This is a genomic window from Paenibacillus sp. DRB1-1, from assembly GCF_052119485.1.
GTDB classification, from domain to species: Bacteria; Bacillota; Bacilli; order Paenibacillales; family Paenibacillaceae; genus Paenibacillus; species Paenibacillus polymyxa_B.
Window position 1 is genome coordinate 3,317,501 of record NZ_JBODQH010000001.1, and the last position, 57,671, is coordinate 3,375,171.

At 54.0% G+C, this 57,671-nt stretch carries 13 protein-coding genes, 13 tRNA genes, 2 rRNA genes and 1 pseudogene (2 of these 29 running past the window's edge); all 29 read left to right on the forward strand.

What is annotated here, in order from left to right:
• Nucleotides 1-4, forward strand: a tRNA-Ile gene (locus ACQW03_RS14725); it begins 73 nt to the left of the window's first position.
• Between the two features lie 21 nt (nucleotides 5-25).
• Nucleotides 26-101: transfer RNA gene (locus tag ACQW03_RS14730), tRNA-Ala, on the forward strand.
• A gap of 180 nt (nucleotides 102-281) precedes the next feature.
• Nucleotides 282-3,209, forward strand: a 23S ribosomal RNA gene (locus ACQW03_RS14735).
• A 152-nt stretch (nucleotides 3,210-3,361) separates the two neighbouring features.
• A 5S ribosomal RNA gene (gene rrf / locus ACQW03_RS14740) occupies nucleotides 3,362-3,478 on the forward strand.
• A 19-nt stretch (nucleotides 3,479-3,497) separates the two neighbouring features.
• Nucleotides 3,498-3,573 (forward strand) — tRNA-Asn (locus ACQW03_RS14745).
• A gap of 3 nt (nucleotides 3,574-3,576) precedes the next feature.
• Nucleotides 3,577-3,649 (forward strand) — tRNA-Thr (locus ACQW03_RS14750).
• A gap of 11 nt (nucleotides 3,650-3,660) precedes the next feature.
• Nucleotides 3,661-3,732 (forward strand) — tRNA-Glu (locus tag ACQW03_RS14755).
• An 11-nt stretch (nucleotides 3,733-3,743) separates the two neighbouring features.
• Nucleotides 3,744-3,819 (forward strand) — tRNA-Val (locus ACQW03_RS14760).
• A 55-nt stretch (nucleotides 3,820-3,874) separates the two neighbouring features.
• A tRNA-Gln gene (locus ACQW03_RS14765) sits at nucleotides 3,875-3,949 on the forward strand.
• 4 nt (nucleotides 3,950-3,953) lie between these two features.
• A tRNA-Lys gene (locus ACQW03_RS14770) sits at nucleotides 3,954-4,029 on the forward strand.
• An 11-nt stretch (nucleotides 4,030-4,040) separates the two neighbouring features.
• Nucleotides 4,041-4,121: transfer RNA gene (locus tag ACQW03_RS14775), tRNA-Leu, on the forward strand.
• Nucleotides 4,122-4,131: 10 nt separating this feature from the next.
• Nucleotides 4,132-4,206 (forward strand) — tRNA-Gly (locus ACQW03_RS14780).
• A gap of 5 nt (nucleotides 4,207-4,211) precedes the next feature.
• Nucleotides 4,212-4,288, forward strand: a tRNA-Arg gene (locus ACQW03_RS14785).
• A gap of 18 nt (nucleotides 4,289-4,306) precedes the next feature.
• Nucleotides 4,307-4,380 (forward strand) — tRNA-Pro (locus tag ACQW03_RS14790).
• Between the two features lie 9 nt (nucleotides 4,381-4,389).
• Nucleotides 4,390-4,460, forward strand: a tRNA-Gly gene (locus ACQW03_RS14795).
• A 738-nt stretch (nucleotides 4,461-5,198) separates the two neighbouring features.
• Nucleotides 5,199-7,991 carry a phosphoenolpyruvate carboxylase gene (gene ppc / locus ACQW03_RS14800; protein ID WP_025720022.1) on the forward strand — a complete coding sequence of 931 codons (2,793 nt, stop codon included), beginning with the start codon at nucleotides 5,199-5,201 and terminating at the stop codon, nucleotides 7,989-7,991.
• Nucleotides 7,992-8,182: 191 nt separating this feature from the next.
• On the forward strand, nucleotides 8,183-8,749 hold the full coding sequence (gene sigW, locus ACQW03_RS14805) for an RNA polymerase sigma factor SigW (RefSeq protein ID WP_016818747.1): 567 nt from the start codon (nucleotides 8,183-8,185) through the stop codon (nucleotides 8,747-8,749).
• Between the two features lie 150 nt (nucleotides 8,750-8,899).
• On the forward strand, nucleotides 8,900-9,523 hold the full coding sequence (locus tag ACQW03_RS14810; RefSeq protein ID WP_013312128.1) for an anti-sigma factor: 624 nt from the start codon (nucleotides 8,900-8,902) through the stop codon (nucleotides 9,521-9,523).
• Between the two features lie 221 nt (nucleotides 9,524-9,744).
• Entirely contained in the window at nucleotides 9,745-10,578 is an 834-nt protein-coding gene (gene cdaA, locus ACQW03_RS14815; RefSeq protein ID WP_013312127.1) for a diadenylate cyclase CdaA, read from the forward strand.
• Nucleotides 10,575-12,044 (forward strand): CdaR family protein, encoded by a 1,470-nt coding sequence (locus tag ACQW03_RS14820; protein ID WP_071643167.1) that lies wholly within the window; start codon nucleotides 10,575-10,577, stop codon nucleotides 12,042-12,044. Before cdaA ends, ACQW03_RS14820 begins: the two co-directional genes overlap by 4 nt.
• A gap of 60 nt (nucleotides 12,045-12,104) precedes the next feature.
• Nucleotides 12,105-13,445 (forward strand): phosphoglucosamine mutase, encoded by a 1,341-nt coding sequence (gene glmM, locus ACQW03_RS14825; RefSeq protein WP_071643166.1) that lies wholly within the window; start codon nucleotides 12,105-12,107, stop codon nucleotides 13,443-13,445.
• Between the two features lie 632 nt (nucleotides 13,446-14,077).
• The gene (glmS, locus tag ACQW03_RS14830; RefSeq protein ID WP_071643165.1) at nucleotides 14,078-15,910 is read left to right on the forward strand and encodes a glutamine--fructose-6-phosphate transaminase (isomerizing); all 1,833 of its coding nucleotides are present in this window, start codon (nucleotides 14,078-14,080) and stop codon (nucleotides 15,908-15,910) included.
• A gap of 124 nt (nucleotides 15,911-16,034) precedes the next feature.
• Complete coding sequence (locus ACQW03_RS14835; protein WP_441950325.1) at nucleotides 16,035-16,178, forward strand: helix-turn-helix domain-containing protein; 144 nt, start codon at nucleotides 16,035-16,037, stop codon at nucleotides 16,176-16,178.
• A gap of 808 nt (nucleotides 16,179-16,986) precedes the next feature.
• Nucleotides 16,987-17,316: pseudogene (locus tag ACQW03_RS14840) on the forward strand (diaminobutyrate--2-oxoglutarate transaminase); the annotation flags it as partial.
• 514 nt (nucleotides 17,317-17,830) lie between these two features.
• Nucleotides 17,831-32,812, forward strand: a complete 14,982-nt coding sequence (locus tag ACQW03_RS14845) for an amino acid adenylation domain-containing protein (RefSeq protein ID WP_441952403.1) — start codon at nucleotides 17,831-17,833, stop codon at nucleotides 32,810-32,812.
• 154 nt (nucleotides 32,813-32,966) lie between these two features.
• Nucleotides 32,967-36,275 carry a non-ribosomal peptide synthetase gene (locus ACQW03_RS14850; RefSeq protein ID WP_441950327.1) on the forward strand — a complete coding sequence of 1,103 codons (3,309 nt, stop codon included), beginning with the start codon at nucleotides 32,967-32,969 and terminating at the stop codon, nucleotides 36,273-36,275.
• Nucleotides 36,265-38,091, forward strand: coding sequence for an ABC transporter ATP-binding protein (locus ACQW03_RS14855; RefSeq protein WP_441950329.1), 1,827 nt, complete (start codon nucleotides 36,265-36,267; stop codon nucleotides 38,089-38,091). Before ACQW03_RS14850 ends, ACQW03_RS14855 begins: the two co-directional genes overlap by 11 nt.
• Nucleotides 38,088-39,821, forward strand: coding sequence for an ABC transporter ATP-binding protein (locus tag ACQW03_RS14860; protein WP_441950331.1), 1,734 nt, complete (start codon nucleotides 38,088-38,090; stop codon nucleotides 39,819-39,821). The genes ACQW03_RS14855 and ACQW03_RS14860 overlap by 4 nt, the downstream gene beginning before the upstream one ends.
• Before the next feature lie 230 nt (nucleotides 39,822-40,051).
• Nucleotides 40,052-57,671 carry the 5' portion of a non-ribosomal peptide synthase/polyketide synthase gene (locus ACQW03_RS14865; RefSeq protein ID WP_441950333.1) on the forward strand. It continues 1,193 nt past the right edge of the window, so the window shows 17,620 of its 18,813 coding nt (coding positions 1-17,620); its start codon is at nucleotides 40,052-40,054; its stop codon lies beyond the right edge, outside the window.

Below are 57,671 nucleotides of genomic sequence, written 5' to 3' on the forward strand. Positions count from 1 at the left end.
ACCATTTAACTTTATATTTCCTTTTGGGGCCATAGCTCAGCTGGGAGAGCGCCTGCCTTGCAAGCAGGAGGTCAGCGGTTCGATCCCGCTTGGCTCCACCAAAAAGATTTATTATCATTGCACCTTGAAAACTGGATACCGAAACGAAATTGCGTTTTAGAATATTCCTTTAAGCTGATCTTGTGTAAACAAGTGAAATAAAGGTAGCTGCGTTGAATTTCATTCACACGTAAGTGTCGAACCGAAATTCAAAGCAAATCGTATTTACCATGTAAATACTAGGTTAAGCTACAAAGAGCACACGGAGGATGCCTAGGCGCCAGGAGCCGACGAAGGACGTGGCGAACAACGATAAGGCCTCGGGGAGCTGTAAGCAAGCTTTGATCCGGGGATGTCCGAATGGGGAAACCCGGCTGTCTTCATCGACAGTCACTTTCTGCTGAATACATAGGCAGAATAGAGGCAGACCAGGGGAACTGAAACATCTAAGTACCCTGAGGAAGAGAAAACAATAGTGATTCCGTCAGTAGCGGCGAGCGAACGCGGATTAGCCCAAACCAAGGAGCTTGCTCCTTGGGGTTGTGGGACGTCTCACATGGAGTTACAAAGGAACCGGTTAGATGAAGAGGTCTGGAAAGGCCCGCCAGAGAAGGTAAAAGCCCTGTAATTCAAAACTTGTTCTCTCCGAGACGGATCCCGAGTAGTGCGGGGCACGTGAAACCCCGTATGAATCCGGCAGGACCATCTGCCAAGGCTAAATACTCCCTGGCGACCGATAGTGAAGCAGTACCGTGAGGGAAAGGTGAAAAGCACCCCGGAAGGGGAGTGAAATAGATCCTGAAACCGTGTGCTTACAAGAAGTCAGAGCCCGATCTATGGGTGATGGCGTGCCTTTTGTAGAATGAACCGGCGAGTTACGTTCCCGTGCAAGGTTAAGGTGAAGAGCTGAAGCCGCAGCGAAAGCGAGTCTGAATAGGGCGACTTGAGTACGTGGACGTAGACCCGAAACCGGGTGATCTACCCCTGTCCAGGGTGAAGGTGCGGTAACACGCACTGGAGGCCCGAACCCACGCATGTTGAAAAATGCGGGGATGAGGTGGGGGTAGCGGAGAAATTCCAATCGAACCCGGAGATAGCTGGTTCTCCCCGAAATAGCTTTAGGGCTAGCCTCGGAAATAGAATCGTGGAGGTAGAGCACTGATTGGGTGCGGGGCCCGCAAGGGTTACCAAGCTCAGTCAAACTCCGAATGCCATAGATTTAGTTCCGGGAGTCAGACAGTGAGTGCTAAGATCCATTGTCGAAAGGGAAACAGCCCAGACCATCAGCTAAGGTCCCCAAGTGTGTGTTAAGTGGGAAAGGATGTGGAGTTGCACAGACAACCAGGATGTTGGCTTAGAAGCAGCCACCATTGAAAGAGTGCGTAATAGCTCACTGGTCGAGTGACTCTGCGCCGAAAATGTAACGGGGCTAAACACACCACCGAAGCTATGGCTTGATGCTTATGCATCAGGGGTAGGGGAGCGTTGAATGCGGGTTGAAGGTGTACCGTAAGGAGCGCTGGACTGCATTCAAGTGAGAATGCCGGTATGAGTAACGAAAAGATCTGTGAGAATCAGATCCGCCGAAAGCCTAAGGGTTCCTGAGGAAGGTTCGTCCGCTCAGGGTAAGTCGGGACCTAAGGCGAGGCCGATAGGCGTAGTCGAAGGACAACAGGTCGAAATTCCTGTACCACCGTAATCCGTTATGAGCGATGGGGTGACGCAGTAGGGTAGTGACGCGGACTGATGGATGTCCGTCTAAGCAGTGAGGCTGGTGTGTAGGCAAATCCGCACATCGTTAAGGCTGGGCTGTGATGGGGAGCGAAAATTGTAGTAGCGAAGGTCATGATCTCAGACTGCCAAGAAAAGCCTCTAGCCAGGAGAAGGTGCCCGTACCGCAAACCGACACAGGTAGGCGAGAAGAGAATTCTAAGGCGCGCGGAAGAACTCTCGTTAAGGAACTCGGCAAAATGACCCCGTAACTTCGGGAGAAGGGGTGCCTCGGTAGGGTGAATAGCCCGAGGGGGCCGCAGTGAAAAGGCCCAAGCGACTGTTTAGCAAAAACACAGGTCTGTGCGAAGCCGCAAGGCGAAGTATACGGGCTGACGCCTGCCCGGTGCTGGAAGGTTAAGGGGAGTGGTAAGCCTTCGGGCGAAGCTATGAACCGAAGCCCCAGTAAACGGCGGCCGTAACTATAACGGTCCTAAGGTAGCGAAATTCCTTGTCAGGTAAATTCTGACCCGCACGAATGGCGTAACGACTTGGGCGCTGTCTCAACGAGAGATCCGGTGAAATTTTAATACCTGTGAAGATGCAGGTTACCCGCGACAAGACGGAAAGACCCCATGGAGCTTTACTGCAGCTTGATATTGAATTTGGGTACGATCTGTACAGGATAGGTGGGAGCCGTTGAATCTTGAGCGCCAGCTTGAGAGGAGGCATCCTTGGGATACCACCCTGATCGTATCTAGGTTCTAACTTGGTACCGTAATCCGGTGCGAGGACAGTGTCAGGTGGGCAGTTTGACTGGGGCGGTCGCCTCCTAAAGAGTAACGGAGGCGCCCCAAGGTTCCCTCAGAATGGTTGGAAATCATTCGAAGAGTGCAAAGGCAGAAGGGAGCTTGACTGCGAGACCTACAAGTCGAGCAGGGACGAAAGTCGGGCTTAGTGATCCGGTGGTACCGCATGGAAGGGCCATCGCTCAACGGATAAAAGCTACCCTGGGGATAACAGGCTTATCTCCCCCAAGAGTCCACATCGACGGGGAGGTTTGGCACCTCGATGTCGGCTCATCGCATCCTGGGGCTGAAGTAGGTCCCAAGGGTTGGGCTGTTCGCCCATTAAAGCGGTACGCGAGCTGGGTTCAGAACGTCGTGAGACAGTTCGGTCCCTATCTGTCGTGGGCGTAGGAAATTTGAGAGGAGCTGTCCTTAGTACGAGAGGACCGGGATGGACGTACCGCTGGTGTACCAGTTGTTCCGCCAGGAGCACCGCTGGGTAGCTATGTACGGAAGGGATAAGCGCTGAAAGCATCTAAGCGTGAAGCCCCCCTCAAGATGAGATTTCCCAGTATGTAAGACCCCTTGAAGACGACGAGGTAGATAGGTTGGGGGTGGAAGTGCAGTAATGCATGGAGCTGACCAATACTAATCGGTCGAGGGCTTATCCTAAAAATAAAACGCAAATGAGTTTCGGATCCAGTTTTCAGGGTGTAACCTTGAAGGTATGTACAAGTGACATACGACAAGCGCATGGCTATTCATTCACACGATAAGTGATGAACCGAATAACTATACGGTAGAATTTACGATGTAAATTCATGTTTGGTGGCGATAGCGGAGGGGTTCCACACGTACCCATCCCGAACACGACCGTTAAGCCCTCCAGCGCCGATGGTACTTGGACCGCAGGGTCCTGGGAGAGTAGGACGTCGCCAAGCAAAGCTTTATGATTAATATTCCCTGATAGCTCAGTTGGTAGAGCACTCGACTGTTAATCGAGTTGTCACAGGTTCGAGTCCTGTTCGGGGAGCCATTTGCTCTCATAGCTCAGCAGGTAGAGTGCATCCATGGTAAGGATGAGGTCACCGGTTCGAACCCGGTTGAGAGCTTGTTATAGGATGGCCCGTTGGTCAAGGGGTTAAGACACCTCCCTTTCACGGAGGTAACAGGGGTTCGAATCCCCTACGGGTCATAGGATATTATGGAGGCTTAGCTCAGCTGGGAGAGCATCTGCCTTACAAGCAGAGGGTCGGGGGTTCGAGCCCCTCAGCCTCCACCATTTTTCATCCTCTTACCTGGATGAAATCTTGGGGAATTGTGAATCATATGCATATTGGGGATTAGCCAAGCGGTAAGGCAACGGACTTTGACTCCGTCATGCATAGGTTCAAATCCTATATCCCCAGCCATTAAGAGCCATTAGCTCAGTTGGTAGAGCACCTGACTTTTAATCAGGGTGTCGAAGGTTCGAGTCCTTCATGGCTCACCATTGTATTACATGCGCGTGTGGCGGAATTGGCAGACGCACTAGACTTAGGATCTAGCGTCTTTGACGTGGGGGTTCAAGTCCCTCCACGCGCATCTTGTTTTTGCGGACGTGGCTCAGCGGTAGAGCATCGCCTTGCCAAGGCGAGGGTCGCGGGTTCGATTCCCGTCGTCCGCTCCATATTTGCGCCCTTAGCTCAGCTGGATAGAGCGTTTGACTACGAATCAAAAGGCCGGGAGTTCGAATCTCTCAGGGCGCGCCATATTTTAAAAAATTATATCGGGATGTAGCTCAGCTTGGTAGAGCACCTGGTTTGGGACCAGGGGGTCGCATGTTCAAATCGTGTCATCCCGATACTATTTTGCGGGTGTAGTTCAATGGTAGAACTTCAGCCTTCCAAGCTGATAGCGTGGGTTCGATTCCCATCACCCGCTTACCGATTACTTAGAAGCCGAAAGGCTTCTTTTTATTTTGTCCACATTACATGTACTTCTATGTATATAAGCTAGTGCAATTATCTCTCCTGTCATGCACAGTTGGGGATGACTTGTGCATATTGTACATAGGCTCTTGTTACTTTTGACACCTAGATCCCGAATTTCCCCTCTAACGTACCCCTTTCTTCTGCAGTAAGGCTAATTTCGTGATCAAATCCTTTGAATATAGGAATCCTATAGCTATTATGGTACGAATTTATGGTGATAACTCGACAGTTGCTCTTGGGTTGTGCACATTTCCCTTTATTTATGTGGGTAAAAATCGAAGTGTTAAAGAGGAAACACCTTAGAAACACTGAGAAAATGGCTAATTTGTGTATATCTTTGTGGATAGAAGGCTAATGGAGTTGACTTTGTCAACAAATAATAAACATATACACACTATGTTGTATGAATTTGTACCTTTAAAAACACACTCTTTATAAGAGACTGTGCATAATGTTTCACGTATCACTAGTGTATACATTCATTTCTATTTATTAATTTCATATTTATTCGTAACAATCCAGTATTTTCTCGACAGAAGTAATTCAAAAAGATGATTTTTTACTGTAAATTTTGCAGCTTTTCATGCGTTTTTATTGTATGATGTTAAGAAAGTGTCAAATTTCGTGTGAATACGTACCTTTGCTACAACTGTATATGGTGTGGAACAGATCAGATGGGGGGAAAAGCATGACTGAGCTTACGTTAACCGCTAACAAAAACCAATCCAACAATCTGCTACGGCGGGACGTTCGTTTTCTAGGGAATATTCTTGGTGAGGTTTTGGTTCATCAGGGTGGCAACGAACTTTTGGATATCGTGGAGAAAATACGTGAGACAAGTAAATCGTTACGTGCCGGGTATCAGCCGGAGTTGTATGAGAATTTCAAACAAATGGTCAGCGGACTGGATACGGATATTCGTCACCAGGTTATTCGCGCGTTTGCGATTTATTTTCAGTTGGTGAATATCGCTGAGCAAAACCATCGTATTCGTCGTAAGCGGGATTATGAGCATTCCGCTGGTGAAGATGTTCAGCCCGGTTCCATTGAAAGTTCCGTTCAGGAGCTTAAACAAGGTGGCTTCTCCGCTGAGGACGTTAGCAACTTGCTGAAAGAGCTCTCTTTGGAGCTGGTCATGACCGCACATCCTACAGAAGCGACACGACGAGTAATTCTGGATATCCACAAGCGCATTTCCGAGGACGTCATGCTGCTGGATAATCCGATGCTTACCTTGCGTGAGCGTGAACAGGTACGGGAGAATCTGCTTAACGAAGTAATTACGCTGTGGCAGACAGATGAGCTGCGTGATCGCAAGCCAACTGTATTAGATGAAGTAAGAAACGGAATGTATTATTTTCACGAGACCTTGTTTCATGTACTGCCAGATGTATACCAAGAATTGGAACGATGCTTGGACAAATATTATCCCGAACAAAAATGGCATATACCCACTTATCTGAGATTTGGTTCCTGGATCGGTGGAGACCGAGACGGCAATCCGTCTGTGACAGCTCATGTGACTTGGGAAACGTTACGTATGCAGCGCAAGCTGGCTTTGAGAGAATATCAGCACACGTTAAAGGAACTCATGGGTTACTTGAGTTTCAGCACCAGCATTGTGCGAGTTTCCGATGATCTGCTTGCTTCTATTGAAGAAGACCGTACTCACATTACACTTAAAAAGATGGAAGTATGGCATAACGAAAAAGAGCCTTATCGCATTAAACTAGCATTTATGATTGCTAAAGTGAACAACATCCTGGATGAAAGCAAACAGGGCACCAATGAGCGTTATAATTCTGCGGAAGAGCTCATTGCAGACCTAAATGTTATTGACAACAGCCTGCGTCATCATTTTGCCGATTATGTAGCAAACACATATATTCAAAAGATGATTCGCCAGGTAGAGTTGTTTGGATTCCACACAGCTACGCTGGATGTGCGTCAGCATAGTCAAGAACATGAAAATGCGATGACTGAAATTCTTTCTAAAATGAATATTGTGTCGGATTACAGTAAGCTGTCAGAAGAAGAAAAAATAAATCTGCTGGAAAAGCTGCTGAATGAACCTCGTCCGATTACTTCACCGTATTTAAAATATAGCGATAGCACACAGGAATGTCTTGACGTATATCGTACGATTTATTTGGCTCAGGAGGAATTCGGCAAGCAGTCCATTACAAGCTACTTGATCAGTATGACTCAGGGAGCCAGTGACTTACTGGAGGTTATGGTCTTATCCAAAGAGGTGGGCCTGTTCCGCATCGAGAAGGATGGCACTGTTATCTGTACGCTGCAATCTGTTCCTTTGTTCGAAACGATAGATGATCTGCACGCTGCACCTGATATTATGAGAAGATTGATGAACCTGTCTGTATATCGACAATCTGTGGCTGCGATGGACCAGCTTCAGGAGATTATGCTGGGATACTCGGACAGTAATAAAGATGGCGGTGTGGTTACAGCGAACTGGGAACTTCGGGTTGCTATGAACAGCATTACGGAAGTAGTTAATGAGTTTGGCGTAAAAGTGAAGTTTTTCCACGGTCGTGGAGGTGCGCTGGGTCGTGGTGGGATGCCACTTAATCGCAGTATTTTGGCTCAGCCTCCTCATACGATTGGAGGCGGAATCAAGATTACGGAGCAAGGCGAAGTACTATCATCGCGATACTCGCTCAGAGGCATCGCATACCGGAGCTTGGAGCAGGCAACATCGGCGCTGATTACGGCTGTGGCATATCATCGTTCCGGGAAGAAGGAAGTGTTTGAGGAGAGCTGGGAGGAGATTATCGCCCGCATTTCCCAAGTATCACTGGATAAGTATCAGGATTTGATTTTCCGAGATCCAGATTTCTTCAACTTCTTCAAAGAATCTACACCGTTGCCTGAGGTGGGCGAGCTGAATATTGGATCTCGTCCGTCCAAGCGTAAGAACAGCGAACGTTTTGAGGACTTGCGTGCCATTCCATGGGTTTTTGCATGGACACAAAGCCGTTACTTATTACCTGCATGGTATGCGGCTGGAACAGGTTTGCAAAGCTTCTATCAAAACAATGAGGATAACCTTAAAGTGCTGCAAACGATGTTTAGGGACTCTGCTTTCTTCCGGTCACTTATTGATACACTGCAAATGGCAATCGCTAAAGCGGATTTACTGATTGCAGAAGAGTACGCTGGGATGTCGGATAACGAAGAGGCCCGGCAGCGCATTTTCGGGCAGATTTCAGCGGAGTTCAAGCTGACATCTGAGTTGATTTTGAAAATAACCGGACAATCCGAGATTTTGGACGACGTGCCGGTTATTCAGGAATCTATCCGGTTACGTAATCCTTATGTCGATCCGTTAAGTTACTTGCAGGTTCAATTGCTAAGTGAGCTACGGGAGCTGCGGGATCAGAACGGTGATGACACTGAAATGCTGCGTGAGGTATTGTTGACGATTAACGGAATTGCCGCAGGCTTAAGAAATACGGGCTGATATAGTGTGGTTGTACGAATACAGGCAATCGGGTACTCATGGGGTGCCCGATTGTGCTGTTTGTATATTAATGGCAGGTGTGCTTGCAGTTAGTAACAATACTACAGTTGATTTCCGGATAAAATTAAACTACGATGAATAATCATAAACATGTAGTAAGTAACCCATCAGCAAGTCTGGGGGAGTATAGAGTGGATAATATGGAAAGCCGCTTGGTGAGGCTGGTACAGAAAGGCGATCAGCGAGCTTTTGCGGAGTTAGTCGAGTTATATAAAGATCGGATTTTTCATCTTTCCTACCGGATGCTAGGTAATCGCCATGAGGCGGAGGATCTGGTGCAGGAAACTTTTTTGCGTGTGTATCGTAATTTGGAAAAATACGATCATGGACAGAAGTTCTCAACCTGGATTTATCGAATTGCTACAAATCTGTGCATTGATCGTCTGCGAAGGAGAAAACCTACATACTCACTTGATGCTGAAATGAATGATCAGGAAGGTGTCGATGGGTACGCCATGCTCGCCAGTGAAGAGCTTACCCCCGAGGGGAGTACGCTTCTGTCCGAAACGCAGGCTTTAATTCATGACGCCATTGACAGCCTTCCGGATAAATATAGGACGATTATGGTTTTACGGTACTTGCAGGAGCTTTCCTTACAGGAAATCAGCGATGTGCTCAATCTCCCAGTCACCACGATTAAGACAAGAGTACACAGGGGCCGGGATTTTCTGCGCAAAAAACTGGAGCACAAGCTATAGATCATGCGCATAGATTCTAGGAAAAGAGTCTGCGTAGATGTTTTTATGAAACATAATGCTCGTTGTAACGTATGTAAGATGAGCAAAGTTTCTAAGCCGGAGCATGTTATGTTAAGAAACACGGAAGAATATTAGAAAGGATTGGCTCATATGGATTGCAAACAAGCCGTCTCTTTTATGCATGACTATCTAGATGGCGACCTGTCTGAGCAGGACAAACATGAGTTGGAACAGCACTTGTTAGACTGCCCGGAATGCCGCATGCGTTTTAAAGAGCTGGAGCGGACGGATGCGATGCTTTACGGTACACGCTATCATCAAGTGCCGTGTGTATCAGATGAGCTGACATTTCGCATTATGAATGCTTTGCCACCGCATAAAAGACAGACTGCGGTGCCTATGCTGACGTGGGTGAAAAGGCATCCCGCTGTAACAGCCGCTGCCTTCTTCCTTATTGTTATATGCTCAAGCATGGCCAGCTTTTCTAGCACGGACCATCAATTGGTAGTCAAAGGAAGCCAACTGGATCAAGTCGTTATTCAGGGTGATACTGTGATTGTGCCTGAAGGGAAATCCATTGCCGGAGATCTAACAGTGCAAAATGGTGAAGCCCGTGTATACGGCGATGTGGAAGGAAATGTAACTGTAATTGATGGTTCTTATTATCAAGCGTCCACCGCTCATATTGCAGGACAGGTTAAAAGTATTGATCAAACCTTGGATTGGATATGGTACAAGGTTACTGATTTATTCGGGGGACCTTCTTCTCCATAAAAGAAGCTTGAAATGGCAAGGACGATATCGAGCGCCTCTTTCCGCTGGAAAAGGCGTTTTTTTGTATATGAAGCTGGCGAATTGTACTGTATTTTACTGATTTTAGCGGTTCTTTTGTCACACAGCTTGCAACGTGAGCCTGATCGTTATAACCTAGATAGAGAGAGCATACTGTGTACATATTACACCCACTCACTACAGAAAATTGCGGGGGCATGCGCATGTTGGATTATTTTGCGGACCTGACTTGGAAAGAGTCCATTAAAGATATTATCGACATTTTGATCGTAACCTATATTATGTATCAGCTTATTTTACTTGTTCGCGGAACGCGTGCAGTTCAATTGTTGAAAGGGATTCTGTTTCTGGTTGTCATTTGGGCGGTTAGTACCTGGTTTGATTTGTATACGCTCAAGTGGTTGATGAACCAAATGTTCACCTTTGGTGTGGTGGCTATCTTTATTATTTTTCAGCCTGAGTTGCGTCGTGCACTAGAACAGTTGGGGCGTGGCAAACTATTTGGGCGTTCGTCTGCGGATGATGAAGAGATTAACAAGTTAATCGGAGAAATGATTAAGGCGCTGAATTATTTATCACGTAGGAAAATAGGAGCTTTGGTCGTATTTGAGCGTGAGACAGGGCTAAACGAATATACAGAGTCTGGTATCAAGACACAGGCTGTAGTCAGTTCTGAACTGCTAATTAACATCTTCATTCCTAATACACCTCTGCATGATGGTGCAGTGATTATTCAAAATAAACAGATTGCTTCTGCGGCCTGTTATTTACCATTATCGGAAAATCCGTTCATCAGCAAGGAGCTGGGAACCCGTCACCGTGCTGCGATTGGGGTGAGTGAGGTAACGGATGCCGTAACTGTCGTAGTATCAGAGGAAACAGGGCAAATTTCTTTGGCCATTAATGGACAGGTCGTGCGCGACATTAAGGAAGAATCCCTAATCTCCAAGCTGTATGAGGAGTTGCGGCCAACACCGTCTTTGAAGGAAAAACGCGGCTCATTCTGGAATCGGAGGGGAGGCCGTGGAAATTCATGATGGACAAATGGATTAACAATAATACGATTTCCAAGATATTGGCGCTTGCGGTTGCTATCCTGCTGTGGGGAATGGTCCATCTAGATACAGGGACACCCTCATCTACGCTGACCGTTTCTTATAATAATAAAGTGATAGATAATGTGGGCATTCAGGCCAGTGGTCTGGATGATTCAAAATATGTATTGTCAACCATGGATACTGACCATGTTAAGATGGAGGTCAGAGGACAGCGCTCTGTGCTGACTTCCTTTTTCGCGGATAATTATCAGGCAAAGCTAAACTTAAACGGCTTAGGGGCAGGTACTAAAACATTGTCACTCGAACCGGACTTGCCGGATGGAGTGGAGTTGGTATCTATGACTCCTAACCGTGTTACAGTGACGATTGAGGAAAAACAAACGAAATCATTTAATGTATCTATAGTTCCTAAAGGAAATCCAGATGCGGGACTACAGCTTGGTAAGCCTGTGATTGCTCCTCAAACCGTGAAGGTTACCTTGCCCAAAAGCCAGTTGAGTACCGTCACTGCCGTTCAGGGGGCTGTTAATACAGATGGCATCTCAGAAAAGTTTGAACAGAAGCGTGTAAAACTGAAGGCATATAACAAAAAGGGACAGGAACTTACAGGAGCGGTCATTGAGCCATCCACTGTGTCCGTTGAAATACCGGTAACTCAGCAGGCGAAATCTGTGCCTGTTAAGATTGTCTATTCCGGAGAGTTGCCAGACGGATTGGCGCTTTCTAAAGTCAATGCAAACATGAAAGAAGCGGCGGTATATGCATCGCAGGATGTATTGAGCAGTCTTAGCTCTTACGTCACGGCTACATTGGATTTAAGTCAATTTACGGAAGCGGGGACCCGTGCAGTTCAAGCTAATTTGGCAGCCCCCTCAGGTTCTGATAAAATCGAGCCAGGGTCAATACAAATTCAGGTGACCGTCGTTCCTTCCAATGAAGTCACAGATACGGAACGGACGCTGTCAGGCATCCCAATCGTTTTACAAGGTGCAGGAGATGGAGCGACGGCGACTGTTACAGCGCCCGCAGGCAAGACGATGGATGTTACTGTGAAGGGCCCGCAGGATATGGTAAACAATTTAACCAATGATGATATTAGTTTGGTGGCAAATGTAAGTGGCCTCGCCGCTGGTCAACACGAGGTTACTCTGAAAGTAGGCTTGCCTAAATATATTACGCAAGCCGGGAATGCTGGCCAACTAAAGGCAACGGTCAACATTGAGAGCCCTTCTACGCCTGCTGTAACGAATCCGAATAGTGAGAATGAATCAAACCCCTCTGGTAGTGGCGATAAGGGGCAGGAGAGGCCACAGGAGGGGCAAGGCAATCAAGGTGGAAACTCTGACGCTAATACCGGGGACAACGCAACTGCGGAGGATAAAACAAATCCTCATAACGGCGCAGATTCTTCTGCGAATGGAACCTCGGAGAACAGTCAGCCATAACATGTTTTATCTGTAGTAAATAATCATGATTTATTAGACAAAAAAAGGGAGTCATTTTACATGGGGAAATATTTTGGTACAGATGGTGTACGAGGCGTTGCTAATCAGGAACTTACAGCCGAACTGGCATATAGCATTGGCCGCTGCGGCGGATATGTTTTAGCAGGTAATGTAGAGAAACCGACAGTTGTTATTGGTATGGATACACGGATATCTGGACTGATGCTTGAATCGGCTCTTGTAGCCGGTTTGCTGTCCATTGGGGCTAATGTGGTTCGTCTAGGTATTGTTTCGACACCTGGGGTGGCATATCTCACACGTCAATTGAAAGCTGACGCTGGTGTGATGATCTCAGCATCCCACAATCCAGTTGAAGACAACGGCATTAAGTTTTTTGGCGGCGACGGTTTTAAATTGACAGACGAAACGGAATTGAAAATTGAAGAGCTGATGGATGCAAAAGAAGACCAACTTCCTCGTCCGATTGGCGGCGGATTGGGAACGGTTGTTGTAGACGAGCATTCCCGCTACGATTATCTGGAGTTCTTGAAAACAACAATTAACCATTCTTTTGAAGGGTTAAAAATTGTACTGGATTGTGCAAACGGAGCAGCTTATGAGCTGGCGCCGAAGCTTTTTGCAGAACTGGGAGCTGAGGTACACACCATCGGTGCCGAGCCAAACGGTTTGAATATCAATGATCATTGCGGATCGACTCATCCTGAAAAGCTGAAAGAGGAAGTGCGCCGCTTGAAAGCGGATATTGGTCTGGCCTTTGACGGCGATGCCGACCGTCTGATCGCGATTGATGAGAACGGGGAAGAGGTAGACGGCGACTATATTCTCTGCATTTGCGGAGATGCAATGAACCGCGCGGGAAAACTTAAGGATAGCACCATTGTTTCGACAGTGATGAGTAATATCGGTTTTTATAAAGCTACTGAAAAGCTGGCACTCAAGACTGCAAAAACTGCGGTCGGGGACCGTTATGTGATGGAAGAAATGCGTCGGGGTGGATTTAATCTGGGCGGTGAGCAGTCTGGTCATGTTATTTTCCTGGATCACAATACGACAGGCGATGGCATGCTGACCGGGATTCAGCTGGTAGATACCTTGAAAGCTTCTGGCAAGAAAATGAGTGAGCTAAAATCGCTCATGAAACAGTATCCGCAAGTGCTCGTAAATGTGCGTGTGCAGGACAAACGCAATTACGAGGGGAATCCTGCTATTGCAGAAGCAATTGAGCAGGTGGAACAACAATTGGGCGATAATGGGCGTGTATTGGTCCGTGCTTCAGGCACAGAATCACTTATTCGTGTGATGGCCGAAGGCCCGGATAAGGACGAACTTGAGCAATTTGTCGGTCAGATCGTAGATGTCGTGAAGAAAGAATTAGTTTAAAATTTTGTAAACGTCGGTTGCCTGTGAAAAAGAAGCAGGCAACGGCGTTTGCGGTTATTTACTAACGATTTATGGCCTTCATAGTGTAATTATGAATAAAGTGTCATTGCCAAATGATACTTAGCTGAATATAATATAGGGATGCTGTGACTCAGATAGAGAAAGCGAGGGTTGTAAGGTAACGTAATACAAGCGCCAGAGCTTGATTTTGTGCGGGGGAACTTGGTGGAGAAGCAACGGATTCAGTTGAGATAAAGTTGCTCGCAAATCGGTTCACGACAAAACAAGCTGACGAGGTGAAGGTGTTCGAAACATTCGGCGGGGACCTTCCGGTGAAGCATCAAGCCGTAAACCGGCAGCGGAAAATGAACAGGCAACTGTTTACACAACGCACCGGTAGATGCCTTTATTATTTTATAACCTAAATTATAAGATTCATTTCATGAATGTGCGGCCATCATCATTGGCGTGCGCGGTTTGGGAATTTCGTTACATTCGTGAAGAGATGCCTGTAAATTCTATAGTTATCATTGACAACTTCATAGATGAATGAACTTTATTCCACAATCTACCGCACACGTTAGTCCTGTGATGAGTCGTCTTGTGAAATGATGATCGGGAGGATAACGAATATGTGTGGCATTGTAGGATATATTGGTAATCAGAATACACAAGAGGTATTGATTGACGGATTGAAGAAGCTGGAGTATCGCGGTTATGACTCTGCGGGTATTGCCGTATTTACAGATTCAGGATTGCAAGTAGCCAAGGCTAAAGGTCGTCTGGCAAATCTGGAAGCTAAACTGGATGGTACGCCATTGGTAGGCCATGCAGGTATCGGACATACACGTTGGGCAACGCACGGTAAGCCTTCTGATGAAAACTCCCATCCACATTTGGATGAGAGCCAAAAGTTCTCTGTAGTTCACAACGGAATTATTGAGAACTATCTGGAGTTGAAGGAGCAGCTGATCAGCGAAGGTCATACCTTTATTTCCGAAACGGACACGGAAGTTATTTCCCATCTGGTTGCGCGTGAATATAAAGGGGATATCGTTAAAGCAGTACAAAAAGCTATTACCTTTATGCGCGGTGCTTTTGCACTGGGTGTGCTGACAGAGCATGAGCCTAATAAGCTGGTTGCTGTTCGTCAAGCTAGCCCGCTGGTTATTGGTGTGGGAGAAGGCGAGAACTTTATCGGTTCCGACATTCCGGCTATTCTGAAATATACACGCAATGTATTTATTTTGAACGATGGCGAAATGGCTGTTTTGACCAGTGATGCTGTCGAATTAATGACAATCGAAGGCCAATTTATTTCTCGGGAAATGATTCATGTCGAATGGGATGCTGTAACAGCGGAAAAAGGCGGCTATGAGCATTTCATGCTGAAAGAAATTCACGAGCAGCCTAAGGCTTATCGTGACACAATGTTGGGCCGTATCGATAAAGATACTAAAAAAGTTGTTCTTCCTGAGCTGAAGCTGACAGAAGAACAAATTAAAAATATCCGCAACATTCAAATTGTCGCGTGTGGTACAGCTTACAATGCTGGTTTGATTGGTCGTACAGTTATTGAAAGTCTGGCTCGTATACCGGTAGAAAATGATGTGGCTTCCGAATATCGTTATCGTTCACCTATCGTAACACCAGAGACATTGGTGATCGTGGTGAGCCAATCCGGTGAAACTGCTGACACGTTGGCAGCACTGCGTGAAGCACAAGCAAACGGCGCTCATGTACTGGCGATTACCAACGTAGTCGGTAGCTCCATCGCCCGTGATGCAGATGATGTGTTGGTTACACTGGCAGGACCAGAAATTGCCGTAGCCTCCACTAAAGCATATTCTTCGCAGTTGATTGCTTTCTATCTGTTTGGTTTGTACCTCGCTCAGGTGCGTGGCACACAAACGGATGAGCAAGTAGCTCATGTGCTGGCTGCTATGGAATCCCTGCCAGAGCAAGTGGAAGAGATGCTGGGTAAAGCGGATGCGATCAAAGCCTATGCTGAGCAAATTGCAAGCCACAAGCACCTGTTCTTTATTGGTCGCGGTCAGGACTATGCTGTAGTACAGGAAGGCTCCCTGAAGCTCAAGGAAATCTCCTACATTCATTCCGAGGCTTATGCTGCGGGTGAATTGAAGCATGGTACACTGGCATTGATTGAGGACGGCATTCCGGTTATCGCTTTGGTAACACAGGAATCAGTGTTGGAGAAAACCGTGAGCAACATTAAGGAAGTTAAGGCTCGTGGTGCAGATGTTCTTGCGATTACGTACGAAGAGCACGCAGTTGAGTTGCTGAAGTCCGTGGATCAGGTATTTGCCATTCCAAAGACACTTCCAATCCTGTCTGCTGCAATTTCGGTTGTATCTCTCCAACTGTTGGCATACTATGCTTCTCTTGCACTGGGTCATGACGTTGATAAACCACGTAACCTGGCGAAAAGTGTTACTGTAGAATAAGCTTTAGTAAAGCGCTGATTAAATTAAATTTCTGGTGATAAAAAGTGTGGAACCAGTCATTTTGCAAACATCAAAAAAGATCCCGATGATATATCGGGATCTTTTTTTGCTTAGGAGGGCAATTATGTCTACCATAGGCCAACGCATTCGAACTATTAGAAAAAACAATTTAAATCAAATAAAGTTTGCAAATATAATTGGAATTTCTCAAGCAACGTTGAGTGAGCTGGAGCAAGATAAATACAAATCCTCCTTGATGTACTTATAGCAATTAAAGAAAACTTCAATTCCCATATAGAGTGGTTAATCTTTGGAGATACGCCTGCATCAAAGAACACTATTTTTATTATGAGGGAAAACCTCACGTACGGTTTGATGAGGAGGGGCAGAATTTATCTGCTCTTTACTTAGCAGAGGGGCAGTGAAAACGGCTGGAAAAAACTATGCCGGCTGTCATCCGGGCGGACGCTGCGGCCAGCTTCCAGCCGGACAGTCATCAGGTGTTCCAACCGAGTATCCAACGGATTTTCCAGCGGAATATCCAGCTGATATCCAGTCACGTTTCCAGCCAGGCTTCCAGAAATTCGTTAGGTATTTATGTTAAGTTATCGCAAAGCGAAAGGATTCGGAGCACCGGTAGAGAATATTTACAGGGAAGATCTCCCAAATCGCTAGCACCCCGCCTGAATGTCGACACGCTTCGAATTCCTCGATTGATGGCAAACTATTCCCAGCGTTTCTTTTCCATTCGCTCTTTCTAGGCAAGATGTTAACAGCTTATGTTAGACAGACCAAATTTAACTAAAATTTTACTATACATTCTTCGGAATTTTGATATAATTTTACCTAGATCGACTTTCCAATTATGATATAAAATAGAATTGGATGGTTTTTATACCTATCCAAGCTGTGCGCGAGAGACCAGTCCACTGGTTACCCGGCTTGCAGGAACCGACAATTGTGGAAAATGACGGCGCAGAATATGTTGCTCCATGACGTCAGAAGGTTCAGAAAGGATGAAGCCAACCTTATCCCAATTCCGATGGAGGATGAAGTGCGTGAGCATTTTTGAATAGCTGGAATCCAACGTAAGACCTTACTTCAGAAGCTTTCCGGTGGTATTCGACCGGGCCAAGAGGGACCTGATATATTCTGAGGACGGAAAAGCCTATATTGATTCTTTGGGCAGGTGTCGAGGCGCTGAATTCGGTCATAACAACGATTATATTAAGGACCGGGTTCTCGATTACTTGACCTCCGACCGGATTATGCACGGTTTGGATATGTATACAATGGCCAATCGCGAATTCATCCAGAGCCTCTCGGAGCGGATCCTGGAGCCGAAGAAGCTGAATGACAAGCTTCAAATCTGCGGTCCGACGGAGACGAACGCGATGGAAGCGGCACCATTCGTCACATCTAATCGTCAGGAAAAGCTCACTACCGCGCAGCCGAATTTTTACTTATCCACACCAGGGCTGCGGGAAATACACAAATCGTACATAGAGTGTATCAATACCCCTTAAATATAAGCTTCGACCAAGGCAGCTCCGGTGCCGAATCCGGAGGTACGGCCGACTTCCTGCTGGCCGACCGGTAACCCTACAGCAAGCCTACATCGATGGGATGAACATCCCTTGTCTACCCCCAAATTCAATTCCGAACCCAATGTTAAACCAAAGCCCGTCTTCGGGCGGCTCGTCCGCAGCAAGCATATTGAAGCAGAGGAGCCGGAAGCAGACGCATCTCTTGCGTAAAACGATGCTCTTTGTTGTCTTTCACGCATGGTAGCCGAGCGGGACAACTGCTAGGCAGAGAATTGCCGCATGCGATCAACCGGGCAAGTGAAGCGGTGACCTGGCGAAAGCCATTGATATTGTTGTCACATGTTTGAAAAGGCGGGGAGCGTTGCTGCCGCATATGCTCCGCCGGATTGCTTTTACCGATGAAGAGAAGGGAACGATCCAGATGGCTTTTGAAAAAGAAACGTTGTTTTGGAACGAAAAATTCGGTAGCGACGATTATACCTTGACGCGGCTGCCTTACAGCAAAGCTCCAAGCTCCCTGCCGCCCATGCTGGCAACCGTCGGCGGTTCGCTTTCGGGGAAAGCGGCGCAGCGTGTCCTTCAAATGAGCAAGGGAGCTCCGCTGGCCGCTTTTATGATTTTGCTCGCCGGTGTTCAGTCACTCTTGCATAAATATACAGGCGCCTCTGACATTCTGGTCGGCATGCCGGTTGTACGGAAACCGACGGAGACGCGCCGATCCGTTAATCATTCGGTCATTTTGAAAAACTCGCTTTCGGCGGGTGCGACTTTTAAAACGCTTCTGAGCGAGCTGAGAACTTCCTTGCCGGAAGCGATTCAGCATCAACATATTCCGTTCTTGAAAATGACGGAAAAGCTGGACCTGCAACATGCGGACGGGATACCCGTCATCCATACGCTAGTATCCCTTAAGGAGCTGCATCTGGACGAAATCGGGCAAAACGTGGTCACGGATTGTTCCTTTGAATTCAGCTTAACCGGTGGGACGATTCAGCTAGCGCTGTCATATAACGAGCACTTATATGACTCTCAGTTCATGACTCGGGTCGTCGGCCATCTGAATCGCCTGCTGGTCGTGGGGCTTCACGAGTTGGAGCTGGATATCGCGCGGGCGGACATGCTGTCGGAGGACGAGAAATTTCAATTGCTGCAAAGCTTTAACGATACTGAGAAGGATTATTCCCGTGATCGGACGATTCATCAGCTTGTGGAGGAGCAGGTGAAGCGGGTGCCCGAAGCGACGGCGGTTGTCTTTGAGGGGCGTTGGCTTTCGTACGGGGAGCTGAACGAACGGGCGAACCGGCTGGCACGGACGCTGCGATCGGTCGGCGTGCTGCCCAATCAGCTGGTAGGCTTGATGGCCAGGAGATCGCTGGAGACGGTCGTTGGCATTCTGGCGGTTCTGAAAGCTGGCGGTGCCTACGTGCCGATCGACCCGGAATACCCGGAAGAACGCATCCGCTACATTCTGGAGAACTCGAACGCGCAGCTGCTGCTGACTCAAAGAGAACTGCTGCAGCAGGTGCCGTTCGAAGGGATCGTGTTGGCGCTGGATGACGAGCAGGCCTACAGCGACGATGGCTCGAACCTGGAGCCGGTCAGCGGTCCGAATGATCTGGCTTATGTCATCTATACGTCAGGTACGACGGGCAACCCCAAAGGGGTCATGCTGGAGCATCGCGGTTTGGTCAGCTTGAAGCTGATGTTCGCGGACAGACTGGGCATCACGGAGCATGACCGGATTGTTCAATTCGCCAGCCTGTCGTTCGACGCGTCCTGCTGGGAAGTGTTCGAAGCGCTCTATTTTGGCGCGGCTTTGTACATCCCGACGGCCGAGACGATTCTCGACAACCGCCTGTTCGAGAGTTATATGAACGAGCATGCGATTACGGCGGCGATTTTGCCTCCGACGTACAGCGCTTACTTGAACCCGGACCGCCTTCCCAGCTTAACGAAGCTCGTAACGGGAGGCTCGGCGGTATCGGCCGAATTCGTACAGCAGTGGAAATCGAAGGTCCACTACTTCAATGCTTACGGTCCTACCGAAGCTTCGATTGTTACGACGCTTTGGGATGCGGATGAGGAGCAGCCGGAGCGCAGAGTCATTCCGATCGGACGTCCGCTGGCCAATCACCGGATTTTTATTTTGGATGCCCACCTGCAGCTTGTGCCTCCGGGAGTAGACGGCGAGCTGTGCGTGGCAGGCGTGGGACTTGCGAGAGGTTACCTGAACCTTCCGGAGCTGACGGCAGAGAAGTTCGTGGAACATCCGTTTGCGCCGGGAGAACGCCTTTACCGGACGGGAGATCTCGGCCGCTGGCTGCCGGACGGAAATATTGAGTACTTGGGCCGGATCGACCATCAGGTGAAAATCCGTGGCTTCCGGATCGAGATCGGCGAGATTGAAGAGCAGCTTCTGAAGATCGACTCCGTGCAGGAGACGATCGTAATCGCGCGGGAAGGCAAAAGCGGGCAAGAGCTGTGCGCTTACCTGGTCGCGGGCCGCCCGCTTACGGTCGGCGAGCTGAGAAGTGGGCTGGCGCAAAAATTGCCGAATTACATGATTCCGGCGCATTTTGTTCAGCTTCCGCAGATGCCGCTTACGCCGAATGACAAAATCGACCGCAAGGCTTTGCCCGCCCCGGAAGGAAATGCGCTGATCGGCGGCGCGTACGTAGCTCCCCGCAATGAAGCCGAGCGGACGCTTGCCGATGTGTGGCAGGCGGTATTGAACGCCGATCGCGTTGGGGTAACAGATCATTTCTTTGAGCTGGGCGGAGACTCGATCAAGTCCATTCAAGTATCTTCGCGGCTTCATCAAGCCGGGTACAAGCTGGAAATTCGGGATTTGTTCAAATATCCGACTATCTCACAGCTCAGCCTGCATGTGAAACCGATCGGACGTACCATCGATCAAGGCGAAATAACGGGTGAAACGGCGCTGACGCCGATTCAGCATTGGTTTTTCGAGAGCTCCTTTGCAGACCCGCATCATTTCAACCAGTCGGTGATGCTGTACCGGAAGGAGCGCTTCGACGAAGAGACGGTACGTCAGGTGCTGCAAAAGCTGGCCGAGCATCATGACGTCTTGCGGATGGTGTTCCGCAAGACGGAACAAGGATTCAGCGCGCGGAACCGCGCAATTCAGGAAGGCGGGCTGTTCACGCTGGACGTGTTCGACTTCAAGGATGCGGAAAATACCGAGCAGGCTGTGGAAGCGAAGGCAACGGACATTCAAGCGGGCATTGATCTGGAGAACGGGCCCCTCGTGAGGGCGGGACTGTTCCAGTGCGCGGACGGCGATCATTTGCTGCTCGCGGTTCATCATGCCGTGGTGGACGGCGTGTCTTGGCGCATTTTGATGGAGGATTTCGCTCTGGGTTACGAGCAGGCCGGCAAAAGCGAGGAAATTCGTTTCCCGGCGAAAACGGATGCGTACCACACTTGGTCCGAGCAACTGGCCGCTTACGTGCAAAGCCCGGAGATGGCGAAGGAACGGGCCTATTGGCAGGCCGTGGAACAAATTGCGGTTCCGGCCGTGCCGAAGGATCTGGAGGAGGACGTTACGACGCAGCAGGACAGCGAATCGCTGTTCATTCGTTTGACTCCCGAAGAAACGGAGCTGCTGCTGAAGCGGGTTCACCGGGCTTACAACACCGAAATGAACGATATTTTGGTAACGGCGCTTGGCATAGCCGTTCGCAAGTGGACGGGACACGAACGGGTGCGGATCAATCTCGAAGGACACGGACGCGAATCGATCGGAACGGATATCGACATCACGCGCACAGTCGGCTGGTTTACGACCAAGTTTCCGGTCGTCCTGGAGCCGAAAACCGACCGGGATTTGGCCTATCAGATTAAACAGGTCAAGGAAAGCTTGCGCCGCATTCCTAACAAAGGGCTTGGGTACGGCGTATGCCGCTATCTCTCCAAATCGGAGGATGGCTTTGTTTGGGGCGCAGAGCCGGAAATTAATTTTAACTACCTCGGCCAGTTCGACGATGATGCCAATCAGGACGAGATCGGCATATCTTCTTATTCCAGCGGCAGCCCAACCAGCAACCAGCAGGCCCGCAGCTTTGTGCTGGATATCAACGGCATGGTACTGGACGGCGCTTTATCGCTTGATCTCAGCTACAGCCGGAAGCAGTATCGCAAGGTAACGATGGAAGCCTTCGCTCAGCGGCTTGAGCAAAGTCTCCGAGAGCTCATTACCCACTGCGCAGGCAAAGAAAACACCGAATTGACGCCTAGCGACGTGCAATTTAAAGGCTTGACCATCGCGGAATTGGAGCAAATTGCTCAGCGCTCGGGCCATCTCGGGGAAATCGAAAACATTTACTCGCTTACGCCGATGCAGAAGGGCATGTGGTTCCACAGCGCGCTTGACCGGCAGACGGCAGCTTACTTCGAGCAGACGCGGTTTACGATGCGGGGAGCGCTCGACGTCCAGATTTTCGAGAGGAGCTGGATGGAGCTTGCGAAACGTCATCTGGTGCTGCGGGCGAATTTTGTGAAAGGACCGGCGGGCGAGCCGCTGCAAATCATATACCGCGACAAGCCGGTCGGCTTTGAATATGAAGAACTGCTTCATTTGCAGGCGGTCGAGAAACAAACGTATTTGGATCAAAAGGCTGAGGCTGACAAGCTTCGCGGCTTCGATCTGGAACATGACGCGCTCGTTCGGGTTACGATCCTGCGCACCGAAGAGCAAAACTATCATGTGCTGTGGAGTTTCCAGCATATTTTGATGGACGGCTGGTGCCTGTCGCAGCTGACGCAGGAGCTGTTTGAGACGTACTCGGCCTTGGCATCCGGCAAGCAGCCAGCGGGAGATAAGGGATCGGATTATGGCGCCTATATCGAATGGTTGGAGAAACAGGACGATCAGGCGGCATCCGGCTATTGGACGGCATTCCTGGCAGATTATGAAGGGCAAACCGTACTCCCGGGACAAAAGGAAATGGCGCCGAACGGCAGATTTACGGCTGATCACGTCACCGCCGAGCTGGGCAAGGACTTGAGCGAGCGGATGGACCGGGTGGCGAAACAGCGCCTGGTTACGGTCAATACGCTGCTGCAAGCCGCTTGGGGCGTGATGCTGCAAAAATATAACGGAACAAACGATGCCGTATTCGGCAGTATCGTGGCCGGAAGACCGACAGAAATCCCGGGTATCGAGTCCATGATCGGGCTGTTCATCAATACGGTACCGGTCCGCGTCACGAGCGAAGCGGACACTGTGTTCGCCGACCTGATGGCGAAGCTTCAAGAGTGTGCGCTGGAGTCCGGGCGTTATGATTACTATCCGCTGTATGAAATTCAAGCCCGCAGCTTGCAAAAGCAGAACCTGATCAACCATATCATCGCTTTCGAGAACTATCCGGTGGACGAGCAGATGGAGCAGGCGGGCGACCAGCAGCACGGCGACCTGACGATCGCTGACGTTCAGATGGAGGAGCAGACGAACTATAACTTCACCGTGACCGTGGTGCCGGGAGTCGAGATCGAAATTCGGTTCGACTTTAACGCCGAAGTGTTCGATAAAGACAGCATTGAGCGGCTCAAGAGGCATCTCGTCCATCTGCTGGAGCAGGTGACGGATAACCCGGAAATTACAGTGGGCGAGCTGGAACTTGTGACGGAGGCCGAAAAGGCCGACCTTCTCGGACGTTTTAACGACACCACCACGGAATTTCCGCGCGGGAAGACGCTCACTCAATTGTTCGAAGAGCAGGCGGAGCTTTACCCGGACAACGTGGCCGCCGTCATGAACGAGCGGCAGCTGACCTACCGCGAGCTGAACGAGCGATCCAACCGCCTTGCGCGGAAGCTACGGGAGACGGGAGTAGAAGCGGAACAGCTGGTAGCGATTCTGGCCGAACGCTCGCTCGATATGGTCGTCGGCATTCTGGCGATTCTTAAAGCGGGCGGAGCATACGTGCCTGTCGATCCTGACTACCCGGAGGAGCGCATCCGCTTCATGATCGAGGATTCGGGCGCGCCGTTATTGTTGATTCAAAAGCATCTGCACGAGAAGACCGACTTCGCAGGAACGCGCCTCGAATTGGACGATTTCGTTTGGGGAGACAGAGGGGCGGACGCTGCCGATGCGTTGGACGCTTCGAACCTGGAGCCGATTTCCGGGCCGGGCAACCTGGCTTATGTCATCTACACGTCGGGAACGACTGGCAAACCGAAAGGAACGCTGATCGAGCATAAGAACGTCGTGCGCCTCCTGTTCAACGACAAGAACCTGTTCGACTTCGGGCCGTCCGACACGTGGACGCTGTTCCACTCGTTCTGCTTCGATTTCTCCGTCTGGGAAATGTACGGAGCGCTGCTGAACGGAGGCAAGCTGGTCATCGTACCGCCGCTGACGGCGAAAAATCCGGCCGAGTTCCTGGCGCTGCTGGGCCGCGAACAGGTCACGATTTTGAACCAGACGCCAACGTACTTCTACCAGCTGCTGCGTGAGGCCTTGGCGGACCATCCGTACGATCTGCGGATTCGCAACATCATCTTCGGGGGCGAAGCGCTGAGTCCGCTGCTGCTCAAGGGGTTCAAGACGAAGTACCCGGAGACGAAGCTGATCAATATGTATGGTATTACCGAGACGACGGTTCACGTTACGTATAAGGAAATCACGTGGGTGGAAATGGAGGCGGCGAAGAGCAATATCGGCAAGCCGATCCCGACGCTGAGGGTGTACGTCTTAGATGAAAACCGTCGCCCTGTGCCGATCGGCGTAGCGGGCGAAATGTACGTGGCCGGGGAAGGCCTTGCGAGAGGATACCTGAACCGCCCGGATCTGACGGCGGAGAAGTTCGTCGATTCCCCGTTTGCGGAGGGGGAAAAGCTGTACCGCTCGGGCGACTTGGCGGCTTGGCTGCCGGACGGGAACATCGAATACCTGGGCCGGATCGACCACCAGGTCAAAATCCGCGGGTACCGAATCGAGCTGGACGAAATCGAGACGCAGCTTCTGAACGTCGAGGGCGTGGAAGAAGCAGTGGTGCTCGCCCGTCAGGACGGCGGGGGGGAGAAGGCGCTTGTCGCCTACTTTGTGGCGGACCGGACACTGACGGTCAGCGAAATGAGAACCTCGCTGGCCCAGGGAATGCCGGGGTACATGATCCCGTCGTACTTCGTGCAACTGGAGCGCATGCCGCTGACGACCAACGGCAAAGTGGACCGCAAAGCGCTGCCGGAGCCGCAAGGCGGCATACAAACGGGCGTTGAATACGTAGCGCCGCGTAACCAGACGGAGTCCCAGCTTGTGAAGATCTGGGAGAAAGTGCTGGACTACTCCGGCATTGGAGTCCTGGACAACTTCTTCGACTTGGGCGGCCATTCCCTGCGGGCGACGACACTGGTGAGCAAGGTGCATCAGGAGCTGAACGTTGAGTTGCCTCTGCGCGACGTATTCCGCTACTCGACGATCGAAGAGATGGCTCTCGCCATCTTCCGGATCGGACAGCAGTCGTTCTCGTCGATTCCGCTGGCAGGCGCAAGAGCATATTATCCGCTTTCCTCAGCTCAGAAGCGGCTGTTTATCCTGAATCAGCTGGAAGGGGCCGATGAGAGCTACAACATGCCGGACGTGCTGCTGCTGGAAGGATCGATTGACCGGACTCTGCTGGAAAAGGCTCTCCGCGGACTGATCGCACGGCACGAAACGCTGCGAACCGGCTTTGAGATCGTACAAGGCGAAGCAGTACAGCGCATTTACGAGAGCGTCGATTTTGCCGTCGAGTACCGTCATGCGAGCGAAGAAGAAGCGCCCGAAGTGGTGCAGGCCTTCATCCGGCCTTTCGACTTGGCGAAGCCTCCGCTGCTGCGGGCGGAGCTCGTAGAGCTGGCAGCCGAACGTTATTTGCTGATGTTCGACATGCACCATATCGTCTCCGACGGGGTTTCGATGGACGTGTTAGTCGAGGAACTCGTTCGTCTGTACGGCGGCGAGTCATTAGAGCCTTTGCGTATTCAATACAAGGACTATGCGGTATGGCAGCAGTCGGACGAGCACAAAGTGCAGTTGAAACGCGAGGAAGCTTACTGGCTGGACCGTTACCGGGGCGAGCTGCCGGTTCTGGAAATGCCGACGGACTATCTGCGTCCGGCCGTGCAGAGCTTTGAGGGACAAACGCTGACGTCCTTCGTGGACGAGGCAACGAACGAAGGCTTGAAGCAGCTGGCTACTCAAAGAGGAACGACGCTGTATATGGTGCTGCTTGCGGCATATACCGTGCTTTTGCATAAATACACAGGTCAGGACGATTTGATCGTCGGAACGTCGATTGCGGGCAGAACGCACGGAGACACGCAGCCTTTGATCGGAATGTTCGTCAATACGCTGGCGCTTCGCAATTATCCGGCTTCGGAGAAGACCTTCCTGTCGTATCTGGAAGAAGTGAAAGAAACGACCTTAGGCGCTTACGAGCATCAGAATTATCCATTCGAAGAGCTCGTCGATAAAGTGCAGGTCAGCCGGGATTTGAGCCGCAATCCGCTGTTTGACACGATGTTCTCCCTGCAAAACTTGGAGAATAAAGAGTTTGAGCTGGAAGGACTGAAATTGTCCCCGTACCCTAGCGAATACGGCACGGCCAAGTTCGACCTGAGTGTGGATGTTACGGAAGAAAACGGCGGCCTGGAGTGCAGCTTTGAATTCGCAACGGCTCTTTATAAAGAAAGCACGATCCGGCGGCTGTCGACTCATTTCGGACATTTGCTTGCGGCGATCGTAAGCCGTCCGGATGCGAAGATTGCCGAGCTGAACTTGTTGACGGCAGAGGAAAAAGAGCAAATTCTCGGCGCGTTTAACCCGGTGCAGCCGGAAGCGGCTCCTGTGGCGGCGTTCCACCGGCTGTTCGAGGAACAGGCGGTGCGCACGCCGAAAGCGGCGGCCGTCGTGTACGAGAACGAGCGGCTGACGTATGCGGAGCTGAACGAGCAGGCGAACCGCTTGGCAGCCACGCTGCGCGCAAACGGCATCGGCCGGGAGTCGATCGTCGGCATTCTCGCTGAGCGTTCGGTGGATTTGCTGGTGGCCGTGCTGGCCGTCTGGAAAGCGGGCGGGGCGTATGTGCCGCTCGACCCGGATTATCCGGCGGACCGCGTGCGGTTCATGCTTGAAGACAGCGGAGCGAAGGTGCTGCTGACGCAAACGGCGCTGCGAGAGCGGGCCGAAGCCTGGCTCGGCGAAGAGGAACTGGCGCTGACCGCGGTGCTGTACCTGGACGACGAAGCGTCGTACAGCGAGGAGCGGGGGAATGCGCCAATTGGCTCCGGCATGGTGTCCGGCAAGCTGACGGATGCTGTGGACGATGGCGATAAGAGCCAACAGAATGTTGGCACTGACAGCTTCCATGAAGCGCGTCCAGAGGACCTGGCGTACGTGATCTACACGTCGGGAACGACGGGCAAGCCGAAGGGCGTGATGATCGAGCACCGTAGTCTGGTGAACACGGCGGCGGGCTACCGGCGGGAATACCGGTTGGATCAGTTCCCGGTGCGGCTGCTGCAGCTCGCAAGCTTCTCGTTCGACGTGTTCGTGGGAGATATCGCGCGGACGCTGTATAACGGAGGCACGATGGTGATTGTGCCGAAGGACGACCGGATCGATCCGTCTCGTCTGCACCACTGGATGGAGCGGGAGCGGGTCACCCTCTTCGAATCGACGCCGGCGCTGATCGTGCCGTTCCTGGAGTACGTGCACGAGCAGCAACTGGATATGAGCGGGATGGAGTTGTTGATCACGAGCTCGGACAGCTGCAGCGTGGCGGATTACCGGACCTTGCAGGAACGCTTCGGCACGTTGTTCCGGATCATCAACGCATACGGCGTGACGGAAGCGGCGATCGATTCCAGCTTCTACGACGAGCCGCTGACGAAGCTGCCGCAGACAGGCCATGTGCCAATCGGCAAAGCGTGGCTGAATGCGAAATTCTACATCGTGGACGCGCATCTGAACCCGGTACCGGTCGGGGTGCTGGGCGAAATGGTTATCGGCGGAGTCGGGGTAGCGCGCGGGTACTTGAACCGTCCAGAGCTGACGGAAGAGAAGTTCGTAGACAGTCCGTTCGCCGCGGGCGAGCGGCTGTACCGCACGGGAGACTTGGCACGGTGGATGGAGGACGGGAACGTGGACTTCATCGGCCGAATCGACAACCAGGCGAAAATCCGGGGCTACCGGATTGAGACGGGCGAGATCGAGTCGCAACTGCTGCGGGTGGAAGGCGTGCGCGAAGCGGTGGTGCTGGTTCGAAGTGACACGAACGGGCAGAAGGCGCTATGCGCGTATTATATACCAGATACCGGAGCGGAGTTGGCAGTGAACGATTTGCGCAGCGCGCTGGCGCAGGAGCTGCCGGGCTACATGATCCCCTCGTATTTTGTGGAGCTGGAGTACCTGCCTCTGACGCCGAACGGAAAGATTGACCGGAAGGCGCTGCCTTCGCCGGAAGGGGGAGCGGTAAGCGGAACAGAGTACGTCGCACCGCGCAATGAGCTGGAAACGAAGCTGGCGGCGATTTGGCAGGAGGTGCTGGGGCTTGCGAAGGAGATTGGCATTCACGACAACTTCTTCGACCTCGGCGGCCACTCCCTGCGGGCGACGACGCTGGTCAGCAAGATTCATAAAGAGTTGAACGTGGATCTGCCGCTGCGCGACGTGTTCCGCCATTCCATGATCGAAAGCATGGCGGCCGCCATATCCCGGCTGGATGAGCAGACATTCGTTGCCATTCCCGTGGCGGATGACCGAGAGGTGTACCCGCAATCTTTTGCTCAAAAACGTCTCTTTATCCTGAATCAACTGGAAGGCGCGGAGCTTAGCTACAACATGCCGGAAGCGATGCTGCTGGAGGGTGCTTTGGACCGGGCAAGGTTCGAAGAAGCGTTGCGTAAGCTCGTGGCGCGGCATGAAATGCTGCGCACCGGGTTCGAAATGGCGGATGGCGAAGCATCGCAGCGGATTTACCAGGACTTGAATTTTGCCGTGGAGTTCTATCGAGCGGATGAGCAAGAGGCCGAAGAGACGGTTCGTCGTTTCGTTCGTCCGTTTGACTTGGCGAAGCCTCCGCTGCTGAGGGTAGGCCTTGTCGAACTGGCTCCGGCACGCCATATTCTAATGTACGATATGCATCATATTATTTCCGACGGCGTCTCGATGGAAATCTTTGTTGAAGAATTCGTCCGCTTGTACGGCGGCGAGCAATTGGAGCCACTTCGCATTCAGTACAAAGACTACACCGTTTGGCAGCATTCGCAGGAGCAGAAGAAACGGCTTCAGCGTCAGGAGGCGTACTGGCTGGACATGTTCCAAGGCGAGCTTCCGGTGCTGGAAATGCCGACCGACTATCCGCGTCCGGCCGTGCAGAGCTACGAAGGCCAAACGCTGGAGTTTTTCTTCGACGCTTCGAAAACCGACGGCCTGAAGCAGCTTGCCTCGGAAACGGGCACGACGCTGTTTATGGTGCTGCTTGCGGCGTATAACGTCCTTCTGCATAAATATTCAGGTCAGGAAGACGTGATCGTTGGTACGCCGATAGCCGGAAGGAATCATGGAGATGTGCAGCCGTTGATCGGGATTTTCTTAAACACGCTGGCTATCCGCAGTTATCCGGCTTCGGAAAAGACATTCCTGTCATACCTGAACGAAGTCAAAGAAACGACCCTCCACGCCTTCGAGCATCAAAACTATCCGTTCGAAGAATTGGTGGACAAGGTGCAAGTCACCCGTGATTTAAGCCGCAATCCGCTCTTCGACACGCTGTTTACGATGCAGAATACGGAGAACGAGGAATTTGAGCTGGAAGGGCTTCGCCTGATTCCTTATCCGAGCGCACTGGATACCGCGAAGTTTGATATCAGCTTGGATGTGGGCGAGGAGAACGGCGGCTTGGATTACAGCTTCGAATATGCGACGGCTCTCTACAAAAGGGAGACGATCGAACGGCTGGCGAAACATTACGAGCAGCTGCTCGTAACGATCGTAAGCCGTCCGGACGCGAAGATCGCCGAGCTGAACTTGCTGACGGCGGCGGAAAAAGAGCAAATTCTCGGCGCGTTTAACCCGGCGCAGCTAGAAGAGGCTCCTGCGGCCGCGTTCCACCGGCTGTTTGAGGAACAGGCGGAGCGCACGCCAGAAGCGGCGGCCGTCGTGTACGAGAACGACCGGCTGACGTATGCGGAGCTGAACGAGCGGGCGAACCGCTTGGCAGCTACGCTGCGCGCAAACGGCATCGGCCGGGAGTCGATCGTCGGCATTCTTGCCGAGCGTTCGGTGGACTTGCTGGTGGCCGTGCTGGCCGTCTGGAAAGCGGGCGGGGCGTATGTACCGCTCGACCCGGATTATCCGGTGGAGCGCGTGCGGTTCATGCTTGAAGACAGCGGAGCGAAGGTACTGCTGACGCAAACGCCGCTGCGAGAACGTGCTGAAGCCAGGCTCGACGAAGAGGAGCTGGCGCTGGCGGCGGTGCTGTACCTCGACGACGAAGCGTCGTACAGCGAGGAGCGAGCGAATGCGCCGATTGGCTCTGGCATGGTCTCCGGCAAGCTGACGGATGCTGTGGACGACGGCGATGAGAGCCATCAGAATGTTGGCACCGACAGCTTCCATGAAGCCCGTCCGGAGGATCTGGCATACGTGATCTATACGTCGGGAACGACGGGCAAGCCGAAGGGCGTGATGATCGAGCACCGCAGCCTGGTGAACACGGCGGCGGGCTACCGGCGGGAATACCGGTTGGATCAGTTCCCGGTGCGGCTGCTGCAGCTCGCAAGCTTCTCGTTCGACGTGTTCGTGGGAGATATCGCGCGGACGCTGTACAACGGAGGCACGATGGTGATTGTGCCGAAGGACGACCGGATCGATCCGTCTCGTCTGCACCACTGGATGGAGCGGGAGCGGGTCACCCTCTTCGAATCGACGCCGGCGCTGATCGTGCCGTTCCTGGAGTACGTGCACGAGCAGCAACTGGATATGAGCCGGATGGAACTGTTGATCACGAGCTCGGACAGCTGCAGCGTGGCGGATTACCGGACCTTGCAGGAACGCTTCGGCTCGTTGTTCCGGATCATCAACGCATACGGCGTGACGGAAGCGGCGATCGACTCCAGCTTCTACGACGAGGAGCTGGCGAAGCTGCCGCAGACAGGAAATGTGCCGATCGGCAAAGCGTGGCTGAATGCGAAATTCTACATCGTGGACGCGCATCTGAACCCGGTGCCGGTCGGGGTGCTGGGCGAGCTGGTTATCGGCGGAGTCGGGGTAGCGCGAGGGTACTTGAACCGTCCGGAGCTGACGGAAGAGAAGTTCGTAGACAGTCCGTTCGCCGCGGGCGAGCGGCTGTACCGCACGGGAGACTTGGCGCGGTGGATGGAGGACGGGAACGTGGACTTCATCGGCCGGATCGACAACCAGGCGAAAATCCGGGGATACCGGATTGAGACGGGCGAAGTCGAAGCGAAGCTGCTGAGTGTAGGTGGCGTGAAGGAAGCGGTCGTCGTCGTCAGGGAAGATCAAGAAGGTCAGAAAGCTTTGTGCGCTTATTATACAGCGGAAGAAGGCTTGACGGCGGCGGACCTGAAGCGGGCGATTGCCAGCGAGCTGCCGGGGTACATGATCCCGTCGTACTTCGTGGAGCTGGAGCGCCTGCCTCTGACGCCGAACGGAAAGATTAACCGGAAGGCGCTGCCGGCGCCGGAAGGGGAAGCGGGAAGCGGAACGGAGTACGTCGCACCGCGCAATGAGCTGGAAACGAAGCTGGCGGCGATTTGGCAGGAGGTGCTGGGGCTTGCGAAGGAGATTGGCGTTCACGACAACTTCTTCGACATCGGCGGCCACTCCCTGCGAGCGACAACGCTGGCGGGCAAGGTATTTAAGGAATTAAACGTCAACCTGCCGCTGCGCGACGTATTCCGTCACTCGACGATTGCGGCGATGGCCGAGGCGATCGCACGGATGGAACGGCGGGAGCATGAGGCCATTCCTCAAGCTGAGGAGAGAGAGTACTACCCTCTGTCCTCCGCCCAGAAACGGCTGTTCATTCAGCACACGCTGGATGGAGCGGATCAGCTTTACAACATGCCGGAGCTGGTGCAGGTGGAAGGCGAGTTTGATTTAGACCGGTTGAAAGCCGCCTTGCGGAAATTGATAACACGGCATGAATCGCTGCGCACCGGTTTTGAAATCGTGAAGGGCGAAGCGGTTCAGCGGATTTACCCGCAGGTCGATTTTACTATCGAGCATCATCAAGCGGATAAAGAGGATGCGGCTCAAATCGAGCAGATCGTCCGTAGCTTCGTTCGTCCGTTTGATCTCGGCAAGCCGCCGCTGCTGCGCGCCGGGGCCATCGAGCTAGAGCCGAACCTGCATATTCTCCTTTTCGACATGCACCATATGGTGTCCGACGGCGTATCGATGGCGATTGTGATCGATGAGTTCTCGAGTTTCTACGCCGGGGAAGAATTGCCGCCACTGCGCATTCAATACAAGGATTATGTCGTTTGGCAGCAGTCAAAGGCCCACCGAGAGCGGATCGGGCGGCAGGAAGCGTACTGGCTGCAAACCTTCGAAGGCGAGCTGCCGACGGCGGACCTGCCGATGGACTACGAACGGTCTGCGGCTCGCAGCTACGAAGGCGCGCATCTGGAGTTCGACGTCGAAGCTTCTCTCTCTGCGCGGCTGCGCGAATTGGCAGCCGAGCGTGAAAGCACGCTGTTCATGGTGCTGCTTGCGGCTTATACCGTGCTGCTGTCCAAGTACAGCGGGCAGGAGGACTTAATCGTGGGCACCCCGGTGGCGGGAAGAACGAACGCCGATTTGGAAGCGGTCATCGGGATGTTTGTCAATACGCTGGCGATCCGCAATCGTCCGTCGGGCGACAAAACGTTCTTGTCCTACCTGGAAGAAGTGAAGGAAACGGCTTTGGGTGCTTTTGAGAACCAGGATTATCCATTCGACGAGCTTGTGGAGCGTTTGAATGTGAAGCGGGAGCCGGGCCGCTTCCCGCTGTTCGATGCCGTTTTCGACTTGCAAAATATCGAAGAACGAGACGCCGAGCTGGAAGGGGTCAGCCTGAAGACTTACGAGCTTGACCATTTGGAAGAAGCGAAGTTCGATCTGACGCTGTTTATGTATGAAAACAACGGGGCGCTGAGCGGGGGCTTCTTCTACGCCACCAAGCTGTTCAAAGAAGCGATGATCCGCACCTTGACCGAGGATTACCTGCGGGTACTGTCTCAAATTGCGGAAAATCCACAACTTGAGCTAAGCCGGATTGAATGTCATAAACCGGCGGCAGGCGCAAAGAGTGCCGTCGATACGATCGAATTCGCGTTCTAATCCTACAAGCGCGCCTCCGCCGTCAAGCGAAAGCGGCGCGCATCCCAAGGAAGACGGCGAACAACGTCCAAGCCCGTAAACGCGCAGGCCGAAAGCAAGCTTTTTCGGACCTGCGCCAGGGCATGCGGTCACTTCATTTTTAGGGGAGGTACAAATGAAATCTTTGTTTGAAAAGGAAGAACGGTACTGGAGCGGCAAGTTTGATGCCGATGACAGCCTGAGCTTCCTTCCCTACAGTCAATCCTCCAAATTATCCGCCGACGGGGAAGCTGCGGCCGAGCCGGGCTTGCTTCACCGTACTCTGCCGAGCGAACTCTCAGAGAGAATCATTTGCCTCGCCAACGGTTCGGATTTGGCTTTGTACATGATTGTTTTGGCAGGAGTAAAAAGCCTGCTGTTCAGATATACCGGGCGGGACCAAGTGCTGGTGGGCATGCCTTCTTATAGCGCAGACCCTGACGGGACTCCGCCGCCGCAGGACATTTTGGTAATCAAGACGTCCGTAAGCCACCAGACTACGCTGAAAACGCTGCTCGGGGGCATCAAAGCCTCCATCGGCGAGGCGCTGGAGCATCAGCACCTGCCTTTTCGGAAAATGGTGGAGCCGCTCCATCTGGACTATACGGGGGACGGCCTACCAATCATCAACACCGTCGCATCCTTTGCACCGATTCATCCGGAACCGCTGGGCAACCGGGTGGCGGCCGATACGGTTTTTCGCTTCGACCGCCAAAACCATTCCATCGAGCTGGAAATAAGCTTTGACGGGCAGTTGTACGAGCGGGCATTTGTGGAACAGGCGGCCGACCATCTTGTTCGGCTGCTGTCCGTGCTTTTATTTCAGCCGGATCTGGAGCTCGGACAAGCCGATGTGCTGTCCCCAGACGAGAGGGAGACGCTGCTGAAGCGATTTAATGACACCGAAACCGGGTTCGAGCGGGGGAAAACGATTTACGGCTTGTTCGAAGAACAGGCGGAGCTTTACCCGGACAACGTGGCCGCCGTCATGAACGAGCGGCAGCTGACCTACCGCGAGCTGAACGAGCGATCCAACCGCCTTGCGCGGAAGCTGCGGGAGACGGGAGTAGAAGCGGACCAGCTGGTAGCGATTCTGGCCGAACGCTCGCTCGATATGGTCGTCGGTATTCTGGCGATTCTCAAAGCGGGCGGAGCCTACGTGCCTGTCGATCCCGACTACCCGGAGGAGCGCATCCGCTTCATGATCGAGGATTCGGGCGCGCCGTTATTGCTGATTCAAAAGCATCTGCACGAGAAGACCGACTTCGCAGGAACGCGCCTCGAATTGGACGATTTCGTTTGGGGCGACAGAGGGGGGGACGCCGCTGATACGCTGGACGCTGCGAACCTGGAGCCGATTTCCGGGCCGGGCAACCTGGCATATGTCATCTACACGTCGGGAACGACCGGCAGACCGAAAGGAACGCTGATCGAGCATAAGAACGTCGTGCGTCTCCTGTTCAACGACAAGAACCTATTCGACTTCGGGCCGTCCGACACGTGGACGCTGTTCCACTCGTTCTGCTTCGATTTCTCCGTCTGGGAAATGTACGGAGCGCTGCTGTACGGAGGCAAGCTGGTCATCGTACCGCCGCTCACGGCGAAAAATCCAGCTGATTTCCTGGCGCTGCTGGGCCGCGAACAGGTCACGATTTTGAACCAGACGCCAACGTACTTCTACCAGCTGCTGCGTAAGGTCTTGGCGGACCATCCGTACGATCTGCGGATTCGCAACGTCATCTTCGGGGGCGAAGCGCTGAGTCCGCTGCTGCTCAAGGGCTTCAAAACGAAGTACCCGGAGACGAAGCTGATCAATATGTACGGCATTACGGAGACGACGGTTCACGTGACGTATAAGGAAATCACGTGGGTGGAAATGGAGGCGGCGAAGAGCAATATCGGCAAGCCGATCCCGACGCTGAGGGTGTACGTCCTGGATGAAAACCACCGCCCTGTGCCGATCGGCGTAGCGGGCGAAATGTACGTGGCCGGGGAAGGGCTTGCGAGAGGATACCTGAACCGTCCGGATCTGACGGCGGAGAAGTTCGTCGATTCCCCGTTTGCGGAGGGGGAGAAACTGTACCGCTCGGGCGACTTGGCGACTTGGCTGCCGGACGGCAACATCGAATACCTGGGACGGATCGACCACCAGGTCAAAATCCGCGGGTACCGGATCGAGCTGGACGAAATCGAGACGCAACTGCTGAAGATCGCCGCCGTGCAAGAAGCCAAGGTGCTCGACTGCGACGACGCGAACGGCCAAAAGCAGCTTGTCGCTTACTATGTCGCGGAAACGAGGCTGGCGGCGCATGAACTCAAGGAGGAGCTCGCCAAGCAGCTTCCGGGGTATATGATTCCTTCGTACCTCGTGCAGCTTTCGGGGATGCCGCTGACCCCGAACGGGAAAATCGACCGCAAAGCGCTGCCCGCGCCGGAGGAAGCCGCGGTCGGAGGAGCGGAATATGTCGCGCCGAGAACGCTGCTTGAAATGAAGATCGCCCGCGTCTGGCAGGATACGCTTGGCGTTCCGCAGGTCGGCGTAAAGGATAACTTTTTTGAGTTGGGTGGCAATTCGTTAAGTCTGATGAGGCTCGTTCAAGCCGTTTATGATGAAACGGGATTTGAGATACCGCTGAACCGCCAATTCCATAATGTAACAGTTGAAGCCATGGCTTTCGGAGAGGGGGATCTCGGCCTGGATAAAGGAGGAGACTCCTTCATTAAGCTGAATAAAGCAGGAGATCTGAACGTGTTCTGCTTCCCTCCGGGCAGCGGCTTCGGCATCGGTTATCGAGAGCTCGCAAGCAGGCTCGACGGCCGGTTCGTGCTCTACGGCATTGATTTTATCGACGATGCCGTCGATTACAAGGCCATGCTGAACCGTTATGTGGACGAGATCGTCCGCATCCAGCTGGAAGGACCTTACGTGCTGCTCGGCTACTGCTTCGGAGGCAACCTGACGTTCGAGGTAGCCAAAACGATGGAGAAAAGAGGGTATTCCGTAACGGACGTGCTCATGGTGGACTCGTGGATTAAGGACGCGCTGACGCCTTCCGAAACGTCGGAGAAAGAGCTTGAAGAAATGCTTGCTGATTTCGACGAAGAAGAGAAGGAATTAATGAGCAACCCGCTCGTGCGGGAGCGGGTTCATCGGAAGGTCAAAGCGACCTTGGCGTACGAAGCGCAGCTTATTAATTCCGGCACGATCCCGGCCCGGATTTACGAACTGATTGCGAAGGACAGCGAAGCATTCCGCTTGAAGTACCAATTGCCTTCCTGGCGGGGGGCAACGACGCAAGCTTACGCCGATTACCGGCTGGAGGGCGCGCACGAGGAATTGCTGGAACTTGCGCGCGTGGAAGAAACGGCCGTCGTCATCCGGGACATCTTAGAGCAAGTCAAGCGGCAAATCGAAGCGGAGGCCGGGGTACTGCATGGAAGCTGACCGGCAGCCGTCTGTTCTAGAACAAGGCACAGCGGCGCCTTCCAGGCGCCAAACCGCTTACGCCGCCTGGAAAGCGTTCCGCTGGCTGATGTCCTATGTAAGCCGTCACAAAGGCTGGATGATCGTCGGTATCTTGTCCGCGATTGCCGCCGCCGTTATTGAGGTATGGACGGGAAGTTTGATCGAGCAGCTGACCACCCAGGCCGAGAAGGGGGCGGGGCCAGTCGTTCTGCAAATCGTGTACACGGTCTTTGTGGTCATCTTGATCGGTGTGCCGGCGAAGTTTTTCATGAGCTTCGGCGTGGAGCGAAGCAGCGCCTCTGCGGTGCAGGATATCCGCAATCATGTCATGCGTCATATCGGCAAACTCCCGGTCTCCTATTTGGAAAAGCAGCATTCCGGCGACGTGTTGTCGCGGGTCAACAACGACCTGCAGCTCATCCAGCAGTTTATGGTTCGGGACTTCGCCCAGTGGTTTTATCATCCGCTTTTGTTCATCGGCTGTTTCGCTTATTTGATCTACCTCCAATGGGAGCTGATGTTGTACAGCCTGCTGTTATTTCCCTTAGCGCTGCTGGTTTCCCAATGGATCGGCAAGCAGTTGGAGCGGTTAACGGAGGAAGCCCAGGTGAATATGGGCCGAATGAACGTCAACCTCCAGGATACGCTTGGGGGTATGCCTATTGTAAAAAGCTACCTGCTATCCGGCATGTTATCTCGCTCCTACCAAGTGCTGCTGCAATTGACGGCCCAAAAAAAGCTGGCCGTGAAAAAGCGGGAAGCCTGGGTCAACCCGCTGCTTTCCACGCTGATGATCAGCCCGATCATTTTCGCCGTCAGTTACGGAAGCTATTTGATCTACAACGGGCAGCTAGGTGCGGGAGAGCTGATTGCCTTCCTGTACTTGCTGAATCTGTGTCTGGAGCCGCTGGAGCATATTCCCGAGCTCATCACGCGGACGTTCGAAATGTCCGGTGCCCTGAGAAGGGTCTCCGAAATCGTCGAGCAGCCGCCCGAAACGGAAAATGGCCGTTCGCTTCCGAAAGCAAGCGCCGCCCCCATCGAGTTTCAGAACGTAACCTTCGGGTATGAGGAGAACTCCCCGATTCTGCGGAATGTCAGCTTCTCAGTGCCGGAAGGAAAGACGATCGGGCTTGTCGGAGCGAGCGGCGGAGGGAAGAGCACGGTGTTTAAGCTTGTATGCGGCTTTTATCCACTTCCGGAGGACCAGGGCGAAATCCGCGTGTTCGGCAGCCTGATCCACGGCGCCGATCCGGAGCAGCTTCGGTCGTATTTTTCCGTGGTAACCCAGGATTCATATTTGTTTAGCGGCACGATCGCCGAAAATATCGGCTACGGGCGGGAAGAAGCGTCGATGGACGAGATTATCGAAGCCGCCAAAGCCGCTCAGGCGCATTCCTTCATTATGCAGCTTCCTGGCGGCTATCAGACGTATGTCGGAGAGCGCGGAGGCTTTTTGTCCGGCGGGCAGCGCCAGCGCATTGCAATGGCCCGGGCTTTTCTGAAGGATGCTCCCGTTCTGCTGCTGGACGAGCCAACGTCGGCTCTTGATCCGGAGTCGGAAAGCGCGGTTCAGGAAGCGCTTAACATATTGATGAAGCAGAGAACGACGATGGTTATTGCCCACCGGCTTTCCACAGTACAAAACGCCGACGAAATTTGGGTCATGGAACAAGGAAATATTGTGGAAAAGGGCACTCATGAACAATTGCTGGAGATGAAGGGACTGTACGCCCAGTCGTACTACCAGGAATTTACCAAGTCTGCCGAACGCAGGGAGGTGGCGTACACTTGAAAAAGGGCGAATGGCTCTCGCAAGTGAAAGAACTCTGCTACTTGCTGACGTTTATGAACGGCAAGCGCAAAACCCAGTACGCTATTGGCCTGGTCGTGACGGCGCTCTCCCAGACATTGTTCCTGATCGCCTTCAGCTTGGTCGTACAAAACTTGGTTGATTTCTCCGTGTCCCGAGATACGTCCCTGATGGTGGAAGCCTTTATTATTTTGGGCGTGTCCCTGTTCCTGGAAAATATAGTTTCTCCCTGGTTCATTTACTTATACCAGCGCAGTGTCGAGCTGACTGTGCTGAATATCCGCGAACGTCTTTATGACAAGCTGTGCCGGGTGCGGCCGAAATTTCTGGAGCAGACGCACCATGGGGACTTGCTGTCGCGAGTGAACAACGACGTAACGACCGTTGAGTTTACATTCTCGCAGGTTTACTTCGTTTTGCTGCTTCAAGTTGTCTTTTGCATCGGCTCCATTGTCTCCATGGTGTTGATCGATTGGCGTTTTGCCGGCGTATCCTTTGTCATTCTGCTGCTGTCCTCCGTGGTCAGCCTGAAATTTGCGCGGGATGTTCGCGTCTTGTCCGAACAAGGCTTGCAAACGCTCGGTAAAATGACCGAAAAATTCAAAGATTTTATGGGCGGCATTCAATTGGTGAAGCTGTTCCGCATCCGCACGATTTACGGCCAGTACGAGGCGTTGAACGAACAAATGACGCAGACGCTTCGGCAAACGGCACAGAAGAACGGCATGCAGGCTGCGGTGAACCATTTTATCAGCTACGTCACGTTCTGCGGCATCATCGTCATCGGCAGTCTTCTTTATGCCTACGGATTGATGGGAATGGGAAGCGTCGCCGCCCTGGCTGTTCTGCAAGTGAATCTGACGCACGCCTTGTTGAACTTGGGGATGGTTCTGTCGATGATCCAAAATTCGCTCGCGGGCGCTCACCGGATTCAAGAGGTACTAAGAGAGGAAGAGGAACCGGAGCGTTTGGGATCTCCTCACAGCGAACTCGTGTCGGAGGCTGCGGTGGAGTTTCGCGATGTGGAATTTTCCTATCAGGCGGATAAAAAGGTGCTTGTCGACATGTCCATGCAGGTGTTTCCCGGCCAGGTCGCCGCTATCGTGGGGGCCAGCGGCAGCGGCAAAAGTACGCTGATCAAGCTGCTGCTCGGCTTTTATCCTGTGGACAGCGGAGAAATCCTGCTCCAAGGCAAACCGTTCGGCCATTACACGCTGGACGAAATCCGCAGGCAGATTGCATACGTTCCGCAGGAGCCGTTCTTGTTTACCGGCACGATTGAGGAAAACATCCGCTACGGCAACCCGGATGCAACGGATGAAGAAGTGATCGAAGCGGCCAAAGCGGCGTACGCTCACCATTTCATTCAGGAACTTCCTGAACAGTATAAAACGCCGGTGGGAGAGAGAGGAGCGTCGTTGTCGGGCGGACAAAGGCAGCGAATTGCGATCGCCCGGGCGATTCTCAAAAACGCCCCGATTCTGCTGCTGGACGAAGCGACTTCCGCGCTGGATAATGAATCCCAGCATTGGGTACAGCAGGCCCTGAACGTATTGATGAAGGGGCGCACCACCATTCTGATCGCCCACCGTCTCAGCACCGTGGAACATGCGGATTTGATTACCGTCATGAACCAAGGGACGGTCGTCGAGCGGGGCCGCCATCAGGACCTGCTGGCGCTCGGGGGTTATTACGCCCGGCTGTACGGCTAGACCCGCTTTACGGCGGGCGGCTTCCTGCTTGCGAATGCGACAGAGTCTTTTAGTAATCCAAGGTATGACTTTATAACCGGTAGTTACCAGAAAACGTAGACACGAAAAAGGAGGAAGAGTCCGAAGGAGCCGTTCCGGGAATGGCCTGCGCGGTTCTTCTAAGAGTGACTAAGTGACATCTAGGTACAAAGCCTATCTATAAAAAATCTCTAAACCGGGAGTGTGTCGATGTGAGAGAGAATACCAACGAGCAATATGGATTAACGCAAGCCCAGCGCCGAATATGGTTCATGGAAATTATGAATCCGGGAACGTCCATCACGATGCTTTCCGCGACCTACCAAATTACGGGTGAGATCGACACACAGCTTCTGGAGCAAGCGACGGCAGAGATCGTCAAAACCTATGACGCTTTCCGAATCCACATTAGCGGGGATTTGCAAAATCCAACGCAGTGGTTCGAAGAGCCAGAGAATGTCCAAGCTAGGATAAGCCGCCTCGAAATAGGCACAACCGAACAATTCTATGCTTGGGTGAAAGAAGTAAGCGAAAAACCAGCCAGTGTGTTCGACGAACACCTCTACCAATTTACGATTATCCATTTTGCGAACGGCCAAGTATGGCTCAATTTGACGGTAAATCATATTATCGCCGACGGCTTGTCCGTCAATGCTTTGCTGCATGCGGTGATGGAAAAATACCTGGAACTGCGCAAAGGCATCTCCAGCAGTTACCAGGCCCCTTCCTATCTGGATTATATTTCCGCGGAGCGTGAATATGAGCAATCCCAGCGTTATCAAAAGGGCAAGGAATACTGGCTGACGAAGTACAACACTTTGCCTGAAACGACCGGCATTAAATCGTATCCGCAATTCTCGATCGGCAGCGAATCCAATAAACTGGCCATCACTTTGGACGGTTCCCGGTATGAAAGCATTCTGGCCTTCAGCGAACAATATCAGGTCAGCTTATATACGTTATTTCTGTCCGCCATGTACGCCTTATTGTACAAGCTGACCGACAGCACCGATGTTCCGGTCGGCACGGTTTTCGCCAATCGCACCAGCAAGAAGGAAAAAGAAACGATCGGCATGTTCGTCAGCACCGTGGCTACGCGGACTCGTCTGAATCCAGACAGACACGTGCTTTCCTTGATCCAAACGGTTTCCAAGGAAAATACGGCGGATTTGCGGTATCAGAAATACCCTTATAACCAATTGATCCAGGATTTACGCGAACAACACGGCCGCAACGATCTTTCGGGGCTGTTCCGCACGTCTCTGGAATATCTGCCTTTGAAAATCGTGGAGTACGAAGAAATCAAGGTACGTCTGGAGGCTCACTTTGCTAGGCACGAGATGGACGATTTGCTGCTGCGCTTCGACCATATGCTGAATGAAGGCCATGTAATTCTCCATGCTTCCTATCGTACCGGCCTGTTCGAGACAGCCGAGATTGATCGGATTATGGAACAGTATGTAACCGTTCTGGACCAGTTTCTTCAGAATCCTGAACTGCCGGTACGCGATATTTCTTTGCTGAGCGATGAGGAGAGACACCGCATTCTCAACGTTTTTAACCCGCCGGTGGCAGGGCTGAGCGAGGGAGAAGCGTTTCATCGGTATGTTGAAAAGTTTGCCCGGGAAATTCCGGATCATCCGGCAGTCGTCTATATGGACAAACAGCTGACCTACGGCGAATTGAACGAACGCGCCGAGCGGCTGGCTTCTCTCCTTCGCGAACAGGGCGTGGGAAGGGAGACGATTACGGGGATCTGGGCGGAGCGTTCGGTGGAACTGCTGATCGGGGTGCTCGCCGTTTGGAAAGCCGGCGGAGCCTATGTACCGCTGGACCCCGATTATCCGGCGGAGCGGATTGAGTACATGCTCAGCGATAGCGATGCATCGGTGCTGCTTACGCAGCGTCATCTGTTGGAGCGGGCCGGAGGTTGGTTGGCCGATGACCGGCTGAAGCTTCAAGCTGTCTACGCCATGGACGATGAACAGATTTATAACGGGGATGCCTCAGCCGTGGAATTTGAATCTGTCGGTAGCGCCCCGCAAGACTTGGCTTATGTGATTTACACCTCGGGTACGACGGGACGCCCGAAAGGCGTCATGACCGAGCACGGTAGTCTCGTGAATACGGCGGATGCGTACCGTCGCGAGTACCGGTTGAATCAGTTTCCGGTGCGGCTGCTGCAACTGGCCAGCTTCTCGTTTGACGTGTTCGTCGGAGACATCGCGCGGACGCTGTATAACGGAGGCACGATGGTGATTGTGCCGAAGGATGACCGGCTTGATCCGAACCTCTTATACGGCTGGATTCGGGACCAAAACATTACGGTATTCGAATCGACGCCTGCACTCATCCTGCCGTTCATGCAGCATATTTATGAAGAAGGGCTGGACGTTAGCTCCATGCAGTTGCTGATTACCAGTTCGGATGCATGCAGTGTCACCGATTACCGATTGTTGCAGGAAAGATTCGGCGGACAATTCCGCATCATCAACAGCTATGGCGTTACCGAAGCGGCCATTGACAGCAGCTTTTACGATGAGCCGCTGGATAAGCTGCCGTCGTCGGGTCATGTACCGATCGGCAAAGCTTGGCTGAACGCCCGGTTTTACATTGTCGATGCCGCGTTAAAGCCGGTTCCTGTAGGGGTTCCGGGCGAGCTTGTCATCGGCGGCGCCGGGGTGGCGCGCGGGTACTGGAACCGTCCGGACCTAACCGCTGAGAAGTTCGTGGACAGCCCGTTTGTGCCGGGCGAACGTCTGTATCGGACAGGCGATTTGGCCCGCTGGCTGGAAGACGGCAACGTCGACTTCATCGGCCGGATCGACTATCAGGTGAAAATTCGCGGGTTCCGTATCGAACTGGGCGAAATTGAAACGGCCCTGCTGCGTTTCCCAGGCGTCAAGCAGGCTGTGGTGACCGACCGTACGGATGAGCAGGGGCAAAAGTATTTGTGCGGCTACGTGGCGGCGGATGCTTCCTTGCAGTTGAGCGATCTGCTGTCCCAATTGAAGCAAGAGTTGCCGGCCCACATGGTCCCGGCCCGGCTGGTGTCTCTTGATAAGCTTCCGCTCACGCCGAACGGCAAAATTGACCGTAAAGCGCTGCCTGAACCGACCGGAGAGGTAGAAGCAGGCCGTGAGTATGTGGCTCCTCGCACAACGCTGGAAACAAGACTTGCTCTCATTTGGCAGCAGGTGCTGGGTATTGCGCAAGTTGGAGTCCAAGACGATTTCTTTGACTTGGGTGGTCATTCCTTGCGGGCCTCCACGCTGGTTTCCAAGATTCGGAAAGAGCTGCAAGTCGAGGTTCCGCTGCGGGAAGTTTTCCGCTACACCACGATCGAACAGCTGGCCCAAAGAATCGGCGGTTTAAGGCAGCAGGAGACGCATGAGATTACAAAGGCGGCTGAGGCCGAGTACTATCCGGTTTCATCCGAGCAAAAGCGTCTGTACGTCCTGCGCCAGCTTGACGGGGCCGAGCGCAGCTACAATATGTCGGCGGCGCTTCTTCTCGAAGGCAAGCTGGACCGCACGCGCGTCGAGCACGCGTTCCGGGCGCTGATTCAGCGCCATGAGACGCTGCGTACCGGGATCGAGCAGGTTCAAGGGGAGCTTGTCCAGCGCATCTATGACGAGGTGGAGTTTGCTGTAGATTATTTCCAAGCGAGCGAGCGGGAAGTAGAGCAAGTGGTGGAAGCTTACTATCACCCGTTTGATCTGACCAAGCCGCCACTTCTCCGCATCGGTCTGATCGAAGTCGCCGAGGATCGCCACATTCTGCTGTTCGATATGCACCATATCGTCTCGGACGGCATTTCGACAGCGCTGCTCTTCGACGAGTTCAGCCGCCTGTATCGGGGCGAGGAGCTGGCCCCGCTGCGCATTCAATACAAAGATTATGCCGTTTGGCAGCATTCCGAAGCTTACGGGCAGATGCTCCAGCCGCAGAAGGAGTATTGGCTGGAACAGCTGTCGGGCGAGCTGCCGGTCTTGGAGCTACCGACGGACTTCCCGCGGCCTGCGGTGCAAAGCTTTGACGGCCGAACCGTGAAGTTTTATATCGAGAAAGATCGGACGGAGAAGCTGAAAGAGCTGGCGGTACGGACAGGGACGACCCTGTACATGGTGCTGCTGTCGGCTTACACCATCCTTATGCATAAATATTCGGGTCAGGAAGATCTGATCGTAGGAACGCCGATTGCCGGAAGAACGCAGGAAGAAGTGCAGCCGATCGTAGGGATGTTTATCAACACGCTGGCCATTCGCAGCCGTCCGGAGCGTTCCAAGACGTACCTTTCGTACCTGGAAGAAATCAAGGACATCACGCTCGGGGCCTTCGAACACCAAAATTATTTGTTCGAAGACTTGGTGGAAAGTCTTCACATTCCGCGCGCGACCGGCCGGAATCCGCTCTTTGATACGTTCTTCGCCCTGCAAAATACGGAGAACGAGCAAATTGTTATCGAGGGGCTGGAGCAATCGTTTTATCCGCTGGAAAACCGAACAACCAAGTTCGAGCTGCTCCTGGACATTTCGGAGCTGGACGGTCAGCTCGAATGCCGGTTGGATTACGCCACGGCTTTGTATAAACAGGAGACCGCGGAGCGGTTCGCCAGACATTATGACAAGCTGCTCGAAACCATCGCAGCAGCGCCGGACGGGGATATTGCCTCGCTGGAAATGCTCACGGAGGAGGAAATTCGCGAGCTGGTGCGCGGTTTCAACGATTCGGAGGCGGACTACCCGCGGCAGCAGACGATTCACGGCTTGTTCGAAGAGCAGGCGGAGCTTTACCCGGACAACGTGGCCGCCGTCATGAACGAGCGGCAGTTGACCTACCGCGAGCTGAACGAGCGATCCAACCGCCTTGCGCGGAAGCTGCGGGAGACGGGAGTAGAAGCGGACCAGCTGGTAGCGATTCTGGCTGAACGCTCGCTCGATATGGTCGTCGGCATCCTGGCGATTCTCAAAGCGGGCGGAGCCTACGTGCCTGTCGATCCCGACTACCCGGAGGAGCGCATTCGCTTCATGATCGAGGATTCGGGCGCGCCGTTATTGCTGATTCAAAAGCAACTGCACGAGAAGACCGACTTCGCAGGAACACGCCTCGAATTGGACGATTTCGTTTGGGGCGACAGAGGGGGGGACGCCGCTGATACGCTGGACGCTGCGAACCTGGAGCCGATTTCCGGGCCGGGCAACCTGGCATATGTCATCTACACGTCGGGAACGACCGGCAGACCGAAAGGAACGCTGATCGAGCATAAGAACGTCGTGCGTCTCCTGTTCAACGACAAGAACCTATTCGACTTCGGGCCGTCCGACACGTGGACGCTGTTCCACTCGTTCTGCTTCGATTTCTCCGTCTGGGAAATGTACGGAGCGCTGCTGAACGGAGGCAAGCTGGTCATCGTAGCGCCGCTGACGGCGAAAAATCCGGCCGAGTTCCTGGCGCTGCTGGACCGCGAACAGGTCACGATTTTGAACCAGACGCCAACGTACTTCTACCAGCTGCTGCGTGAGGCCTTGGCGGACCATCCGTACGATCTGCGGATTCGCAACATCATCTTCGGGGGCGAAGCGCTGAGTCCGCTGCTGCTCAAGGGGTTCAAGACGAAGTACCCGGAGACGAAGCTGATCAATATGTATGGTATTACCGAGACGACGGTTCACGTTACGTATAAGGAAATCACGTGGGTGGAAATGGAGGCGGCGAAGAGCAATATCGGCAAGCCGATCCCGACGCTGAGGGTGTACGTCTTAGATGAAAACCGTCGCCCTGTGCCGATCGGCGTAGCGGGCGAAATGTACGTGGCCGGGGAAGGCCTTGCGAGAGGATACCTGAACCGCCCGGATCTGACGGCGGAGAAGTTCGTCGATTCCCCGTTTGCGGAGGGGGAAAAGCTGTACCGCTCGGGCGACTTGGCGGCTTGGCTGCCGGACGGGAACATCGAATACCTGGGCCGGATCGACCACCAGGTCAAAATCCGCGGGTACCGAATCGAGCTGGACGAAATCGAGACGCAGCTTCTGAACGTCGAGGGCGTGGAAGAAGCAGTGGTGCTCGCCCGTCAGGACGGCGGGGGGGAGAAGGCGCTTGTCGCCTACTTTGTGGCGGACCGGACACTGACGGTCAGCGAAATAAGAACCTCGCTGGCCCAGGAAATTCCGGGGTACATGATCCCGTCGTACTTCGTGCAGCTGGAGCGCATGCCGCTGACGACCAACGGCAAAGTGGACCGCAAAGCGCTGCCGGAGCCGCAAGGCGGCATACAAACGGGCGTCGAATACGTAGCGCCGCGTAACCGGACGGAGTCCCAGCTTGTGAAGATCTGGGAGGAAGTGCTGGGCTACTCCGGCAGCATTGGAGTCCTGGACAATTTCTTCGAGCTCGGTGGTCACTCCTTGCGGGCGACGAACCTTGTCAGCAAGATTCAGAAGGAAATGAACGTCGAACTTCCGCTGCGTGATGTGTTCCGCTATATGACGGTAGAGTCGATGGCCGGGGCTATTGGCAGCTTGGAAGAAACGCGGCACAGCTCGATTCCGAAAGCGGAAGAGAAAGCGTACTATCCGGTTTCCTCTGCACAAAAAAGGCTGTACGTCCTGCACCAAATGGATAGCTCGGAGCTGAATTACAACCTCCCAAGCGCCTTGCAATTGGGAGGGGCTTTGAACGAGACCAAAGTGGAAAAGGCGCTGACTACTTTGGTGGCCCGGCACGATATGCTGCGCACCGGTTTTGAAATCGTGAATGGGGAGCCGGTTCAGCGTATTCATCCGCTCGCAGCTTTCAAGGTCGAGAAGCTTCAAGCAAGCGAAGATCAGGTTGCAGCCATTCTTGAAGGCTTTATTCAGCCTTTTGACTTGACCCAGCCGCCTTTGCTGCGAGCCCTGCTGATCGAACTGGAGAAAGAGAAATTCCTGCTCGCGCTGGATATTCATCATATTGGTTCCGACGGCCTTTCCATGGACGTGCTGCTGCGCGAATTCGTGCGGCTATACAATGGGGAAGAATTGCCGGAGCTGCGGATTCAATACAAGGATTACGCCGTTTGGCAGCAATCCGAGGAGCAGCGCCAGCGCATCAAACGGCAGGAGGAATATTGGCGCGGGGTATTCAGCTCCGAGCTTCCGGTGCTTGAGCTGCCTCTCGACTTCTCCCGCCCGGCTGTCCAGCAGTTTGATGGTCAAACGCTCACGTTTACGCTGGATGCGGAGAAAAGCGAAGCTCTCAAACGGCTTGCCGGCGATTCGGGGACGACGCTGTACATGCTTCTGCTGGCTGCGTACTCCGTATTGCTTCATAAATACGCGGGACAGGAAGATATAGTGGTCGGCACTCCGATTGCCGCCCGTTCTCACGCCGACCTGCAGCCGATTATCGGCATGTTCGTCAATACGCTGGCCCTTCGCTTGGGTCCGGCGGCGGAGCGGACGTTCCTGGATTACTTGCAGGAAGTGAAGGAAACGACGCTTGGAGCCTACGAGCACCAGGACTATCCGTTCGAGGAGCTGGTGGAAGCTCTTCAGGTGAGCCGGGATTTAAGCCGGAATCCTCTGTTTGACACCATGTTTTCTTTGCAAAAGCACGAAAGCTTGGATTTAACCCTGGAAGGCTTGCAATGGTCGCTGTTCGACATCGAGGAAAAGACGGCAAAGTTTGATCTTAGCTTTGATATCGTGGAAGCCGATAACGAGCTGGTTTGCAAGATCGAGTACGCTACCTCGTTGTTTAGACAGGAAACGATGGTACGGCTGGCGGGTCATTACGAGCAGCTTTTGGCGTCGATCCTGGCTCAGCCGGGTGCGAGGATTTCGGATTTGGATATCTTGACGGACAGCGAAAAGCATGATTTGCTGGTCGGGTTTGACGTGTCGTCTTCGGCTCTGGCGAAGCAACCCGCCGCAGAGGGTACAGGTTTGGAAGCGGATGAGTCGTGGAGAGAGAGAACGATCCACGAGCTGTTCGAGGAGCAGGCAGAGCGAACGCCGGAGCAGGTGGCCGTCGTCTATGAGGACAGCCGCCTGACTTACCGGGAGCTGAACGAGCGGGCGAACCGGCTGGCGCGATCCTTGCGTGCCTCTGGCGTGCAGGCCGATCAGCCGATCGCGATCATGGCCGAGCGCTCGCTGGAGATGATCGTCGGCATCTATGCGATCTTGAAGGCCGGGGGCGCCTACGTGCCGATCGACCCGCAATTCCCGCAGGAGCGCATCCGCTACATGCTCGAAGATTCGGGCGCTAGGCTGCTGCTGATTCAGAGCCATTTGAGGGAAAACGCGTCATTTGACGGGACTGAGCCGCTTGGCGGTCTATCGCTCGTCGATCTGAACGATCCATCCGCGTATGACGAAGACGGCTCGAACCTGGAGCCGGCGAGCGGACCGGAGCACTTGGCCTACGTTATTTACACATCGGGCTCGACTGGCAAGCCCAAGGGCGTCATGGTGGAGCACCGTCCGGTGATCAACCGGCTGCTGTGGATGCAGAATGCTTACCCGATCGACTCCAGGGATACGATTCTGCAAAAGACGGCGATCACCTTCGACGTTTCCGTGTGGGAGCTGTTTTGGTGGGCTTGGACGGGGGCCAAAGTTTGCTTGCTGCCGCCGGGCGGAGAGAAGAATCCCGAGACGATTCTGGACACGATCGAACGGCAAGCCGTCACCACGATGCACTTCGTGCCGTCGATGCTGCACGCCTTCCTCGAATATGTCGAGCGTCAGCCGAGCGAAGATCTGGGGAACAAGCTGTCTTCGCTGAAACGGGTGTTTGCAAGCGGGGAAGCGCTGGCGACGTCGCATGTGAGCCGGTTCTGGCAGTGGATTGCGTCATCCGTGAATCAAGCGCAGCTGATCAACCTTTATGGTCCTACGGAAGCGACGGTCGATGTCTCGTACTACGATTGCGGACCGGAAGAGACGCATGTATCGGTGCCGATCGGCAAGCCAATCTCGAACATCCGGCTGTATATTGTCAAGGAAGGGACGACAGCGCTGCAGCCGATCGGCGTGCCGGGCGAGCTGTGCATCGCGGGCGAAGGCCTGGCTAGAGGCTACTTGAACCGTCCCGAGCTGACCGTGGAGAAATTCGTAGAGTGTCCGTTTACGCCGGGCGGGCGGATGTACCGGACGGGCGATCTGGCCAGATGGCTGCCGGACGGCAACATCGAGTATATGGGCCGGATCGACCATCAGGTGAAAATCCGCGGGTACCGGATCGAGCTCGGCGAGGTGGAGGCGCAGGTCCTGAAAGTGGCGTCCGTCCAAGAGGCGGTTGTCATCGCCAGAGAGGACGAAGCCGGTCAGAAGCACCTCTGCGCGTACTTCGTGGCGGACAAGCCGCTTGCGGCGAGCGAGCTGCGAAGCGCGCTGGCGGAGGATCTGCCCACGTACATGATTCCGTCCTACTTCGTGCAGCTGGAGCGGATGCCCCTCACACACAGCGGGAAGCTCGACCGTAAGGTGCTGCCCGCACCGGAAAGCAGTGTGCTCGTGGGAACGAAATATGTGGCGCCCCGGACGCCGGCGGAGCAGACGTTGGTTGGGGTGTGGCAAAAGGTGCTGGGAACGGGTCGTCCGATCGGCGTGATGGACAATTTCTTCGAGCTCGGCGGGGATTCGATTAAATCGATCCAGGTGTCGTCCAGGCTATATCAGGCCGGGTACAGGCTGGAAATCAAGCATTTGTTCAAATATCCGACCGTAGCGGAATTAAGCCCGTATCTCCAGCCGGTCTTAAGACGCGCCGATCAGGGGGCAGCTACGGGAGAGACGCGGCTGACGCCGATTCAGCGCTGGTTCTTCGAGCAGTCGTTCGCCGAGCCGCACCACTTTAACCAGGCGGTGATGCTGTACCGGGAGGAAGGCTACGACGAAGCGGCGCTTCGTCAGGCCGTGCGGAAGCTGGCCGAGCATCACGATGCGCTGCGCCTCGTCTTCCGCCGGACCGAGAGCGGGTATGCGGCATGGAACCGGGGCATCGCGGAAAGCGACGGCGAGCTCTACAGCCTGGAAGTGATCTATTTCCGCGGAATGACGGACTGCGCGCAGGCGATCGAAGCCAAGGCGAACGAGCTTCAGCGCAGCATTGACCTGCAGGCAGGGCCTTTGCTGAAGCTCGGCTTGTTCCGCTGTGCGGATGGAGATCATCTGCTGATCGCGATCCACCACTTGGTCGTAGACGGCGTATCCTGGCGGATTCTGCTTGAGGATTTTGCTGCTGGCTATGAGCAGGCGCTGCGAGGGCAGCCGATCCGTCTGCCGCTCAAAACGGATTCATTCCAAATGTGGGCGAAACAGCTCGCAGATTATGCGAACGGTCCAGCGTTGGAAAGCGAGAGAGAGTATTGGCAGCATATCGAGCAATTGACCTATGAGCCGCTTCCGAAAGATTTTGAACAAGGCAGATCCAAGCTGAAGGACAGCGGGCTCGTGACCGTTCGCTGGACGGCGGAGGAAACCGAACAGCTGCTGAGGCAGGCACACCGTGCTTACCATACGGAAATGAACGATTTGCTGCTTGCCGCGCTTGGCCTCGCGGTACAAGCTTGGAGCGGCCGGGAACGCGTGCTGGTGAATCTCGAAGGCCACGGCCGGGAAGAACTTTTGCCGGATGTGGACATTACGCGCACGGTAGGCTGGTTTACAAGCCAATTCCCTGTCGTTCTGGAGCCGGGTCACGCCCAGGCGCTCGGTCATCAGGTGAAACAGGTTAAAGAAAGCTTGCGCCGCATTCCGAACAAAGGAATCGGCTACGGCATCCTGCGTTATTCGTCGGTGCCGCGTGACGGTGAGCGCTTCGCTTTGGAGCCGGAGATCAGCTTTAACTATTTGGGTCAGTTCGACCAGGATTACGAAAGCAGCGGCTCGAGGCCGTCTCCGTTCAGCCCGGGCTCCGATTCAAGCCCGAATGCAGTGATGGATTATGTCCTCGATATCAACGGCATGGTGTCGGAAGGAGTGCAGGAACTCACGATCCGTTATGGGGAAACCCAATATAAACGGGAAACGGTAGAGCGCCTGGGCACCCTGCTTCATTCGAGCTTGCGTGATATCATCAGCCATTGCGTATCGAAAGAGCGGCCGGAGCTTACGCCTAGCGACGTACTGCTTCAAGATGTGACGTTGGAGGAACTGGAGCGGCTGGCCGAACATACGGCGGCGCTCGGCGAACTGGAGAATGTATACACCCTGACTCCGCTGCAAAAAGGGATGTTGTTCCACAGCCTGCTGGATGCCGATTCGGAAGCTTACTTCGAACAGGTGACCTTCGATCTGCACGGAAGCCTGAATGTCGAAGCCTTCACCCAAGGATTGGATACGCTGGTGCAGCGGAATGAGGCGCTGCGGACCAACTTTATTACCGGCTGGAGAGACGAGCCGATTCAAGTGGTATTCCGCGAGCGGAAGTGTGAAGTGTACTTCGAAGATATTCGCTCGGTAAGCGATGAAGACCCGGAGAAGACGATAGTCGATTTCGTCAGCGCGGATAAAGCGAACAAGTTCGATTTGGCCCGAGGCTCTCTTATGCGCGTGACCGTCTTGCGCACGGGCGACGAGTCCTACCATGTGATCTGGAGTCACCATCACATTTTGATGGACGGCTGGTGCATGTCCTTCATGATCAAGGAAGTGTTCGACACCTACTTCGCGTTCCAGGAGAAGCGGACGCCGGAGCTTCCTCCGGTTACCTCGTACTCCCGGTATATCGAATGGCTGGAAGCTCAAGATGCCGCGAAAGCTTCGCGTTACTGGTCCGAGTATTTGGCGGGTTACGATCAGCAGACCAAGCTGCCTCGGGAGAAAACAGGGCTGAAGCAGGGCCCTTTTGAAGCAGCTGAGATCGATGTGGAACTCAGCAAGGAACTGACCGGGCAAATCGAGCGGGTGGCGCGCCAGCATCAGGTGACGCTTAATACATTCATGCAGACCGTATGGGGACTGGTTCTGCAGGTATACAACAACAGCGAAGATGTCGTATTTGGCTCCGTCGTATCCGGGCGTCCAGCGGAGATTCCGGGTATCGAAAGCATGATCGGCCTGTTTATTAATACGATCCCCGTCCGTATTCAAGGCAAAGCCGAGGAGACGGTAGCCGCTATCTTGAGAAAAACCCAGGATCAAGCGCTGGCATCGAGAGCTTACGAAACGTTCCCGCTGTTCGAAATTCAGTCGCTGAGTGAGCAAAAGCGTGACTTGATCAACCACATCATGGTGTTTGAAAATTATCCGATGGAAGAACAAATTGAGCAGGTCGTCGGAGGAGACAAAGAAGCGCTGAAAATCGCTAATATCCAGTCGCCGGAGCAAACGAACTACAACTTGGACATTACTGTCATTCCGGAAGAGCATATTTTGCTGCGGTTTACGTACAATGCGCTGACGTTCAGAGAGGATGACATCAGGCAGCTCTACAGTCATTTTACCTGGGCACTGGAGCAGGTTGCAGCTAACCCGAACTTGCGCGTGAATCAGTTGGAGCTTTTGACGGCGGCGGAAAAAGAGCAAATTCTTGGCGCGTTTAACCCGGCGCAGCCGGAAGCGGCTCCTGCGGTCGCATTCCACCGGCTGTTCGAGGAACAGGCGGAGCGCACACCGGAAGAGGCGGCCGTCGTGTACGAGAACGACCGGCTGACGTATGCGGAGCTGAACGAGCGGGCGAATCGCTTGGCGGCTACATTGCGCGCAAGTGGCATCGGCCGGGAGTCAATTGTCGGTATTCTCGCCGAGCGTTCGGTGGACTTGCTGGTGGCCGTGCTGGCCGTCTGGAAAGCGGGCGGGGCGTATGTGCCGCTTGACCCGGATTATCCGGCAGACCGCGTGCGGTTCATGCTCGAAGACAGCGGAGCGAAGGTGCTGCTGACGCAAATGCCGCTGCGAGAGCGCGCCGAAGCCTGGCTCGGCGAAGAGGAGCTGGCGCTGGCGGCGGTGCTGTACCTGGACGACGAAGCGTCGTACAGCGAGGAGCGGGCGAATGCGCCGATTGTCTCCGGCAAGCTGACGGATGCTGTGGACGACGGCGATGAGAGCCATCAGAATGTTGGCACCGACAGCTTCCATGAAGTCCGTCCGGAGGATCTGGCATACGTGATCTATACGTCGGGAACGACGGGCAAGCCGAAGGGCGTGATGATCGAGCACCGCAGCCTGGTGAACACGGCGGCGGGCTACCGGCGGGAATACCGGTTAAATCAGTTCCCGGTGCGGCTGCTGCAGCTCGCAAGCTTCTCGTTCGACGTGTTCGTGGGAGATATCGCGCGGACGCTGTACAACGGAGGCACGATGGTGATTGTGCCGAAGGACGACCGGATCGATCCGTCTCGTCTGCACCACTGGATGGAGCGGGAGCGGGTCACCCTCTTCGAATCGACGCCGGCGCTGATCGTGCCGTTCCTGGAGTACGTGCACGAGCAGCAACTGGATATGAGCCGGATGGAACTGTTGATCACGAGCTCGGACAGCTGCAGCGTGGCGGATTACCGGACCTTGCAGGAACGCTTCGGCTCGTTGTTCCGGATCATCAACGCATACGGCGTGACGGAAGCGGCGATCGACTCCAGCTTCTACGACGAGGAGCTGGCGAAGCTGCCGCAGACAGGAAATGTGCCGATCGGCAAAGCGTGGCTGAATGCGAAATTCTACATCGTGGACGCGCATCTGAACCCGGTGCCGGTCGGGGTGCTGGGCGAGCTGGTCATCGGCGGAGTCGGGGTAGCGCGCGGGTACTTGAACCGTCCGGAGCTGACGGAAGAGAAGTTCGTAGACAGTCCGTTCGCCGCGGGCGAGCGGCTGTACCGCACGGGAGACTTGGCGCGGTGGATGGAGGACGGGAACGTGGACTTCATCGGCCGGATCGACAACCAAGCGAAAATCCGGGGGTACCGGATTGAGACGGGCGAAGTCGAAGCGAAGCTGCTGAGTGTAGGTGGCGTGAAGGAAGCGGTCGTCGTCGTCAGGGAAGATCAAGAAGGTCAGAAAGCTTTGTGCGCTTATTATACAGCGGAAGAAGGCTTGACGGCGGCGGACCTGAAGCGGGCGATTGCCAGCGAGCTGCCGGGGTACATGATCCCGTCGTACTTCGTGGAGCTGGAGCGCCTGCCTCTGACGCCGAACGGAAAGATCGACCGGAAGGCGCTGCCGTCACCGGAAGAGGGAGCAGGCGGAGGCCGCGAATACGTGGCGCCGCGCACCGAACTTGAGGCGAAGCTGGCCGCCATTTGGCAGGATGTGCTTGTTCGGGAGAAGGTGGTAGGCGTAACGGACAACTTCTTCGACCTCGGCGGACACTCCCTGCGGGCGACGACGCTTGTCAGCAAAATGCATAAGGAGCTAGGCGTTGAATTCCCGCTTCGCGACGTATTCCGCTACTCGACGGTTGAGGAAATGGCCGCGGCTATGGAGCTGCTGGAGATCGGCTCGTTCACGGCTATTCCGGCTGCGGAACCTAGCGAGTATTATCCGCTCTCTTCCGCTCAGAAACGTCTCTATATCTTGAACCAGCTGGAAGGAGCCGAGCTGAGCTACAACATACCGGGAGCTATGCTGCTCGAAGGGGAGCTCGACCGGCAGCGGTTTGAAGAAGCGTTCCGCGGGCTCGTAGCTCGTCATGAAACGCTGCGCACCGGCTTTGAGATGGTAAAAGGCGAAGCGGTTCAGCGGATTTACGAAGAAGCCGCCTTCCAGGTGGAATATGTGCAGATCAGCGGGGAGCAGGCGGAAGAAACGGTGCGCCAATTCGTTCGTCCGTTTGATCTAGCGAAGCCGCCACTTCTGCGGGTAGGCCTTGCCGAACTGGCGCCGGACCGGCACATTCTAATGTTCGATACACATCATATCGTATCTGACGGCGTTTCGATTGACGTACTGATCGAAGAGTTCGTCCGCTTGTACAGCGGGGAGCAGTTGGAGCCGCTCCGCATTCAGTACAAAGATTATGCGGTATGGCAGCAATCGGACGAGCAGAAAGCTCAGCTGGCCAAGCAGGAAGCCTACTGGCTCGACATGTTCCGCGGAGAGCTGCCGGTTTTGGAATTGCCGGCGGACTATCCGCGCCCGGCTATGCAGAGCTACGAGGGCCGCACGCTGCAATTGTTTATGCATAGCGAGAAAAGCGAGGGTCTGAAACGGCTTGCAGCCGAGAACGGCGCAACGCTTTACATGGTTCTGCTTGCTGGTTATACAATATTGCTGCATAAATATACAGGACAAGAAGACGTGGTGGTCGGTACGCCGATTGCGGGAAGAAATCACAGCGACGTTCAGCCGCTGATCGGGATGTTCGTCAATACCCTGGCCATCCGCAGTTATCCGGCTGCCGGTAAGACGTTCCTTGACTACTTGAAGGAAATTAAGGAGACGACGCTGGGCGCTTTTGAACAGCAGAATTATCCGTTTGAGGAACTGGTGGATAAGGTGAACGTGGCTCGCGATTTATCCCGCAATCCGCTGTTCGATACGATGTTTGCTTTGCAAAATACAGAGAATTTGGAAATCCAGCTTCCCGGACTCCATTTGTCGACGTATGCCAGCGAAGAAATTGTTTCTAAATTCGATCTCAGCTTGGACGTCACGGAGATCGAGGAAGGCTTGGAATATCTGTTTGAATACGCCACTGCTCTTTATAAAACCGAAACGGTGGAGAAATTGGCCGCTCACTACTTGCAGCTGCTTGAATCCATTCTCCGCAACCCGTCGGCGACTATCGCCGAGTTGGGCATTTTGACACCGGCGGAAAAAGAGCAAATTCTCGGCGCGTTTAACCCGGCGCAGCTAGAAGAGGCTCCTGCGGCCGCGTTCCACCGGCTGTTTGAGGAACAGGCGGAGCGCACGCCGGAAGAGGCGGCCGTCGTGTACGAGAATGACCGGCTGACGTATGCGGAGCTGAACGAGCGGGCGAACCGCTTGGCAGCTACGCTGCGCGCAAGCGGCATCGGCCGGGAGACGATCGTCGGTATTCTCGCCGAGCGTTCGGTGGACTTGCTGGTGGCCGTGCTGGCCGTCTGGAAAGCGGGCGGGGCGTATGTGCCGCTCGACCCGGATTATCCGGCGGACCGCGTGCGGTTCATGCTTGAAGACAGCGGAGCGAAGGTACTGCTGACGCAAACGCCGCTGCGAGAGCGTGCTGAAGCCTGGCTCGACGAAGAGGAGCTGGCGCTGGCGGCGGTGTTGTACCTCGACGACGAAGCGTCGTACAGCGAGGAGCGGGCGAATGCGTCGGTTGTCTCCGGCATGGTCTCCGGCAAGCTGACGGATGCTGTGGACGATGGCGATAAGAGCCATCAGAATGTTGGCACCGACAGCTTCCATGAAGCCCGTCCAGAGGACCTGGCGTACGTGATCTACACGTCGGGAACGACGGGCAAGCCGAAGGGCGTGATGATCGAGCACCGCAGTCTGGTGAACACGGCGGCGGGCTACCGGCGGGAATACCGATTGGATCAGTTCCCGGTGCGCCTGCTGCAACTGGCAAGCTTCTCGTTTGACGTGTTTGTGGGAGATATTGCGCGGACGCTGTATAACGGAGGCACGATGGTGATTGTGCCGAAGGACGACCGGATCGATCCGTCTCGTCTGCACCACTGGATGGAGCGGGAGCGGGTCACCCTCTTCGAATCGACGCCGGCGCTGATCGTGCCGTTCCTGGAGTACGTGCACGATCAGCAACTGGATATGAGCGGGATGGAGCTGTTGATCACGAGCTCGGACAGCTGCAGCGTGGCGGATTACCGGACCTTGCAGGAACGCTTCGGCTCGTTGTTCCGGATCATCAACGCATACGGCGTGACGGAAGCGGCGATCGACTCCAGCTTCTACGACGAGGAGCTGGCGAAGCTGCCGCAGACAGGCCATGTGCCGATCGGTAAAGCGTGGCTGAATGCGAAATTCTACATCGTGGACGCGCATCTGAACCCGGTGCCGGTCGGGGTGCTGGGCGAGCTGGTCATCGGCGGAGTCGGAGTGGCGCGCGGGTACTTGAACCGTCCGGAGCTGACAGAAGAGAAGTTCGTAGACAGTCCGTTCGCCGCGGGCGGGCGGCTGTACCGCACGGGAGACTTGGCGCGGTGGATGGAGGACGGGAACGTGGACTTCATCGGCCGGATCGACAACCAAGCGAAAATCCGGGGGTACCGGATTGAGACGGGCGAAGTCGAAGCGAAGCTGCTGAGTGTAGGTGGCGTGAAGGAAGCGGTCGTCGTCGTCAGGGAAGATCAAGAAGGTCAGAAAGCTTTGTGCGCTTATTATACAGCGGAAGAAGGCTTGACGGCGGTGGACCTGAAGCGGGCGATTGCCAGCGAGCTGCCGGGGTACATGATCCCGTCGTACTTCGTGGAGCTGGAGCGCCTGCCTCTGACGCCGAACGGGAAAATCGACCGGAAGGCGCTGCCGGCGCCGGAAGGGGGAGCAAGCGCAGGCCGCGAATACGTGGCGCCGCGCACCGAACTGGAGGCGAAACTGGTCGCCATCTGGCAGAACGTGCTCGGGCCGGTCACGATTGGCGTGACGGACAACTTCTTCGACCTCGGCGGGCACTCCCTGCGGGCGACGACGCTGGTCAGCAAGGTGCACAAGGAACTGAGCGTGAACCTGCCGCTACGTGATGTGTTCCAGCACTCGACCATCGAAGCGATGGCCGAAGCGATCAGCCAATTGGAGCGGCAGGAACACCTCTCCATTCCGGTTCTGGATAAGAGGGATTACTATCCGCTTTCCTCCGTGCAAAAACGGCTGTACATCCAGCAGCAGATGGAAGGCGCCGAGCTTAGCTACAACATGTCCGGCATGACGGTTCTCGTCGGGCGTTTGGAACGGAATCAATTCGAGGCGG

What these genes read in the sequence shown, in the direction of transcription:
- ACQW03_RS14850 (WP_441950327.1), top strand. Translation starts at nt 32,967, where the DNA reads ATGAAATCTTTGTTTGAAAAGGAAGAACGGTACTGGAGCGGCAAGTTT.
- ACQW03_RS14835 (WP_441950325.1), top strand. Translation starts at nt 16,035, where the DNA reads ATGTCTACCATAGGCCAACGCATTCGAACTATTAGAAAAAACAATTTA.
- ACQW03_RS14845 (WP_441952403.1), top strand. Translation starts at nt 17,831, where the DNA reads ATGCTCCGCCGGATTGCTTTTACCGATGAAGAGAAGGGAACGATCCAG.
- ACQW03_RS14820 (WP_071643167.1), top strand. Translation starts at nt 10,575, where the DNA reads ATGATGGACAAATGGATTAACAATAATACGATTTCCAAGATATTGGCG.
- glmS (WP_071643165.1), top strand. Translation starts at nt 14,078, where the DNA reads ATGTGTGGCATTGTAGGATATATTGGTAATCAGAATACACAAGAGGTA.
- cdaA (WP_013312127.1), top strand. Translation starts at nt 9,745, where the DNA reads ATGTTGGATTATTTTGCGGACCTGACTTGGAAAGAGTCCATTAAAGAT.
- ACQW03_RS14855 (WP_441950329.1), top strand. Translation starts at nt 36,265, where the DNA reads ATGGAAGCTGACCGGCAGCCGTCTGTTCTAGAACAAGGCACAGCGGCG.
- ppc (WP_025720022.1), top strand. Translation starts at nt 5,199, where the DNA reads ATGACTGAGCTTACGTTAACCGCTAACAAAAACCAATCCAACAATCTG.
- glmM (WP_071643166.1), top strand. Translation starts at nt 12,105, where the DNA reads ATGGGGAAATATTTTGGTACAGATGGTGTACGAGGCGTTGCTAATCAG.
- ACQW03_RS14810 (WP_013312128.1), top strand. Translation starts at nt 8,900, where the DNA reads ATGGATTGCAAACAAGCCGTCTCTTTTATGCATGACTATCTAGATGGC.